55 protein-coding genes, 1 tRNA gene and 2 pseudogenes are annotated in these 55,521 nt (G+C 64.5%); 43 read left to right on the top strand and 15 right to left on the bottom strand.

Features of this window, described 5'->3' with window-relative positions; all coding sequences use genetic code 11:
- Positions 1 to 176: 176 nt before the first annotated feature.
- Genes rimP through rbfA form a run of 5 tightly spaced genes read left to right on the top strand, consistent with a single transcriptional unit; the run spans position 177 to position 6,131 of the window.
- Entirely contained in the window at positions 177 to 722 is a 546-nt protein-coding gene (gene rimP / locus B5X69_RS14320) for a ribosome maturation protein RimP (protein ID WP_079639405.1), read from the top strand.
- Entirely contained in the window at positions 722 to 2,377 is a 1,656-nt protein-coding gene (gene nusA / locus B5X69_RS14315) for a transcription termination factor NusA (protein ID WP_079639387.1), read from the top strand. The genes rimP and nusA overlap by 1 nt, the downstream gene beginning before the upstream one ends.
- Entirely contained in the window at positions 2,358 to 3,125 is a 768-nt protein-coding gene (locus B5X69_RS14310) for a DUF448 domain-containing protein (protein WP_079639386.1), read from the top strand. The genes nusA and B5X69_RS14310 overlap by 20 nt, the downstream gene beginning before the upstream one ends.
- 9 nt (positions 3,126 to 3,134) lie before the next feature.
- Complete coding sequence (infB, locus tag B5X69_RS14305) at positions 3,135 to 5,672, top strand: translation initiation factor IF-2 (RefSeq protein ID WP_079639385.1); 2,538 nt, start codon at positions 3,135 to 3,137, stop codon at positions 5,670 to 5,672.
- Positions 5,673 to 5,723: 51 nt separating this feature from the next.
- Entirely contained in the window at positions 5,724 to 6,131 is a 408-nt protein-coding gene (rbfA, locus tag B5X69_RS14300) for a 30S ribosome-binding factor RbfA (protein WP_079639384.1), read from the top strand.
- 39 nt (positions 6,132 to 6,170) lie between these two features.
- Here rbfA and B5X69_RS14295 read toward each other — a convergent pair whose 3' ends face one another.
- From B5X69_RS14295 to B5X69_RS14280, 4 genes are all read right to left on the bottom strand, one after another.
- Positions 6,171 to 7,595 carry a WS/DGAT/MGAT family O-acyltransferase gene (locus tag B5X69_RS14295; RefSeq protein WP_079639383.1) on the bottom strand — a complete coding sequence of 475 codons (1,425 nt, stop codon included), beginning with the start codon at positions 7,593 to 7,595 and terminating at the stop codon, positions 6,171 to 6,173.
- Between the two features lie 98 nt (positions 7,596 to 7,693).
- Positions 7,694 to 8,014, bottom strand: coding sequence for a TehB family protein (locus B5X69_RS14290; RefSeq protein ID WP_079639382.1), 321 nt, complete (start codon positions 8,012 to 8,014; stop codon positions 7,694 to 7,696).
- Between the two features lie 2 nt (positions 8,015 to 8,016).
- Entirely contained in the window at positions 8,017 to 8,430 is a 414-nt protein-coding gene (locus B5X69_RS14285; protein ID WP_079639381.1) for a hypothetical protein, read from the bottom strand.
- Positions 8,423 to 8,902, bottom strand: a complete 480-nt coding sequence (locus tag B5X69_RS14280; protein ID WP_079639380.1) for a group III truncated hemoglobin — start codon at positions 8,900 to 8,902, stop codon at positions 8,423 to 8,425. Before B5X69_RS14280 ends, B5X69_RS14285 begins: the two co-directional genes overlap by 8 nt.
- 83 nt (positions 8,903 to 8,985) lie before the next feature.
- Here B5X69_RS14280 and B5X69_RS14275 point away from each other — a divergent pair, with 83 nt between their 5' ends.
- From B5X69_RS14275 to B5X69_RS14175, 21 genes are all read left to right on the top strand, one after another.
- A complete protein-coding gene (locus B5X69_RS14275) occupies positions 8,986 to 9,417 on the top strand; it encodes an RrF2 family transcriptional regulator (protein ID WP_079639379.1) in 432 nt (143 codons plus the stop codon).
- 43 nt (positions 9,418 to 9,460) lie between these two features.
- Entirely contained in the window at positions 9,461 to 10,063 is a 603-nt protein-coding gene (locus B5X69_RS14270) for a thymidine kinase (protein ID WP_079639378.1), read from the top strand.
- Positions 10,056 to 10,583 (top strand): GNAT family N-acetyltransferase, encoded by a 528-nt coding sequence (locus B5X69_RS14265; RefSeq protein ID WP_079639404.1) that lies wholly within the window; start codon positions 10,056 to 10,058, stop codon positions 10,581 to 10,583. Before B5X69_RS14270 ends, B5X69_RS14265 begins: the two co-directional genes overlap by 8 nt.
- Positions 10,584 to 10,867: 284 nt before the next feature.
- Complete coding sequence (locus B5X69_RS14260) at positions 10,868 to 11,281, top strand: DUF6491 family protein (RefSeq protein WP_245798752.1); 414 nt, start codon at positions 10,868 to 10,870, stop codon at positions 11,279 to 11,281.
- A gap of 32 nt (positions 11,282 to 11,313) precedes the next feature.
- Complete coding sequence (gene truB / locus B5X69_RS14255; protein WP_079639376.1) at positions 11,314 to 12,216, top strand: tRNA pseudouridine(55) synthase TruB; 903 nt, start codon at positions 11,314 to 11,316, stop codon at positions 12,214 to 12,216.
- 25 nt (positions 12,217 to 12,241) lie between these two features.
- Positions 12,242 to 12,511: a 30S ribosomal protein S15 gene (rpsO, locus tag B5X69_RS14250; protein WP_079639375.1), complete on the top strand. Its 270-nt coding sequence runs from the start codon at positions 12,242 to 12,244 to the stop codon at positions 12,509 to 12,511.
- A 195-nt stretch (positions 12,512 to 12,706) separates the two neighbouring features.
- Positions 12,707 to 15,007, top strand: a complete 2,301-nt coding sequence (gene pnp / locus B5X69_RS14245) for a polyribonucleotide nucleotidyltransferase (RefSeq protein ID WP_079639374.1) — start codon at positions 12,707 to 12,709, stop codon at positions 15,005 to 15,007.
- Positions 15,008 to 15,189: 182 nt separating this feature from the next.
- On the top strand, positions 15,190 to 15,906 hold the full coding sequence (locus B5X69_RS14240) for a peptidylprolyl isomerase (RefSeq protein WP_079639373.1): 717 nt from the start codon (positions 15,190 to 15,192) through the stop codon (positions 15,904 to 15,906).
- Positions 15,907 to 15,974: 68 nt separating this feature from the next.
- On the top strand, positions 15,975 to 16,769 hold the full coding sequence (locus B5X69_RS14235) for an outer membrane protein assembly factor BamD (protein ID WP_079639372.1): 795 nt from the start codon (positions 15,975 to 15,977) through the stop codon (positions 16,767 to 16,769).
- Positions 16,770 to 16,816: 47 nt separating this feature from the next.
- Entirely contained in the window at positions 16,817 to 18,484 is a 1,668-nt protein-coding gene (recN, locus tag B5X69_RS14230) for a DNA repair protein RecN (protein WP_079639371.1), read from the top strand.
- Positions 18,484 to 18,846, top strand: coding sequence for an ADP-ribosylation/crystallin J1 (locus B5X69_RS14225; RefSeq protein ID WP_079639370.1), 363 nt, complete (start codon positions 18,484 to 18,486; stop codon positions 18,844 to 18,846). The genes recN and B5X69_RS14225 overlap by 1 nt, the downstream gene beginning before the upstream one ends.
- Positions 18,843 to 19,529: a GNAT family N-acetyltransferase gene (locus B5X69_RS14220; RefSeq protein ID WP_079639369.1), complete on the top strand. Its 687-nt coding sequence runs from the start codon at positions 18,843 to 18,845 to the stop codon at positions 19,527 to 19,529. Before B5X69_RS14225 ends, B5X69_RS14220 begins: the two co-directional genes overlap by 4 nt.
- Positions 19,526 to 19,924, top strand: coding sequence for a putative quinol monooxygenase (locus B5X69_RS14215; protein WP_176141620.1), 399 nt, complete (start codon positions 19,526 to 19,528; stop codon positions 19,922 to 19,924). The genes B5X69_RS14220 and B5X69_RS14215 overlap by 4 nt, the downstream gene beginning before the upstream one ends.
- Entirely contained in the window at positions 19,921 to 22,065 is a 2,145-nt protein-coding gene (gene ligA / locus B5X69_RS14210; protein ID WP_079639368.1) for an NAD-dependent DNA ligase LigA, read from the top strand. Before B5X69_RS14215 ends, ligA begins: the two co-directional genes overlap by 4 nt.
- A gap of 89 nt (positions 22,066 to 22,154) precedes the next feature.
- A complete protein-coding gene (locus tag B5X69_RS14205; RefSeq protein ID WP_079639367.1) occupies positions 22,155 to 23,324 on the top strand; it encodes a sterol desaturase family protein in 1,170 nt (389 codons plus the stop codon).
- 57 nt (positions 23,325 to 23,381) lie between these two features.
- The gene (locus tag B5X69_RS14200) at positions 23,382 to 23,771 is read left to right on the top strand and encodes a hypothetical protein (protein ID WP_079639366.1); all 390 of its coding nucleotides are present in this window, start codon (positions 23,382 to 23,384) and stop codon (positions 23,769 to 23,771) included.
- A gap of 72 nt (positions 23,772 to 23,843) precedes the next feature.
- The gene (locus B5X69_RS14195; protein ID WP_079639365.1) at positions 23,844 to 25,841 is read left to right on the top strand and encodes a TonB-dependent receptor family protein; all 1,998 of its coding nucleotides are present in this window, start codon (positions 23,844 to 23,846) and stop codon (positions 25,839 to 25,841) included.
- Between the two features lie 144 nt (positions 25,842 to 25,985).
- Positions 25,986 to 27,380 carry a circularly permuted type 2 ATP-grasp protein gene (locus tag B5X69_RS14190; protein WP_079639364.1) on the top strand — a complete coding sequence of 465 codons (1,395 nt, stop codon included), beginning with the start codon at positions 25,986 to 25,988 and terminating at the stop codon, positions 27,378 to 27,380.
- 67 nt (positions 27,381 to 27,447) lie between these two features.
- On the top strand, positions 27,448 to 28,389 hold the full coding sequence (locus tag B5X69_RS14185; protein WP_079639402.1) for an alpha-E domain-containing protein: 942 nt from the start codon (positions 27,448 to 27,450) through the stop codon (positions 28,387 to 28,389).
- A gap of 8 nt (positions 28,390 to 28,397) precedes the next feature.
- On the top strand, positions 28,398 to 29,201 hold the full coding sequence (locus B5X69_RS14180; protein WP_079639363.1) for a transglutaminase family protein: 804 nt from the start codon (positions 28,398 to 28,400) through the stop codon (positions 29,199 to 29,201).
- A gap of 46 nt (positions 29,202 to 29,247) precedes the next feature.
- Entirely contained in the window at positions 29,248 to 29,979 is a 732-nt protein-coding gene (locus tag B5X69_RS14175) for a proteasome-type protease (RefSeq protein WP_079639362.1), read from the top strand.
- Between the two features lie 185 nt (positions 29,980 to 30,164).
- Here B5X69_RS14175 and acs read toward each other — a convergent pair whose 3' ends face one another.
- The gene (gene acs / locus B5X69_RS14170) at positions 30,165 to 32,129 is read right to left on the bottom strand and encodes an acetate--CoA ligase (RefSeq protein ID WP_079639361.1); all 1,965 of its coding nucleotides are present in this window, start codon (positions 32,127 to 32,129) and stop codon (positions 30,165 to 30,167) included.
- A 98-nt stretch (positions 32,130 to 32,227) separates the two neighbouring features.
- Here acs and amaB point away from each other — a divergent pair, with 98 nt between their 5' ends.
- Complete coding sequence (gene amaB, locus B5X69_RS14165) at positions 32,228 to 33,727, top strand: L-piperidine-6-carboxylate dehydrogenase (protein ID WP_079639360.1); 1,500 nt, start codon at positions 32,228 to 32,230, stop codon at positions 33,725 to 33,727.
- Positions 33,728 to 33,757: 30 nt separating this feature from the next.
- On the opposite strand, the gene B5X69_RS14160 is transcribed toward amaB, so the two are convergent.
- From B5X69_RS14160 to fsa, 3 genes are all read right to left on the bottom strand, one after another.
- Complete coding sequence (locus B5X69_RS14160; RefSeq protein ID WP_245798751.1) at positions 33,758 to 35,257, bottom strand: acetyl-CoA acetyltransferase; 1,500 nt, start codon at positions 35,255 to 35,257, stop codon at positions 33,758 to 33,760.
- 1 nt (position 35,258) lies between these two features.
- The gene (locus tag B5X69_RS14155; protein WP_079639359.1) at positions 35,259 to 36,062 is read right to left on the bottom strand and encodes an enoyl-CoA hydratase-related protein; all 804 of its coding nucleotides are present in this window, start codon (positions 36,060 to 36,062) and stop codon (positions 35,259 to 35,261) included.
- A 121-nt stretch (positions 36,063 to 36,183) separates the two neighbouring features.
- Positions 36,184 to 36,834: a fructose-6-phosphate aldolase gene (gene fsa / locus B5X69_RS14150; protein ID WP_079639358.1), complete on the bottom strand. Its 651-nt coding sequence runs from the start codon at positions 36,832 to 36,834 to the stop codon at positions 36,184 to 36,186.
- Between the two features lie 169 nt (positions 36,835 to 37,003).
- Between fsa and radA the strand changes: the two genes are divergently transcribed.
- From radA to B5X69_RS14130, 4 genes are read left to right on the top strand one after another with little or no spacing between them, the layout of a single operon-like run.
- Complete coding sequence (gene radA / locus B5X69_RS14145; RefSeq protein WP_079639357.1) at positions 37,004 to 38,365, top strand: DNA repair protein RadA; 1,362 nt, start codon at positions 37,004 to 37,006, stop codon at positions 38,363 to 38,365.
- 10 nt (positions 38,366 to 38,375) lie between these two features.
- Entirely contained in the window at positions 38,376 to 38,921 is a 546-nt protein-coding gene (locus tag B5X69_RS14140) for a CvpA family protein (protein ID WP_176141619.1), read from the top strand.
- Positions 38,918 to 39,346 (top strand): iron-sulfur cluster assembly scaffold protein, encoded by a 429-nt coding sequence (locus B5X69_RS14135; RefSeq protein WP_079639356.1) that lies wholly within the window; start codon positions 38,918 to 38,920, stop codon positions 39,344 to 39,346. Before B5X69_RS14140 ends, B5X69_RS14135 begins: the two co-directional genes overlap by 4 nt.
- Positions 39,343 to 41,241, top strand: coding sequence for a cation:proton antiporter domain-containing protein (locus B5X69_RS14130; protein ID WP_079639355.1), 1,899 nt, complete (start codon positions 39,343 to 39,345; stop codon positions 41,239 to 41,241). Before B5X69_RS14135 ends, B5X69_RS14130 begins: the two co-directional genes overlap by 4 nt.
- 27 nt (positions 41,242 to 41,268) lie before the next feature.
- On the opposite strand, the gene aroB is transcribed toward B5X69_RS14130, so the two are convergent.
- Together aroB and B5X69_RS14120 are read right to left on the bottom strand one after the other, a co-directional pair.
- A complete protein-coding gene (gene aroB, locus B5X69_RS14125; protein ID WP_079639354.1) occupies positions 41,269 to 42,366 on the bottom strand; it encodes a 3-dehydroquinate synthase in 1,098 nt (365 codons plus the stop codon).
- Positions 42,354 to 42,917 (bottom strand): shikimate kinase, encoded by a 564-nt coding sequence (locus tag B5X69_RS14120; protein WP_079639399.1) that lies wholly within the window; start codon positions 42,915 to 42,917, stop codon positions 42,354 to 42,356. The genes aroB and B5X69_RS14120 overlap by 13 nt, the downstream gene beginning before the upstream one ends.
- Before the next feature lie 125 nt (positions 42,918 to 43,042).
- On the opposite strand from B5X69_RS14120, the gene B5X69_RS21540 reads away from it, so the two are divergent.
- The 5 genes from B5X69_RS21540 (at position 43,043) to B5X69_RS14100 (ending at position 48,503) form a co-directional block, all read left to right on the top strand.
- A complete protein-coding gene (locus B5X69_RS21540) occupies positions 43,043 to 43,183 on the top strand; it encodes a hypothetical protein (RefSeq protein ID WP_176141618.1) in 141 nt (46 codons plus the stop codon).
- A complete protein-coding gene (locus B5X69_RS14115) occupies positions 43,180 to 45,006 on the top strand; it encodes a hypothetical protein (RefSeq protein ID WP_079639353.1) in 1,827 nt (608 codons plus the stop codon). The genes B5X69_RS21540 and B5X69_RS14115 overlap by 4 nt, the downstream gene beginning before the upstream one ends.
- 13 nt (positions 45,007 to 45,019) lie before the next feature.
- Positions 45,020 to 45,946, top strand: a complete 927-nt coding sequence (locus tag B5X69_RS14110) for a tyrosine recombinase (RefSeq protein WP_079639352.1) — start codon at positions 45,020 to 45,022, stop codon at positions 45,944 to 45,946.
- A 10-nt stretch (positions 45,947 to 45,956) separates the two neighbouring features.
- A complete protein-coding gene (locus tag B5X69_RS14105; protein ID WP_079639351.1) occupies positions 45,957 to 46,904 on the top strand; it encodes an acetyl-CoA carboxylase carboxyltransferase subunit alpha in 948 nt (315 codons plus the stop codon).
- A 90-nt stretch (positions 46,905 to 46,994) separates the two neighbouring features.
- Positions 46,995 to 48,503, top strand: a complete 1,509-nt coding sequence (locus tag B5X69_RS14100) for a M48 family metalloprotease (protein ID WP_079639350.1) — start codon at positions 46,995 to 46,997, stop codon at positions 48,501 to 48,503.
- A 110-nt stretch (positions 48,504 to 48,613) separates the two neighbouring features.
- On the opposite strand, the gene B5X69_RS14095 is transcribed toward B5X69_RS14100, so the two are convergent.
- Together B5X69_RS14095 and B5X69_RS14090 are read right to left on the bottom strand one after the other, a co-directional pair.
- A complete protein-coding gene (locus tag B5X69_RS14095; protein ID WP_079639349.1) occupies positions 48,614 to 48,772 on the bottom strand; it encodes a Flp family type IVb pilin in 159 nt (52 codons plus the stop codon).
- Between the two features lie 125 nt (positions 48,773 to 48,897).
- Positions 48,898 to 49,047, bottom strand: coding sequence for a Flp family type IVb pilin (locus tag B5X69_RS14090; protein WP_342745796.1), 150 nt, complete (start codon positions 49,045 to 49,047; stop codon positions 48,898 to 48,900).
- Positions 49,048 to 49,132: 85 nt separating this feature from the next.
- Here B5X69_RS14090 and B5X69_RS14085 point away from each other — a divergent pair, with 85 nt between their 5' ends.
- Positions 49,133 to 49,561 carry a (deoxy)nucleoside triphosphate pyrophosphohydrolase gene (locus B5X69_RS14085; protein ID WP_079639348.1) on the top strand — a complete coding sequence of 143 codons (429 nt, stop codon included), beginning with the start codon at positions 49,133 to 49,135 and terminating at the stop codon, positions 49,559 to 49,561.
- Here the strand turns inward: B5X69_RS14085 and B5X69_RS14080 are convergent, their stop codons facing one another.
- The gene (locus B5X69_RS14080; protein ID WP_245798750.1) at positions 49,562 to 50,413 is read right to left on the bottom strand and encodes a class I SAM-dependent methyltransferase; all 852 of its coding nucleotides are present in this window, start codon (positions 50,411 to 50,413) and stop codon (positions 49,562 to 49,564) included.
- Between the two features lie 264 nt (positions 50,414 to 50,677).
- Between B5X69_RS14080 and grxC the strand changes: the two genes are divergently transcribed.
- The 6 genes and pseudogenes from grxC to B5X69_RS14050 all read left to right on the top strand — a co-directional run bounded on the left by grxC (position 50,678) and on the right by B5X69_RS14050 (position 53,385).
- The gene (grxC, locus tag B5X69_RS14075) at positions 50,678 to 50,938 is read left to right on the top strand and encodes a glutaredoxin 3 (RefSeq protein WP_079639347.1); all 261 of its coding nucleotides are present in this window, start codon (positions 50,678 to 50,680) and stop codon (positions 50,936 to 50,938) included.
- Between the two features lies 1 nt (position 50,939).
- Positions 50,940 to 51,410, top strand: a complete 471-nt coding sequence (locus B5X69_RS14070) for a DUF1178 family protein (protein WP_079639346.1) — start codon at positions 50,940 to 50,942, stop codon at positions 51,408 to 51,410.
- 50 nt (positions 51,411 to 51,460) lie between these two features.
- Positions 51,461 to 51,537, top strand: a tRNA-Arg gene (locus B5X69_RS14065).
- 178 nt (positions 51,538 to 51,715) lie between these two features.
- A pseudogene (locus tag B5X69_RS21995) lies at positions 51,716 to 51,952 on the top strand (integrase core domain-containing protein); the annotation flags it as partial.
- A 370-nt stretch (positions 51,953 to 52,322) separates the two neighbouring features.
- A complete protein-coding gene (locus B5X69_RS14055) occupies positions 52,323 to 52,802 on the top strand; it encodes a mobile mystery protein A (protein ID WP_079639344.1) in 480 nt (159 codons plus the stop codon).
- The gene (locus tag B5X69_RS14050) at positions 52,795 to 53,385 is read left to right on the top strand and encodes a mobile mystery protein B (protein WP_079639343.1); all 591 of its coding nucleotides are present in this window, start codon (positions 52,795 to 52,797) and stop codon (positions 53,383 to 53,385) included. The genes B5X69_RS14055 and B5X69_RS14050 overlap by 8 nt, the downstream gene beginning before the upstream one ends.
- A 15-nt stretch (positions 53,386 to 53,400) precedes the next feature.
- Here B5X69_RS14050 and B5X69_RS14045 read toward each other — a convergent pair whose 3' ends face one another.
- Positions 53,401 to 53,652 (bottom strand): hypothetical protein, encoded by a 252-nt coding sequence (locus B5X69_RS14045; RefSeq protein ID WP_079639342.1) that lies wholly within the window; start codon positions 53,650 to 53,652, stop codon positions 53,401 to 53,403.
- A gap of 489 nt (positions 53,653 to 54,141) precedes the next feature.
- Positions 54,142 to 55,152, bottom strand: a pseudogene (locus B5X69_RS14040) (IS110 family RNA-guided transposase).
- Positions 55,153 to 55,521: the final 369 nt, after the last annotated feature.

The raw sequence follows: 55,521 nt of genomic DNA, 5'->3' as shown, positions 1-55,521 counted from the left end.
GGAAAATATCGGGCGGTCGCAGCCGAAGGGCAGGCCGTTTCCCCCTTGCCGAGACCCCGCAACACGCCTATATGCAGCGCACTTCTTGACATGGTTAGCCAGTTGGGACGTCGGGGCCGCGGGCCGCGGCGGCTATACCCACATGCTTTTCCGGTCATGCGATAGGAAAGATGGATTTGGTCGATTTCGCCGCCCTCAATGCGATCGTCGCACCCGAAGCCGAGGCGATGGGCCTGGCGCTGGTGCGCGTCGCATTTTTCGGTGGCGAGAGCGACCCCACGCTGCAGGTGATGGCCGAGCGGCCCGACACGCGCCAGCTGACGATCGACGATTGCGCCGAATTGTCGCGCCGCATCTCGGATCGGCTCGACGCGCTCGAAGAAGCCGGAAAGGACCCGGTCGACGGCGCTTACCGGCTTGAAGTCTCGTCCCCCGGTATTGACCGGCCTTTGACGCGCCGCGCCGACTTCGCCGACTGGGCGGGGCATGAGGCAAAGGTGGCGCTCAAGGAGAAGCTGGACGGGCGCCAGCGCTTCAACGGCACGCTGATCGGGATCGACGGCGATGTCGTGACGATTTTGGACAAGGAAGAGGTTGAGCATAAGCTGCCGTTCGACGCGATCGATACCGCAAAGCTCGTGCTCACCGACAAATTAATTGCCGCAACCGTCCCGCTCTCGACCGAGGGCGCTGACGAAATGGAAGAAGAAGGACAGGACTGATGGCCACAGCCATTTCCGCCAACAAGGCCGAGCTGCTCGCGATCGCCAATGCGGTCGCCAGCGAGAAGATGATCGACAAGGCGATCGTCATCGAGGCGATCGAGGAAGCGATCCAGCGCGCGGCGCGTGCGCGTTACGGCGCCGAGAACGACATTCGTGCCAAGCTCGACCCGCAGACGGGGGACCTGCGCTTGTGGCGCGTCGTCGAGGTCGTCGAGCAGGTCGACGATTATTTCAAGCAGGTCGACCTTGCTGCGGCCCAGAAGCTGCAGAAGGACGCCAGGATCGGCGACTTCATCGTCGACCCGCTGCCCGCGGTCGACCTTGGCCGCATCGACGCGCAGTCGGCGAAGCAGGTCATTTTCCAGAAGGTCCGCGAGGCCGACCGCGAGCGCCAGTATCAGGAATTCAAGGATCGCGCGGGTGAGATCATCACCGGCGTCGTGAAGTCGGTCGAGTTTGGCCACATCGTCGTCAATCTGGGCCGCGCCGAAGGCGTGATCCGCCGCGACCAGCAGATTCCGCGCGAACTGATGCGCGTCGGCGACCGCGTTCGCGCGCTGATCCTGTCGGTGCGCAGCGAGACCCGCGGGCCGCAGATTTTCCTCAGCCGCGCGCACCCCGACTTCATGAAGAAGCTCTTCGCGCAGGAAGTCCCCGAAATCTATGACGGGATCATCGAGATCAAGGCGGCTGCCCGCGATCCAGGTTCGCGGGCGAAGATCGGCGTCATCAGCTATGACGGCAGCATCGATCCTGTGGGTGCCTGCGTCGGCATGAAGGGCAGCCGCGTCCAGGCGGTCGTCCAGGAAATGCAGGGCGAAAAGATCGACATCATCCCCTGGTCGGAAGACACGGCAACCTTTGTCGTCAACGCGCTTCAGCCTGCGACAGTGCAGCGCGTCGTCATCGACGAGGATGACGGGCGCATCGAGGTCGTGGTTCCTGACGATCAGCTGAGCCTCGCCATCGGTCGCCGCGGGCAGAATGTCCGTCTTGCAAGCCAGCTCACTGGCAGCCAGATCGACATCATGACCGAGGCGGACGCGAGCGAGAAGCGCCAGCGCGAATTCGTCGAACGCTCGACGATGTTCCAGGAAGAGCTCGACGTCGACGAAACGCTCGCGCAGCTGCTCGTTGCTGAAGGCTTCGGCGAGCTTGAGGAAGTCGCCTACGTGCCGCTCGACGAACTCGCGGGCATCGAAGGCTTTGACGAGGAATTGGCGCAGGAGCTACAGAGCCGTGCGACCGAGGCGCTCGATCGCCGCGAGGAAGCCGCGCGCGCTGAACGCCGCGAACTCGGCGTCGAAGACGCGCTTGCAGAGCTTCCGCATCTCACCGAGGCGATGCTGGTCACGCTCGGCAAGGGGGGGATCAAGACGCTCGACGATCTTGCTGATCTTGCGACCGACGAACTCATTGCCAAGAAGCGGCAGGACAATCGCCGCGGCCCTTCGCGCGACCGCGGCGAGCGTCCCGAGGACAAGGGCGGCGTTCTGGGCGAATATGGCCTGACCGAAGAGCAGGGCAACGAGATCATCATGGCGGCGCGTGCGCACTGGTTCGAGGACGAACCCGAGGCGGCCGCGCCTGCCGAAGCGGCCGCGGCGGAGCCGCAGAACGGGGAGGCCGCCGATGCGGACCCCGCGCAATGATCAGCTGACCGAAACCGACCGCGCAAAGGGGCGCGGCAGCCATGTGCCCGAGCGGCGCTGCGTGGTGACTGGCGAGGTGGCGCCGGCACAAAGGCTCGTGCGCCTCGCGCTCGGGCCCGACGGATGTATCGCGCCCGACGTGCATGCCAAGGCGCCGGGTCGCGGCGCGTGGATCGGCGTGACCCGCACCGAGCTCGAAGCGGCACAGTCCAAGGGCAAGCTCAAGGGCGGGCTTGCCCGCGCGCTGCACAGCGGCGACATCCTCATTCCCGATGACCTTGGCGAGCGGATTGCCGGGCAGCTGGCGCGTGCGACGCTCGACCGGCTGGGCCTCGAATCGCGCGCCGGCACGCTCATCAGCGGCAATGACAAGATCGAGCAGGCAGCGCGGCGCGGGCAGGTTCGCCTGCTTCTTCATGCGAGCGATGCAGGCGAGGATGGGCGCAAAAAACTGGCGCAGGCCTGGCGCGTCGGGGAGAATGACGAAGGCTCGGGCCGCGAAGGGATGGTCTTGCCGGTAGACCGAAACGCCCTATCTATGGCACTGGGGCGTGAAAATGCGGTGCATCTGGCGATTATCGACGCCCGCGCCGCTGACCGGGTGCTGGCGCATTTGAGCCGCTGGCAGTTTTTTACCGGATGGAGTAGGGACGCGGCCAACCGCGTTTCGTCGGAGGATTCCCGCGTAGCGGGAGACGAGGCTGTGTCTACGGATTCCGGGGCTTCGGACGCGTTTTTGAAGGAATGATGGTTTTCGATGAGTGACGAACAGGACAAGCCGACCCTTACCCGCAAGCCGCTGGGGCTGAAGCGGACGGTCGAGGCCGGACAGGTGCAGCAGCAGTTCAGCCACGGGCGCCGCAACACGGTGGTGGTCGAGGTGAAGCGCCGCCGCGTGATCGGCCGTCCGGGCGAAGCTGCCCCCGCGCCCGAGGCCGAAGAGCCCCAGGCCGCGCCCGCGCCGAAGCCCCAGCCTGCTCCCGCTCCGAAGCCTGCCCCGCCGCGCGCGAGCGAATCGGACAGCCTGATGACGCGGCAGGAGCGTCAGGCGCAGCTGCTGCGTGAGGCCGAAGAGGCCCGCATGGCGGCGCTTGAGGAAACGCGCCGGCGCGAAGAGGCTGCGCGCGCTCGCGCCGCCGAAGAAGAAAAGCGGCGCGCAGCGGAGCGTGAGCAACAGGCCGTAGCCAAGCCAGCCGAGCCCGAACCGGCGGCGGCGCCGGCTGCCAGCGAACCCGAGGCGGCAGAAGCCCCTGCAGCTGAGGCCCCGCGCCCGGCGGCGGCGCCGCGTGCCGCGGCGACCGCAGCCCCTGCGCCCCGCCGTTTCACACCGGTCGAGGCGCCCAAGCGCCCCGAACCCAAACGTCCCGAACCCAAGGCCAACCGCGGTGCGGACAATCGTCGCCAGTCGGGCAAGCTGACGGTCGCCCGAGCGCTCAACGAGGATGAAGGCGCCCGCGCCCGCAGCCTTGCGGCCCTGAAGCGGGCGCGCGAGAAGGAACGGCGTTCGCATATCACCTCCTCGGGCCCGCGCGAAAAGCAGGTCCGTGAAGTCGTCGTGCCCGACACGATCACCGTTCAGGAACTTGCGAACCGCATGGCCGAAAAGGGCGCGGATCTTGTGAAGGCGCTGTTCAAGATGGGCATGCCGGTCACCGTCAACCAGACGATCGACCAGGATACAGCAGAGCTGCTCGTCACCGAGTTCGGGCACGAGATCAAACGCGTGAGCGAAGCCGATGTCGACATCCGCCACGATAAGGATGTCGACGATCCGGCAGCGCTGAAGCCGCGCGCGCCGGTGGTCACGATCATGGGTCACGTCGACCACGGCAAGACCAGCCTGCTCGACGCGCTGCGCGGCGCGAACGTCCAGGCGGGCGAAGCCGGCGGCATCACCCAGCATATCGGTGCCTATCAGGTGAAGACGCCCGACGGATCGCTCGTCACCTTCCTCGACACGCCGGGTCACGAAGCCTTTACCGAGATGCGCGCGCGCGGTGCCAATGTTACCGACATCGTCATCCTGGTGGTCGCCGCCGATGACGGGCTGAAGCCGCAGTCGATCGAGGCGATCAATCACGCCAAGGCGGCCGGCGTTCCGATCGTCGTCGCGATCAACAAGGTCGACAAGGAGGGAGCGAACCCGCAGCGCGTGCGCGAGCGACTCCTCGAGCATGAGGTGATCGTCGAGGAAATGGGCGGTGATGTCCAGAATGTCGAAGTGTCGGCGCTGAAGAAAACCGGCCTCGACAAGTTGCTCGATGCGATCGCGCTGCAGGCCGAGATCATGGAGCTGAAGGCGAACCCCGACCGTGCTGCCGAAGGCACGGTGGTCGAGGCGAAGCTCGACAAGGGGCGCGGACCGGTGGCGACCATCCTGATCCGGCGCGGCACGCTGAAGGTCGGCGACATCTTCGTCTGTGGCGCGGAGAGCGGCCGCGTTCGCGCGCTGGTCGACGATCATGGTAAGCAGATCAAGCAGGCAGGCCCCTCGATGCCGGTCGAGGTCCTTGGCCTCGGCGGTGTACCGATGGCGGGCGATACGTTGACCGTCGTCGAGAATGAGGCGCGCGCCCGCGAGGTCGCTGCCTATCGTCAGGAGCAGGCGCTGAAGAAGCGGACGGCGCAGGCGCCGGTCAGCCTCGAGGGCATGTTCTCCGCACTCGCCGACAAAGCCAATGTCATCGAGTATCCGGTGGTCATCAAGGCCGACGTGCAGGGCAGCGTGGAGGCGATCGTCAACGCGCTCAACAAGCTGTCGACCGACGAGATCCGCGTTCGCGTGCTCCATTCGGGTGCTGGCGCGATCACCGAGAGCGACGTGACGCTCGCTGCGTCGACCAAGGCGCCGATCATCGGATTCAACGTCCGCCCGAACGCCAAGGCGCGCGAGATCGCGAACCGTGAGAAAGTGCGTTTCCTCTATTATGACGTCATCTATCATCTGACCGAAGAGGTGGCGAAGGAGATGGCGGGCGAACTCGGCCCCGAACGCGTCGAAACCGTCGTCGGCCGCGCCGAGGTCAAGGAAGTCTTCCCGGCGGGCAAGCGCGACAAGGCCGCGGGTCTGCTCGTGCTCGAAGGCTCGATCCGCAAGGGGCTCCATGCGCGCCTTACACGCGACGATGTCATCGTTTCGGCGACAACGATCGCGTCGCTCCGCCGCTTCAAGGACGACGTCGCTGAAGTGCGCGCGGGCCTCGAGTGCGGCGTCGTGCTCGCGGATACCAACGACATCAAGCCCGGCGATCACCTCGAAGTGTTCGAGGTCGAGGAACGCGAACGCACGCTGTAAGTGGACCATCCCTGCACCTCCGCTGGCGCGGGGGGCAGGAGGAATTGATCGATGCGTCATAATGAGACCCAGTCCGGCCCCTCGGTCCGCGTGCTGCGCGTGGGCGAGCAGGTGCGCCACGTGCTGAGCGAAATCCTCCAGCGCGGCGACGTTCACGACGATGTGCTCGCAACGCACCCCGTCAGCGTGACCGAGGTCCGCATGTCGCCCGACCTGCGGCATGCGACCGTTTTCGTAAAACCGCTGCTCGGCCGTGACGAAGAGGCGGTGATCAAGGCGCTGAGGACCAATACGGCCTATCTCCAGCGCGAGGTCGCCCACCGCATCCGCATGAAATATGCAGCAAAGCTCAAGTTCCTGCCCGATGAGAGCTTCGACGAAGCGAGCCATATCGAGACGTTGCTGCGCGATCCGAAGGTGGCGCGCGATCTGGGGCCTTTAGAGGAAAAGGACGCCTGACGGCGACCTTGACTTAATGGGTTGAGGTCGGGGTGGCGGCTATTTTGCGCCCTTGATCCCCGCCGCTTCCTCCAGTTCGACGAGAGCGTCTTCGAGATAATCGATCATCCGCTGCGCATGCGGGACGCTGCGGCGGCAGGCAGTGATGCCAAAGTCGATATTCTTGTTGTTGGAAACCTGGGTGATGTTCATCGCCATCCCGTCAACGGGGATACTCGCGGGATACATGCCGTCGAGCCTTGCGCCGTTCCAGTACATCTGCTCGCGCGGACCGGGCACGTTGGAGATGGTGGCCGAATAGGCCGGGAATCTGTCGGCGGTGCGGGTCAGCGCGGTCAGCATCTGCGGAACGCTGGTGATCGCGGTGTAAATCCGGATCTGCTGCGCGGTCATCGCGCGCAACTGCGCCTTTGCAGCGTTCATCGACGCCTGGATGGCCGCCATCCGCTCGGCAGGGTCATCGATATGGGTTGCGAGATTGGCGGTGACCGAGGCGACCGAATTTCCCGAATCGACATCATCCCTGGGACGGATCGACACCGGCGCCATCGCCTTCAAGGGCTTGTCGGGCAGCTCGTTCAGCGATTGGAGATATTTGCGCATCGCGCCTGCGCACATGCCAAGCACCGCGTCGTTGATCGTCCCGTCATAGGCTTTGCCGACCGCCCGGACGCGCTCGAGCGACCAGCTTTGCGCAACAAAGCGGCGCGCGCCGGTGATGTTGCGGTTGAAACTGGTCCGCGGCACGCCCGTAAAGGGGGTGGCAAGACCATCCCCGCCAAGACCGAACATCGCGGCGGCATATTGGTTGAGCGCCTTCGTCACGCCGACGCTGTTGCCCCATTGTTCCTTCAGGAAGTCGCCGATCGCCCTGATGTCGGTGAGGTTCGCAAGCAGCGGCTTCGGCTTCGGCGTCGGGAAGCTACGCTTATAAGCCTCATAGGCTTCAACCGAGAGCGGCGAGCAGGCGCGCCGTTCGGCGCGATCGGTCGAGAGCATCGAATTGTAGAAATGGATGCTCGCGGCGCCGTCCATCAGCGCGTGGTGGATTTTCTTGAAGGTTGCGATCTGACGGTTTGGCAAACCCGAGATCAGCGTGATCTCCCACAAGGGCCGGGTGCGGTCAAGGAGCCCGGAATGAAGGCGCGATGCGAGTTCGAACATCTCGCGGTAGCGCCCCGGTTTCGGCAACGCCGCGGCGCGGACATGGTAGTGCATGTCGATGTCGCGGTCGGGCTCGAGCCGGATCGGACCATATTGCCCAAGCGGCGTCAATTTCAGGGCTTCGCTGAACGGGCGCCGCAGCCCTCCCGGCTGGCGGAGCAAGGCGAGCTGTTCGTTCAGCCATTCGGTCTCATCGACATCGTCGGGGAGGGTGTAGAGATTGATGCCACCGATGTGCATCGGCATTTCGCGGCTTTCCCCCCACAGGAACATCGCGTCGCTCACCGGCATCAGCCGCATCGGCGGTCCACTCCCTTCAGCGTATCATGCGCGCAGCATGACAGCGGGCAGCGGTGTGTCAAGCAAGGGCAGGAGCCAAAGGAGCGACGGGCTGAAGGTCAGGCGGCCTCGGGCGCGCTGTGTGCGCAAAAGTCTATCTCGATTGTCACCGCTCCCTCGCGTTCGAGATGATGCGGGACGCAAGGCGGGATGAGCACAGTATCGCCGGCCTTGAGCACGCGCGAGCCGCCCTCTTCATCGTCCCAGCGGAAGCGGATCGAGCCTGCAAGGACCGTGAGCAGCCCCCATGCCCCTTCTTTCAGATCGTGACGGCGGAGCAGGCCGGCGGGGATATCGTCTGCACCAAAGGGACCGATCCTCCGGTAGGCACGCGCCCCCGCGGGAAGAGCGGGCCCGCGGTCGGCGATTGGCGCGCTCATGATCAGAAGCCAGCGGCGGCGCGGGCGATGAAGAAGGTCACGCCAAGAAAGGCGAATCCAGCCGGTACTGCGAGAATCTGCGCCGCGACACTGCGCCGGTCCATGGGTCCGGTCCAGGTCTCGAGCAGGCCGTCGCTGCGATCGAGCGGCGAATCATGCTCGGCGCCCTTCTGCGCATGGAGAAGTTTGGCTGTCCCGAAGAACATGAGCATGTAGAGGCCCGAAATGACGAGCATCATCACGCTCGCGGCGTCGCGCCCGGTTGCGGCGAAGATGCCAAGAAAGAAGATGGCATAGCAGGCGAACATCGCACGCCAGGCCGAGCGCGGGAGCTGGAAGCCGGCCTGCACCCCGCTTGTTTCATAGGGATCGTTGGAGCGATAGGCCGGCGCGGGCAGGACAGGGCGGTCAGACATCGGGCAACTCCACTTTCTTTTCAAGAGGATCGCTGCGGTCGCGGTGGACCCAGATGCCGGTGAGCAGGCTTTCCGCTATCATTCGCGCCTTCGCGCCGACATGACGAACCGCCTCGGGGGTGGCGGCGATATCGTCGAGCGTCTGGTAGAAGAGCCGCAACCATTGCTGGAAATGCTCCTGCCCGATCGTCGGGATTGCCAAATGCTTCATCATCGGATTGCCGGTGAAATTGCCGGCGCTGAGCAGGATCGTCTGCCAGAAACGGTTCATCTGGCCGAGATGCTTCGGCCAGTCATCGATACGCTCATCGAAGATCGGGCCGAGCATCGCATCCTCGCGTACCGACGCATAGAAGCGATCGACCATTTCGGCGATGAACGCTTCGTTGATCCCCATCGCATAGGCCTCGGCGCGTCGCTCCTCGCGGGCAGCGATCGCGTGGGGGTGAGCCTGAACCGTGCGTGTCGTCATTTGTCTACCGACTCTTTATTGGGTATTCCAGATACCTCTTTAAGCGGGTTGCTGCTAAAAGCAATATCTAATATACCTATTTTATGAAACTCAGTCTCCACAGCGATTATGCCTTGCGGATCCTCATGGCTCTCGCCGCAACCAGGCGGCAGATGTCGGTCGACGAGATCGCCGGCCAATATGACATCTCGCGCAATCATCTCGCCAAGGTCGCACAGCGGCTGCAGGCGCTTGGCTACGTCCGCGCGCAGCGCGGCCGTGGCGGTGGGCTGACGCTCGCGCGCGATCCCGAGACGGTGACTGTCGGTTCGGTGGTGCGCGAGCTCGAGAATCTGGAAGGGCTGGTCGAGTGCATGGCCGCCGCGACCTCGCGCTGCCCGGTTCGGGGGAGCTGCGGACTGCAAGGCGCATTGGGCGGCGCGCTCGCGGCGTTTCTGAATCATCTCGACGGCTACCAGCTTACCGATCTGATACCCCAGCCAGACCGGTTTCGCGCACTCCTCGGCGTCGCCTGATTTTCAATTTGCGCGGCGGCGCCAAGGCGGTATCGCATTCCCCATGGCGAAGCTCTATTTCTATTATGCCAGCATGAACGCTGGCAAGTCGACGACGCTGCTTCAGGCGGATTTCAACTATCGCGAGCGTGGGATGGAGACGATGCTCTGGACCGCGGCGCTCGACGATCGATATGGCGCCGGGCAGATTACGAGCCGCATCGGTCTGCTCGCCGAAGCGCATAAATTTGATCCCGACAGCAATTTATGGGCAGCGGTAAAGGCCGAGCACGCCAAACGCCCTCTTGCCTGCGTGCTCGTCGACGAAGCGCAGTTTCTCTCTCGCGCGCAGGTTCTTGATCTCGCCCGGCTGGCGGACGAGACCAATATCCCGGTGCTCTGTTACGGCCTGCGCACCGACTTTGCGGCCAATCTCTTTCCAGGCTCTGCGGCGCTGCTCGGGCTTGCCGATGCGCTCGTCGAATTGAAGGCGGTTTGCGAATGCGGGCGCAAGGCGACGATGAACTTGCGCGTCGACGATGTCGGGCGTGCGGTGGTCGAGGGCGCGCAGACCGAGATCGGCGGCAACGATCGCTATGTCGCGATGTGCCGGCGACATTTCATGGAAAAGCGGCGCGAGGCGGCCCATGCGCTCGCCGATGCTTGACCGCCTCTACGCCGAACTCGCCGAGGGGGACCTGAGGCTCGTCAAGCTTGTCGAGGCGCACCGCGCGGCGCTGCGCGCGGCCTGTGCCGCCGATGACGACATCTGGCTCATCTATGCATCGAGCTTCGATTCCGAGCATTTCGATGCGAACTTTACCGGGCTACTCGAAAATCCTGCCCGGATGCCCTATGCGGTGTTTGACGGAGCGCGGCTCGTCGGCATGACGGCGTGGCTGCGGGCGGACGTTTCGGCGCAGACGATCGAGATCGGAAATAGCTATCTCCATCCCGACGCGCGCGGGACGGGGCTCAACGGGCGCATGAAGCGATTGATGCTGAACCATGCCTTTGCGGTCGGATTCCGCCGCGTGGAGTTTCGTATCGACGAGCGTAACGGGCGCAGCCAGGCGGCGGTTTCAAAGCTCGGTGCGACCAAGGAAGGCGTGCTGCGAGCCGAACGCATCACCTGGACCGGGCATGTTCGCGACACCGGGCTTTGGTCCGTGCTCGCCGCGAAGTGATGGGGTCGTCTGCTCGCGGCTCCTATTGCAAGCAGTCTTTGAGCGGACCCTATGCCGGCTTCGGGGCCGCCTTCGCCGTCGGCATGGGCCGCCGCGCGCGGGGTCTTTTGCGGGCAGAATCTTCCTGTGGGACGGCGCACTCGGCAGATGCCGGTGAATCCCATCAAGCGAAATGGCTGAGCCCGCGTCCCGGCGGGCACGGATCCGCTCGCCGGCCTGAGCTTTGCCAAAGGCACCGAGGCGCGGTCAGCGCGCGTTCAGCCGCGTCCTGCTAGAAGCCGTCCATGAGACAGAAACTCGCACTCTCCCTGGCCGCCATGCTGCTTCCCCTTTCGGCCGCGGCGGCCGACGAGCCTCAAAAGGCGCGCGAAATCGGTGCCGAGGCCAGCATTGCCTTTCCAGGCGACACCACAATCCGTAACTGGCGCGCCGACCGCGAACGCGGCATCTGGGTGCAGGACCGCCGCGGCGATTGGTATTATGGCCTGTTTGCAGGTATCTGCCGCGACGTCGATTTCGCGCAGGCCATCGGTTTCGACACGCGCGGGCAGTCGCGTCTTGACCGCTTTGCTACCCTCATCGTGCGCGGTGAGCGCTGCCCGCTGGTCTCCTTCGTAAACTCTGAGCCGCCGCCCTCGAAGGCTGAGCGCGACAGGACGAAGGACACAGCCGATGCGAAGGCTGCGCCTGTAAATTGACAATTCGCGCCGCAGCCGCTTAGCGGCGGCGGATGAACGGCTGGATCATTCTCGATAAACCATTGGGACTTACCTCCGCGCAGGCCGTGGGCGCGGTCAAGCGCGTGTGCCGCGAGGCCGGGCTCGGCAAGGTCAAGGTCGGCCATGGCGGTACGCTTGATCCCTTGGCATCAGGGGTCCTGCCGATTGCGCTCGGTGAAGCGACCAAGCTTACCGGGCGGATGCTCGATGCAAGCAAAGTTTATCACTTCAGCCTGTCCTTTGGCACCGAGACCGCGGGGCTCGACGCCGAGGGCGCGGTGGTCGCGGTGAGCGAGGTGCGCCCGACCCTTCGCGAGATCGCCGCGGTGCTGCCGCGCTTCATCGGCGACATCGAGCAGGTGCCCCCCGCCTTTTCCGCCATCAAGATCGATGGCGAACGCGCGTATGACCGCGCGCGCAAGGGCGAGCTGTTCGAGATGAAGGCGCGGGGCGTGACGATTTACGGCCTTGATATCCAGGAGGAGGAAGCGAGGGAAGGCGAGGTGCTAGAGGAGCTGACCTTCACCGCCCATGTCTCGAAAGGTACCTATATCCGCAGCCTCGCCCGCGATATTGCGCATGCGGTGGGCACCGTCGGTCATGTCACCATGCTACGCCGCGCCAAAGCGGGGCCTTTCACGCTGGGCGACGCGATTTCGCTGGACAAATTGAACGCTTTCGGCCAAGGGGCCGCGCAATCAGAGATTATTCTGCCGCTGGAGGCAGGGCTGGTCGACATCCCGGCTCTGGACCTTTCCCCGGAAGCGGCAGGGGCGATCCGACAGGGTCGCGTCTGGTCCGGGGTAAGCACGCACGACGGGCTCTATTGGGGGCAGGACGGCGAACGTCGCCCGATTGCCCTGATAGAGGTTTCGGCCGGAACGCTGAAAGTCGTGCGAGGCTTCAATCTTTAAGCCATGATGTTCGAGGAAAGTAACTATGTCGATTACAGCCGAGCGTAAAGCCGAAGTCATCAAGGACAATGCCCGCGCAAAGGGGGACACCGGTTCGCCGGAAGTCCAGGTCGCGATTCTGACGGACCGCATCAACACGCTGACCGAGCATTTCAAGGCGCACCACAAGGACAATCACAGCCGCCGCGGGCTGCTGATGATGGTCAACAAGCGTCGCAGCCTGCTCGACTATCTCCGCAAGAAGGATGAGGGTCGCTATCAGGCACTGATCGCAAAGCTCGGTCTTCGTAAGTAAGATTTCGAAGGCGGCCCCGGGCTCCGGGGCCGCTTTCATTTTATCCGTTCGCGCGAACGGAGTTGGAGGAACAGCCGCAATCCGGCGACTGTTTCGCAAGCAAGGGGCCAAGAAACGCCCCGTACCGCCCCGGGCCGGACTGCCCGGACACAGAGGCCCCGCCCGGCATAGGGCCCGGCGGGCGAAGGAAAATCCATGTTTGACGTGAAAAAAGTATCGATCGAGTGGGGCGGTGAAACGCTGACCCTCGAAACGGGCAAGGTTGCCCGTCAGGCCGACGGCGCCGTGATGGCGACGCTGGGCGAAACGGTTGTCCTGTGCGCCGTAACCGCCGCGAAGTCGGTCAAGGAAGGGCAGGATTTCTTCCCGCTCACCGTCCATTATCAGGAAAAATATTCGGCCGCAGGGCGTATCCCCGGCGGCTTCTTCAAGCGCGAACGCGGCGCAACCGAAAAGGAAACGCTGGTCAGCCGCCTGATCGACCGTCCGATCCGCCCGCTGTTCCCTGAAGGCTTCTATAACGAGATCAACGCCATCGCTCAGGTCCTGAGCTACGATGGTCATAATGAACCCGACATTCTCGCGATGGTCGCCGCATCGGCTGCGCTCACCATTTCGGGCGTTCCCTTCATGGGCCCGATCGGCGCTGCCCGGGTCGGTTACCTCGATGGCGAATATATTCTGAACCCGACCGATGAGCAGGTTGCCGAAGGCGATCTCGACCTCGTCGTTGCCGCGACGCACGACGCGGTGATGATGGTCGAGTCCGAGGCCAATGAGCTCTCCGAAGAGGTCATGCTCGGCGCAGTGATGTTCGCGCACGACGCCTGCAAGGACGTTGTGAAGGCGATCATCAATCTGGCTGAACAGGCTGCCAAGGATCCATGGGAAATGGCGTCGTCGGACGACAATGCCGCACTCAAGGACAAGTTGAAGAAGCTGATCGGCAAGGACATTGCCGCAGCCTACAAGCTCACCGACAAATCGGCTCGCTCCAACGCCTTGAACGAGGCCCGCGCGAAGGCGAAGGAACAGTTCGTCGCCGACGGGCTCGACCCGCAGGCGGTGATGGCCGGCATCAAGCTGGTCAAGAAGCTCGAGGCTGAAATCGTTCGCACCGCCATCCTCAAGGAAGGCAAGCGCATCGACGGTCGCAGCACGACCCAGATCCGTCCGATCGTCGCCGAAACGCACTTCCTGCCGCGAGCGCATGGTTCGGCGCTCTTCACCCGCGGCGAGACGCAGACGATCGCAACCTGCACGCTCGGCACCAAGGAAAGCGAGCAGATGGTCGACGGCCTCAACGGGCTCAGCTACCAGAATTTCATGCTCCACTATAACTTCCCGCCCTATTCGGTCGGTGAAGTTGGCCGCTTCGGCGCGCCGGGCCGCCGCGAAGTCGGCCACGGCAAGCTCGCCTGGCGGGCGCTGCATCCGGTGCTGCCGTCGAAGGACGACTTCCCCTACACGATCCGCCTCACCAGCGACATCACCGAGTCGAACGGTTCGTCGTCGATGGCGACCGTGTGCGGCGGCTCGCTGTCGCTGATGGACGCCGGGGTGCCGATCAAGCGGCCGGTCTCGGGCATTGCGATGGGCCTGATCCTTGAAGGCAAGGATTATGCGATTCTCTCGGACATCCTCGGTGACGAAGACCACCTCGGCGACATGGATTTCAAGGTCGCGGGCACGTCCGAAGGCATCACCACGATGCAGATGGACATCAAGATCGCCGGCATCACGAAGGAAATTTTCGAGGCCGCGCTGGCGCAAGCCAAGGAAGGCCGCGCGCACATTCTCGGCGAGATGAACAAGGCGCTCGGCGAAACCCGCAGCGAATTGTCGGCACATGCGCCGCGGATCGAGACGATGCAGATCGACAAGGCGAAGATTCGCGACGTCATCGGCACCGGCGGCAAGGTGATCCGCGAGATCGTCGCGACGACCGGCGCCAAGGTCGACATTGACGATGAGGGCCTGATCAAGATCTCGTCGAGCGACCTCGATCAGATCGAGGCCGCGCGCAAATGGATCAGCGGCATCGTCGAGGAACCCGAGGTCGGCAAGATCTATGACGGCAAGGTCGTCAACCTCGTCGATTTCGGGGCGTTCGTGAATTTCATGGGCGGCAAGGACGGTCTCGTCCACGTCAGCGAAATCAAGAATGAGCGCGTCGAGAAGGTCGCCGACGTCCTGAGCGAAGGCCAGGAGGTCAAGGTCAAGGTCCTCGAAATCGATCCGCGCGGCAAGGTCCGCCTGTCGATGCGCGTCGTCGACCAGGAAACGGGCGAGGAACTTGAAGACACGCGCCCGCCGCGCGAACCGCGCGAGCGCGGTGATCGGGGCGACCGCGGCCCGCGCCGCGAAGGCGAGCGCGGCCGGGGCGGCCGCGACCGCAGTCCGCGCCGCGATGGCGAAGGCCGCGGCCCGCGCCGCGAGCGCAGCGACAATGTTCCTGAAGATGAAGGCCATGTGCCCGACTTTCTGAAGGACTGATCGCCTGCCAGGCAGAACAAAAAAGGGGCTGCGAGAGCGGTCCCTTTTTTTTGAGCCCAGCGATGGGCGAGCGGCAGTGATGAGGGCGTCTTCGAGGGCGCGGCGTGCCCTGTCTTTCCCAAGCTTGGCTTCTCACAAGCGGGGGCTCGCCAAGGACACCGGCTTTGGGATATGCCCGGCGCATGCTCACGATCTTCCTGCCGCTTCTCGCGCTTGCCGCCCAGCCCGCCGAATCGATGCTCGCCTCGCCGCCCGCGCCCGCGGCGACGTCCGGGCCCTCAGCCCCTGCCGCAGCGGACACGCGGCCTTATGTCGCACTCGCGACCGATCTTGGCACGATCACGCTGCGCCTTGAGGACAAGCGCGCGCCCGCCACGGCAGCGAATTTTCTGCGCTATGTCGATACAAAGCGAATGGATGGCTTCAAATTCTACCGCGCGACGCGAAGTTGGGGGCCGGATAATCGCCTGATCCAGGCAGGAAACCGCGGGGACGCGGCGAAGAATTTTCCTCCGGTCAAACATGAGGCGACGACCACGACGGGGCTCACCAACTGTGATGGCGCGCTGTCGATGGCGCGGCTCAACCCCGGCGACGCGACGACCGACTTCTTTCTGCTGCTCTCCGACATCAAGGGCTTTGACGCCGATGCGGTGGGCGGCGACGGCGCAGGCTTTGCCGTGTTCGGCGAGATTGTCGGCGGCCGCGACATTGCCGAGAAAATCTTTGCCGCCCCGCTTTCGCCCACCGCGGGGGAAGGTGCGATGAAAGGCCAGATTCTGGACCCGATGGTGACCATCAAGACCGCGCGCCGCGTTCCCGCGCCCGTCGATGCGCCTCAGGGCTGCGTCGTCAAGGCCGCAGCGGCGGAGCCTGCAGCCGGCGCATCGGCCCAATAGCAGGGCAAGGCGGCGCGGCGCGCTATCATTTATTTTGCGTTCATCCGCGCTGTGGCTATACCGCCCGCATGACTCAGCCCGTTTCCCCGCGCGCCGCCGTGCGCCTGCTCGCTGCCGCTCTTGTGATGACGCCCCTGTTGGCGGCCTGCGCCGGGGGAGGCGGGGTCAAAAAGGATACCCGCTACGTTGCGCGCGACGTCAGCACGCTCTATCGGGCGGCGCAGGACCGGCTCGACCGCAATCAGTACAAGCTCGCCGCGGCGCTGTTCGACGAGGTCGAGAGACAGCACCCCTATTCGCCCTGGGCCCGCCGTGCGCAGCTCATGAGCGCCTTTTCCTATTATATGGACCGCGAATATACGCCGTCGATCGAAGCGGCGCAGCGCTTCCTCGCGATCCATCCGGGCAACAAGGATGCGCCCTACGCTTATTATCTGATTGCGCTGAACTATTATGAGCAGATCAGCGACGTCACCCGCGACCAGAAGGTCACCGCGCAGGCGCAGGCCGCGCTGGGGGAGGTGATCCGCCGCTACCCCGACACGCGCTATGCCGCCGACGCGCGGATCAAGATGGATCTCGTGCGTGATCATCTTGCAGGCAAGGAGATGGAGATCGGCCGCTTCTATCAGCGCAGCTCGAACTGGCTTGCCGCCTCGCTCCGCTTTCGCGAAGTGACCGAAAAGTTCCAGACCACGAGCCACGCACCCGAGGCCCTCTATCGCCTGACCGAATGCTATCTCGCGCTCGGCATTCCGTCCGAGGCGAAGAAGGCGGCCGCGGTGCTGGGCGCCAACTACCCGGGCAGCAAATGGTACAAGCGCGCCTTCGACCTGATGCAGAGGCACGCCCCGCAGGCCTGACGCATCGCGCGATAGATTCGCATTTTGTTCTGCGATAAGAGCAGGTCATGCTGACCGCGCTCTCCATCGCGAATATCGTGCTGATCGAGCGGCTCGATCTCGATTTCGAGGCCGGGCTTGGCGTGCTGACGGGCGAGACGGGGGCGGGCAAGTCAATCCTGCTCGATGCGCTCGGCCTCGCGCTCGGGATGCGCGCCGACGCCGCGCTGGTGCGGCAGGGTGCCGACAGGGCGCAGGTGACCGCAAGCTTTGCGCCGCCCGGACCGGGCACGCCGCTCGCAAAGCTGCTCGCCGACAATGATATTGCGATCGAGCCGGGCGAGCCGCTGCTGGTCCGCCGGACGCTGAAGGCCGACGGCGGCAGCCGCGCTTTCCTGAACGACCAGCCCTGTTCGGCGGCGCTGCTGCGCGAGGTCGGCGGACAGCTGGTCGAGATTCACGGCCAGCATGACGACCGCGGCCTGCTCGCGCCGGCGGGGCACCGCGCGCTGCTCGACGCCTATGCGCGCGCCGAAACGGGCGCCGTCGCGCAAAGCCATGCGGCGTGGCGCGCGGCCGAGGCAAAGCTCGCCGCAGCACGCTCGGCGGTGAGCGAGGCGGAGCGCGATCGCGAATGGCTTGAACATTGCGTTGCGGAACTTGAGGCACTCGCCCCTCAGCCGGGCGAGGAGGCCGAGCTCGCCGAGGCCCGCGCCGCGATGCAGAAAGGCGAAAAAATTGCCGGTGATCTTGCGACGATCCTTGAAGCCTTTGACGGAAGTGCCGGCGGTCCGGCGCTGCTGCGCGGCGCAGCGCGGCGCCTCGACCGACTCGCGGGCGATCACCCCCTTCTCGCCGAGGCGCTCGCCAGCCTCGATCGCGCGATCATCGACGCCGACGAAGCCGAATCGCGGCTGCACGAGGCGGCGCGCGCGATGGAATATGATCCTCAGCGCCTCGAGGCGACCGAGACGCGTCTTTTCGAGCTGCGCGCGATGGCGCGCAAGCATGGCGTCCAGCCTGACGAGCTGGTGCAGCTCGCGGGCGATCTTGCAGCGCGGCTCGATGCGATCGAAGGGGGAAGCGCGGGCCTTGCGAGGCTCGAAGCGGCGGTTGCGGAGACCGCGGCGGCCTATACCCGCGCCGCGACCCGGCTTTCCGGCCAGCGCGCCAAGGCGGCCGCCCGGCTCGATGCGGCGGTCGCGAGCGAACTTGCGCCGCTGAAGCTCGACGCCGCGCGCTTCCGGACGCTCGTCGAACGGCTTCCCGCCGAGCGCTGGGGCGCGGAGGGGATCGACCGCGTTGAATTCCTGATTTCGACCAATCCGGGCGCGCCTTTCGGGCCGCTGGCAAGGATCGCAAGCGGCGGCGAGCTCTCGCGCTTCATCCTCGCACTCAAGGTTGCGCTCGCCGAAGAGGGCGGGGCCGACACGATCATTTTCGACGAGATCGATCGCGGGGTGGGCGGCGCGGTTGCCAGCGCAATCGGCGAACGGCTCGCGCGGCTGGCGGGCGCGGGCAAGCAATTGCTCGCCGTAACGCACAGCCCGCAGGTCGCCGCCAAGGGCGCAGCCCATTTCGTGATCGCGAAATCGAGCGAGGGCACCGTCACCCGCACCGGCGTCCGCGCGCTCGACGCAGACGGTCGCCGCGAGGAGATCGCCCGCATGCTCTCGGGCGCCGAGGTGACCGCCGAGGCGCGCGCGCAGGCCAAACGCTTGCTGGAGGTCGTCTGATGACAGCGCCGACGATTACTCTGCGGCGTCCGGTCGGACCTGAAGAACGCGCGCTGGTCCCGGAAAGCGGGATGCGCGCCTTTCCGCCGCGCCGCCGCGAGCAGCCGATTTTCTGTCCGGCGACGAGCGAGGAATATAGGATCAAGATTGCCCGCGACTGGAATGTTCGCGCGAGCGGCAGCGGCTATGGGACCCGCTTTGGGATGCTGAAATCCTGTCTTGACCGGTACAAGGCGGAAACGGCGGGGAGCCGGGCGCACCAGCAATATCGAATCCGTGCTGAGGATCTTGAAAATTTCGGCGCTGCGATCGTCGGAGACATAGAGATCACGCGCGAACATAGCGCTCAAGGTGACGCATGACCGCCTCGCATCCCCTCGACCGTCCGGCTTGGAGCATGCTGACCGGGCGGCAGGCGCATCTTGCCGAGGGCGATGCGCGCGCGGTGCGCCTTGACCGCAGCTATGGGCCGTTCGGGGCGGGAGCGGACCAGGGCGCCGAGGCGCAGGCCGCGCTTGCCGCGCTGGTCCCTGCTGATGGCGAGCTGTGGATCGTCGAGGGCGAACCATGGCCGGTGCCGCCCGGCACCCGCGAGGTGAAGCGCGCTGTACTCGCGCAGATGGTCGCCGAAGGCGCGCCGCCTCCGCCGCGCGCGGACGAGCCCCTTGTCACACCCCTTTCAAACGCCGATGCGAGAGACATGGCAGCTCTGGCGGGGCATGCCCAGCCAGGACCGTGGGGTCCGGCGACGCATCGTTACGGGCCCTTTTTCGGAGTGCGCGATTCAGGCCGGCTGCTCGCCATGGCCGGACAGCGTATGCTGATGCCGGGCATGGCCGAAGTCAGCGGGGTGGCGACGTGGCAGGATTGCCGCGGACGCGGGCTGGCCCGCGCGCTGATCGGTCATGTCATGCGCGCGATGGTGAAGCGCGGCGAGCAGCCCTTCCTGCACAGCTATGCCGACAATGCCGGCGCGATCGCGCTGTACGAATCGCTTGGCTTTCGCATCCGGCGAAAAGTGCATGTGCTGGTGATCGCGCGATGATCGACCGGCGCACCCATCTCGCCGCAATGGCAGTCCTTGCCGCGGCATTCATGCCTGCGCATAAGCTGCGGGCGCTGGAGACCATCATGGACGAGAAACATCCGCAATATGGGCTGATCGGCCAGATGATCGCCCAGCCTGGACAGCGCGCGGCGCTCGCCGCGATTCTGACCGACGGGACCTTCGCAATGCCGGGCAACTTCGCCTATATCGTCGGCGAAGATGCGAAAAACCCCGATGCGCTGTGGATCGTCGAGCTCTGGGCGGACAAGGCGGCCCATGCCGCCTCGCTGCAACTGCCCGCGGTGCAAGCGGCGATCGCAAAGGGACGGCCTCTCATCGCAGGATTTGGGTCTCGCGCCGAGTTCAAGCCGGTGGCAAAAGCAGGCGCATGACCGACGTTGAATCGCTGACCGAGGCCGACGCTGCGAACGAGCTGATGCGGCTCGCCAAGGCGATCGCCCATCATAACAATCTCTACCACGCCGAAGATTCGCCCGAGATCAGCGACGCGGAATATGATGCGCTCGTCCGGCGCAACAATGCAATCGAAGAGGCCTTCCCGCATCTTGTCCGCGCCGACAGCCCGAACCGGCTCGTCGGCGCCGCCGTCGAGGCGTCGCCGCTCGCCAAGGTCACACATGCGGTGCGGATGATGAGCCTCGACAATGCGTTCGCGGCTGAGGATGTCGAGGAGTTCGTCGCCCGTGTGCGGCGCTTCTTGAACTTGGGCGAAAGCGAGACGGTCGCCTTGACCGCCGAGGACAAGATCGACGGCCTGTCCTGCTCGCTGCGATACGAGAAGGGCGAGCTTGTCCAGGCTGCGACCCGCGGCGACGGGACGGTGGGCGAGGATGTGACGCCGAACGTGCGGACGATCGCGGATATTCCCCAGAGGCTGAAGGGCGACGCGCCCGACGTATTCGAAATCCGGGGCGAGGTTTATATGGCGAAAGCCGATTTCGCCGCGCTCAACGATCGGCTCCTTGCCGAAGCGGATGACCCCCAAAAGGCCCGCCAGTTCGCCAATCCGCGCAACGCTGCGGCGGGTTCGCTGCGCCAGAAGGATGCGGGCGTTACCGCCGCGCGCCCGCTTCGCTTCCTTGCCCACGGCTGGGGCGAGACGAGCGAGGTGCCCGAGGTGACGCAGCGCGCGATGATGACGCGCATCGCGGATTGGGGCGTCCCGGTGTCGCCGCTGCTCAAGCGGTTCGAGAGCCTCGAGGCGGTGCTTGAGCATTATCGCACGATCGAGGCCGAACGAGCCGACATGCCCTATGATATCGACGGCGTCGTCTACAAGGTTGACCGGCTCGACTGGCAGGCCCGGCTCGGCTTCGTTGCCAAGGCGCCGAGATGGGCCATCGCGCACAAATTTCCTGCTGAGCGTGCGCAGACGACGCTCGAGGCCATCGACATCCAGGTCGGCCGCACCGGCAAGCTGACCCCCGTGGGCCGGCTCACGCCGGTCACCGTCGGCGGAGTCGTCGTGTCGAATGTCACCCTTCACAACCGCGACGAGATCGGCCGCCTCGGCGTGCGGCCGGGCGACCGTGTCGTCGTTCAGCGCGCGGGCGACGTAATCCCGCAGGTCGTCGAAAATCTGACCCGCGACGAAGCGCGCGCGGCCTTTGACTTCCCCGACCATTGCCCGGTGTGCGGCAGCGAGGCGGTGGCCGAGGAGGGCGAGGTCGACGTGCGCTGCACGGGCGGGCTCATCTGCAACGCTCAGAAATTTGAGCGCCTTCGCCATTTTGTGAGCCGCGGCGCGCTCGATATCGAAGGGCTGGGCGAGAAGAGTATCGCGGAATTTCTGGAGCTGGGATGGCTCGGCAAGGGGCCCGCGGACATCTTCCGACTGAAAAATCACCGCGAGGCGTTGCTGGGGCGCGAGGGGTGGAAGGAGAAGTCGGTCGACAATCTCCTCGCCGCGATCGAGGCGAAGCGCGCGCCCGATGCGGCGCGGCTTCTCTTCGGGCTCGGCATCCGCCATGTTGGCGCGGTGACGGCGCGCGACCTGATGAAGGGAGTGGGCGAGATCGCGCGCCTTCCCCAAAAAGCGGCCGAGATCCGGGACTATATCGAGGCGAACCCACGGGCCGAGGGGGAATCCGAGGGCAAATATCTCGCGCGCAAGGTCGAGGCGATCAAGTCGATCCTTGAGGTGCGGGCCGACGGCATCGGCGTCGCGGTGGGAGAAGCGCTGGGCGATTTTTTCCACGAACCGCACAACCGTGCGCTGTGGGACGATCTTCTCCTGGAAGTTTCCCCGCCGCCCTATGTGGTGGAAACGCGCGACAGCGAGGTGTCGGGCAGGACCGTCGTCTTCACCGGCAAGCTCGAGACGATGAGCCGCGACGAGGCGAAGGCGCAGGCCGAAAAGCTCGGTGCCAAGGCAGCGGGGTCGGTGAGCGCGAAGACCGACCTCGTCGTCGCGGGGCCGGGCGCGGGATCAAAGCTCAAGCAAGCGGCGGCGCTGGGGATAAGGGTCATCGACGAAGCCGAGTGGGCGGCAATCGTCGAGGCGGCGGGGTGATCCCATGACGCCGGCTCCAGCGGGGAGGACAGGTCGGGACGGTGCGGTCGATCACAGACCGCGCGGTCGACAGGGGGCTAGGGGGTGACATGGCAAAGCGCGACTATCTACAGACTCTGATGCGCGATCTTGAATCGCATACCGAGGTGCGGCGCTTCGGCAGCGGGTGGCTGTCGGGCTTTTTCGGTCTGCTCTTTGCGATCACCGGCCTCTTCATGGTTATCGCGCTGCGATTTCCTGACTGGTTTGCAACGCCCGAGCTTGACGTCATCAAGACCTGGACCGGCTTTCGCGGCTTCGTCCATCTGACCTTGCTCATAAGCTACGGCCTTGCGCTCCTCAGCCTGTTGCTGCGGCCGCGCAAGGTGCTTGGCCTTACCGCGCTTATGATCGGGCTCGCCGCGGCGCTCCTCGGCGGTGCCAATGTCCAGCCTGCCGAGACGCGCGACTGGGGCATTTTCTTCGGGCTCGACTTTTTCATCGTCAATCTGCTTGTCACCGGTTTCATGTTCGCACCGCTCGAGCGTGCGTTCCCGCATCGCCGCGCGCAGCGATTGTTCCGCACCGAATGGCGCGAGGATCTCTTCTATTATCTGGTCAGCACGATGTTCGTGCAGGTGCTGAGTTTCCTTGCGCTGGCGCCGCAGGCGTTCGTCAATGACCATACATCGAGCTGGGATGCGTTCCGTGCCGGGGTCGCGTCGCTGCCGTGGATCGTGCAGTTCGCGATTGTCCTCGTCGCGTCCGATTTTGCGCAATATTGGTATCACCGCCTCTTCCATAAAGTCCCGTTCCTGTGGGGATTTCACGCGATCCACCACAGCGCCAAGTCGATGGACTGGCTCGCCGGGTCGCGGATGCACTTTGTCGAGATCATTCTCTTGCGCTCGATCACGTCGCTGCCGCTGTTCACGCTCGGCTTCGCGCCGTCGGTGATGCAGGCCTATATTGGCTTCGTCTATGTCTGGTCGTCGCTCCTCCACGCCAACGTCGGCGGGAATTTCAATCGTCTCGGCCATTGGATTGCGACCCCGCGTTTCCACCATTGGCACCACGGGTTGGAGCGCGAGGCGTTCGACGTCAATTTCGCCATTCATTTCCCATGGCTCGACAAGATCTTCGGGACCTTTCATCTTCCCGAAGACCGTTGGCCCGAAAATTACGGCATCCCCGAGGAGGTGCCGAAGGCCTATTGGGGGCAGTTTCTCTATCCCTGGACGCGCACGGGCAAGAAGACCGACGAGGTAGCCGCCGAATAGGGTCTGGACATTTTGTCCGCTTGCGCCGGGGCGCCCGGCGCCATAAGGTCGCTCGCCGTGGGCCTCCTTGCCGCCTTTCGCCGTCCCGGCTTCCTGCTCCTGCTGCCTGCGCTGCTGGCGCTCGCAGCGCGCGTGCTTGTCGCGCCGGGATGGATGATCGACGCGGACAGCGGCGGGTCGATCACGGTCCGCATCTGTTCGGACCCTGAAAATCCGGGGACGACACTGACGATCCCCATCGAAAAGACGGGTGACCACGAGGCGGCGCAAAGTGAGCATTGCCCGTGGGGCGCGCTCGCGGTCGCGCCGGTCGTACCCGATACACCCGCACTGGCCGAGAGGCCGACCGGGCTTCCGCTACCCCCGAGCGCGGTACCGACACTTGGCTTTGCGCCCGGCATCGCCTCGCCGCTCCCGCCGAGCACCGGACCGCCCGCCCTCGCCTGAATCCGCCTGACCCGCCCGATGTGCGTTCCCCGCGCACCGGCGCCTGTCCTGCATTCACGCGAAGGATTATCTATGCAAAACCCTGTTACGCGCGCGGCTCCCTTGCTGGCGCTCGCCATGGCCGCTCTTCCAGCGGCGGCCTCTGCCGAAGCGACCGAGGCAGACCAGACCATCATCGTGACCGCCCGCACCGACACCGACGCCGCTGAAGATCGGGCGGCGAAGACCCCCGGCGGGGCCGACGTGGTTCGCCACGAAGATTATGCCGACAAGTCGATTGTCAGCTTGCGCGATACGCTCGGCTTTTCGCCCGGCGTCTATCTCCAGCCGCGCTTTGGGCAGGAGGTGCGTATCTCGATCCGCGGCTCGGGTCTGTCGCGCGGATATCACATGCGCGGGCTGACGCTGCTCCAGGACGGAGTCCCGATCAACCTTGCCGACGCCAATGGCGACTTTCAGGAGCTTGAGCCGATCTTCTTCGATCACCTCGAGGTATACCGCGGAGCCAATGCGCTTCGGTTCGGCTCAGGCACGCTCGGCGGCGCGATCAACGGCGTGACGCCGACCGGGCGCACAGCCGAAGGGATCTATCTGCGAGGAGATATGGGAAGCTTCGGCAGTCTTCGTGGCCTCGTCTCGGCTGGTGTCGCCGCCGAGCGGGTCGATATATGGGGGGCGGTAAGCGCGGACAGCTCGGATGGCGATCGCGACCATATGCGGCGGCGTAGCCTTCGCTTCCACGGCAATGCCGGGATTGCGCTCAGCGACAGCATCACGACGCGCCTCTATGCGAGTTACAACCATATCGACCAGCAATTGCCCGGTGCGCTGACGCGCGAGGAAGCGCTGACCACTCCCCGCAAGGCCAATGCCGCGAGCATTGCGGGAGATCAGGCGCGCGATATCGAATCGCTGCGCCTTCAAAGCCGCACCAGCGTGGATCTCGGCGCCGCGAGGCTCGACGTCGGGGTTTTCGTCAATGCAAAGACGCTGCATCATCCCATCTATCAGCTTGTTGACCAGAAGAGCCTCGATCGCGGCGGATTCTTCCGCCTCGACTATGCAAGCGGAGCCATCGAGGCGACCTTCGGCGGCGAGCTTCGCGCAGGCAGCGTCCATTCGCGGCGCTTTGTGAACATCGCGGGCCGTCGGGGCGCGAGGACCTTCGATGCCGAACAGTTTGCGCGCACCGCATCGCTTTATGGCGAGCTGCGGCTGAAGCCCGCCGAGAAGCTGTCGCTGATCGTGGGCGGCATTTATGCCGACGGCGTGCGGCGTCAGCGCGAGACGTTCAACACCGGGCCGGTGGACAATAGGGCTCGCGCCGACTTTGGCGCATTCTCCCCAAAGTTCGGCGTGCTTCTTGACCCCATGCCGGGGGTGCAGATTTATGGCAACTATAGCCGCTCGGTCGAATTTCCCGGCTTCATCGAACTCGCGCAGCTCACCGCCTTCGTCCCGCTCGCGCCGCAGCGCGCTTGGACGGCAGAAATCGGAACGCGGGGAACGCGCGGGCTGTTGCACTGGGACCTCTCGCTCTATCGGGCTGATATCAAGGGCGAGCTGCTGCAATATGCGGTCAGCGCCGACATTCCCGCGTCGACCTTCAATGCGGCCAAAACGCGCCACGAAGGGATCGAGGCGGCGCTGGAGATCACGCCGACCGACTGGCTGCGATTGCGGCAGGTCTTTACTTACAGCAATTTTCACTTTCGCCGCGACACCGTCTATGGCGACAACCGCCTGCCGGTCGTCCCGCGCCACGTCTATCGTGCCGAGCTGCGTCTCGGCGGCGATGCGTTGCATATCGCGCCGGCCATCGAATGGGTGCTTAAGGGGCCTTTTGCCGACTATCGTAACAGGGCCCGCACATCGGGCTATGCGCTGCTCGGCTTCACCGCCGGCATGCGCGTCTCCGATGGGATCGACGCCTTTCTCGACGCGCGCAATGTCGCGGGGAAGAAAGCAATCGGCGACATCAGCGCCGCGATCGACGTGATCGCTGCCTCGGCCATCTATTATCCGGTCGAGCGCCGCGCGGTATCGGCGGGGCTGCGCGCCCGCTTTTGACGGCGGCGTGCGTCCATGTGGGGGAGGGCATTTTGATGCACTGCAACATCTTGCCTTCCCGCGCCGCGGTGCTAGCATCGCAGCGGCTGCTCGACGGGCGGCCGTGGGGCGGAAAGGATCGGCTGCATTCGCTTCTTCGACGAAATGACGACCGAGGGCGGGATCAGGGCGCCCTATCGCGAATATTGCCAATGGTTCGATGGCGAAGATGCGGCGCGGATCGCGCAGAAAGCGAAGCAGGCCGAGGCTTTCTTCCGCACCATCGGTATCACCTTTAACGTCTATGGCGCCGAAGGCGGCGATGAGCGGCTCATCCCCTTTGACGTGGTGCCCCGAATCATCGCCGCGGGCGAATGGCGCCGCCTGTCGCGCGGGATCGAACAGCGGGTGCGTGCGCTCAACGCCTTCCTTCATGACATTTACCATCGGCAGGAGATTCTGCGCGCCGGGCGCGTGCCCACCGAGCTCATCGCCCGCAACGACGCTTTCCTGCCGATGATGATGGGTATGGACCCGCCCGGCGGCGTCTATACGCACATCAGCGGCATCGATATCGTCCGCACAGGAGCGGATGAATTCTACGTCCTTGAGGATAATGCCCGCACGCCCTCGGGCGTCTCTTACATGCTCGAGAATCGCGAGACGATGCTGCAGATGTTCCCGGAGCTCTTCGCGAAAGTCGCGGTGCGTGAGGTCGGGGATTATCCGATCAACCTCTTGAAGTCGCTGTCGGCGTGCGCGCCGCCGATGTGCGGCGGTACGCCGACGGTGGCGGTTCTGACCCCGGGCATTCACAACAGCGCCTATTTCGAGCACAGCTTTCTTGCAGACCAGATGGGCGCTGCACTCGTCGAAGGGCATGACCTGCGGGTCGTCGAAGGGCGCATCGCGATGCGCACGACGCGAGGCTACCGTCCGATCGACGTCCTTTATCGCCGCGTCGATGACGATTTCCTCGACCCGCTGAATTTCCGCCCCGACTCGCTTCTCGGCGTGCCCGGCATCTGGGACGTGTACCGCGCGGGAGGCATCACCATCGCCAATGCACCGGGAACCGGCATCGCGGATGACAAGGCGCTATATAGCTATATGCCTGACATCATCGAATTCTATACCGGCGAGAAGGCGCTCTTACCCAATGTGCCGACTTGGCGGTGCAGCGAGCCTGAACATCTGCGCGAGGTCCTCGACCGCTTGCCCGAACTGGTAGTCAAGGAGGTGCACGGATCGGGCGGTTACGGCATGCTCGTGGGCCCGGCGGCGAGCAAAAAGGAGATCGCGGCCTTCCGGGCGAAGCTCGAGGCCAATCCCCGAAATTATATCGCGCAGCCGACGCTGTCGCTGTCGACCGTGCCGATCTTCACGAACAAGGGCCTCGCGCCGCGCCATGTTGACCTGCGTCCTTTCGTTCTGATGTCGCCGCAGGGGATCACCATTACTCCCGGCGGGCTGACCCGCGTTGCGATGAGCAAGGGATCGCTCGTGGTCAATTCAAGCCAGGGCGGCGGGACCAAGGATACCTGGGTGCTGGAGGATTGATGGGAGAGAGGCGGGTTTCGGCACATCCAGGCCCTTCGTCTGCCGAGGAGGGGGCCGAATGGCGATCATGCTAGGCAAGACCGCCGGCAGCCTCTTCTGGATGGCACGCTATCTCGAGCGCAGCGAGAATAATGCACGGCTCATCGACGCAGGATTTCGCATCGCGCTTACCCGCTCGGCAACTGCACCCGCCGAGTGGAAATCGGTGCTCGAGACCGCCGGGGTCGTTCACGCCTATGAAGCGGCCAATGCCGAGTTCACCTCGTCGCGCGTCATCGATTTCCTGCTGCGCGATCCCGCCAATCCGTCGAGCATCCTGTCGACCGTCAAGCAGGCGCGCGACAATGCGCGCACCGCGCGCACCCATCTCACCCGCGAGATGTGGGAGGCGGTGAACACGGGGTGGATGACGCTTGTCGCGCTGCTCAAGCGGCCGGTGCGCGAGGATGATCTGCCCGACGTCCTCGCAACGATCCGGCGGCAGAACGGGCAGGTGCGCGGCGCGCTGACGGGGACGATGCTGCGCAACGACGGGTTCGACTTCGCAGAACTCGGCACCTTTCTGGAACGCGCCGACAACACGGCGCGCATCCTCGACGTCAAATATTATCTGCTGCTGCCTTCGGTCGCGCACATCGGTTCTTCGATCGATAATGTGCAGTGGGAGACAATCCTGCGCTCGGTATCGGCGCTGCGCGCCTACCGCTGGCTCTACGGGGCCGAGATCAGCGCGCTCAAGATCGCCGAATTCCTGATCCTTTACGCGCAGATGCCGCGAAGCCTTGCCTTTTGCTGCGAACATATGGCGGGGCATCTCGGGCGAATCCAGCATCTCTATGGCGAGGAAACCGAGGCGGGGCGGATGGCAACGGCACTGTGCCGCGACCGGCTTGCGGGCCCGATCCAGTCGATCTTCGATGGGGGCCTGCACGAATATCTGCGCGGCTTCCTGGCCGCGAATGCCGCGCTGGCACGCCAGATCGAGCTTGATTATCGGTTCGTGGAGTGAGCAGAACTATGCGCCTTTCGGTCGAGCACGTCACCCGCTACCATTATGACGCGCCCGTTCGCTATGCGCTCCAGCAGGCCCGGCTGACCGCCAAGGACCGGCCGGGTCAGCAGCGCGTCGACCATTGGACGGTCGAGGTGGAGGGCGGCGAGACCCAGCTTCATTATACCGACCATCACGGCAACGGCGTCGATCTGATCGCGGTGGACAGCGGTGCAAGCGAGCTTGTCATCCGCTGCCGCGGCGAGGTCGAACTGCTGACATTCGACGGCATCATTGGCGCGCATCGCGGCGCGATGCCGCTCTGGACCTTTTTGCGGCCCACGTCGCTGACGCGCGCGGGACGGCAGGTCAGAGCGCTGACGTCCGCGCTGGGGCGCGATTTTGCCTCGGATATCGAGCGTGCGCACGCGCTCTCGGCGCTGATCCTCCAGCGGCTTCCCTACAAGATCGGCGTCACCGATGCCGAGACAAATGCCGAACAGGCGCTGGCGGGCGAAGGCGGCGTGTGTCAGGATCATGCGCATATCTTCATCGCTGCGATGCGCCATCTCGGGCATCCGGCGCGCTATGTGTCGGGCTATCTGATGATGAACGACCGCACGCAGCAGGACGCGACGCACGCCTGGGCGGAGGCGCATTTCGACCATATCGGATGGATCGGCTTCGACGTCAGCAACGGCCATTCGCCCGACCAGCGCTATATCCGCCTCGCAACCGGGTTCGACTATCAAAATGCCGCTCCGGTTCGCGGCCTGCGCTACGGTGCGGCGCAGGAAAATCTGGTTGTTCAATTGCAGGTCCAGCAATAAGCGGGGCGGGATCAGGATCGCACAGGGGCCGGGGAAGAAGGAATCGATGACCTATTGCGTCGGAATGCGCCTCAACAAGGGGCTGGTGTTCATGTCGGACACTCGGACCAACGCCGGCGTCGACGACATCTCGCAGGTCCGCAAGATGCGCAGCTGGCACGTCCCTGGCGAGCGGGTCATCACACTGATGTCGGCAGGCAATCTTGCAACGACGCAGGCGGTCGTCGGCCTTCTCGACGAGCGCAACAAGGCGCCCGAAGATCGGCATCCCTCCATTCTTTCTGCGCCCTCGATGTTTGCGGTGGCAATGACGATCGGCGAAACGCTGCGCGCGATCGTCACGCGCTATCGCACCGAAGGACCGATGGCCGAATCCATCTTTCGCGCGTCGCTCATCGTCGGCGGTCAGATCAAGGGATCCGAGCCGCGCCTGTTCATGATCTATCCTGAGGGAAATTTCATCGAGGCAGGCGAGGACAATCCCTTTTTTCAGATCGGCGAGACCAAATATGGACGGCCGATCATCGTGCGCTCTTATGATCCTGCGATGTCGTTTGAGGATGCGGTCAAACTCCTGTGCGTCTCGTTCGATTCGACGATCCGCGCCAATGCCGGCGTTGACCTGCCGATCGATCTGAAGGTTCACGAGCGCGACGATTTTACGACGATTCGCGAGCGCCGCTTCGAGCGTCACGACCCCTATTTCCAGAGCGTCGCCGACGGCTGGGCCGAAGCGCTGGGCATTGCGCTTGCGGAGCTGCCCGACTTTCAATTCTGACGGCGGCACGGCCCGCAAATATCAAGACCGGGAAGGTCGATGACCTTCCCGGCCGGCTGTTCCGGCGGCGAGCGAGGGGGACGCGCCGGAACGGGCGGGCGTCCCCGTTATGGCCGCAGCCTTTGTATCTGCCCAATCATGCCAAAGGATGATGCACCCCGTCCGGGCGCCTGGCGCGCCTCGCGTCAGCGGTTCTTGCGTCCCTCGATCAGACCGTCGACGAGGCTTGGATCGGCGAGCGTCGACGTATCCCCGAGCGAGCCGAAGTCATTTTCGGCGATCTTGCGCAGGATACGGCGCATGATCTTGCCCGACCGCGTCTTCGGCAGCGCCGGGGTCAGGTGGATATGGTCTGGGGTGGCGATCGGCCCGATCTCGGCGCGGACCTGCTGCTTCAGCGCCGCGGCGATCTCGTCGCTTGGCTCGATTCCGGCGTTGAGCGTTACATAGGCATAGATGCCCTGACCCTTGATATCGTGGGGGAAGCCCACGACCGCGGCCTCCGCGACGAGATCGTGGAGGACGAGCGCGCTTTCGACCTCGGCGGTCCCCATGCGGTGTCCTGACACATTGATCACATCATCGACCCGCCCCGTAATCCGCCAGTAGCCATCGGCGTCGCGGCGACAGCCGTCCCCGGTGAAATATTTGCCCTTGTAGGTCGAGAAATAGGTCGACACGAAGCGATCGTGGTCGCCGTAAAGGGTGCGCGCCTGCCCTGGCCAGCTGTGCGTGATGCACAGATTGCCCTCGGCAGCACCGCCCGTCTGTTCGTCGACCAGAACGCCCCCTTCGGCATCGACGAGCTGCGGGCGGATGCCGAAGAAGGGGCGCCCCGCGCTTCCGGGCTGCATCGCGTGGGCACCTGGAAGGGTTGTGATCATGATTCCGCCGGTCTCGGTCTGCCACCAGGTGTCGATGACGGGAACGCGGCCCTTACCAACGGTCTCGTGATACCAGCGCCAGGCCTCCGGATTGATCGGCTCGCCGACACTGCCGAGCAGGCGGATCGAGGAGAGGTCATGGCGCGTCACATAATGATCGCCTTCGCGCATCAGTGCGCGGATCGCGGTGGGCGCGGTATAGAGGATATTGACCTTATGCTTGTCGACGACGCGCCAGAAACGGTCGTGGTCGGGATAGTTGGGAATACCCTCGAACATCAGTGTCGTCGCGCCATTCTGCAAAGGTCCGTAGACGACATAGCTGTGCCCGGTGACCCAGCCGATGTCGGCGGTGCACCAGAAGATCTCGCCCGGCCGGTAATCGAAGCCATAATGAAAGGTCGAGGCGGTCCACACCGAATAGCCGCCGACTGTGTGGAGAACGCCCTTGGGTTTGCCCGTCGAGCCCGACGTATAGAGGATGAAAAGAGGGTCTTCGGCGCTCATCGGCTCGCACGGGCATTCGTCCGGCACGTCGGCCGAGAGCGCGTCATACCAATGATCGCGGCCTTCGGTCATCGCAATGTCGCCGCCGGTGTGCGCGATCACGAGCACCGCCTTCACTGACACCTTCTCCAGCGCCTTGTCGACATTGGCTTTCAAGGGGATGGTGCGGCCCCCGCGCAGCCCTTCGTCGGCGCAGATCACCCACTCGCTCGCGCAATCCTCGATCCGCCCCGCGATCGCGTCGGGCGAAAAGCCCCCGAAGATCACGCTGTGCACTGCGCCGATGCGCGCACAGGCGAGCATCGCGATCGCGCCTTCGGGGATCATCGGCATGTAGATGGTGACGCGGTCACCCCGCTTAACGCCAATTTTCTTCAGCGTGTTGGCAAAGCGGATCACCTCGGCAAGCAGCGCGGCATAGCTGATATGACGCGTTTCGCCGTCGGGAGCGTCGGGTTCGAAGATGATCGCAGTCTGCTCGCCGCGGCCCGCCGCGACGTGGCGATCAAGAGCATTGTGGCAAAGGTTGAGTATTCCGTCCTCGAACCATTTGATGGTCACCGGGTCGTAGGACCAGTTGGCGATCGTCGTAGGCGGGGTGAGCCAATCGATGCGCTGCGCCTCGGCCGCCCAGAAGGCATCGGGGTCCGCAATGCTCGCCGCATAGAGCCGGTCATAGTCTTCGGCGGTGCAATGGGTATTCGCGGCGGCATCGGAGGGAACCGGAACGAAGGGCTCGGAGGAGGGCAGGTCGGACATTGAATTCTCCCGCTTTCGATTTGCTGTGCTCATTCCCTGCGATACTCCCCGAGCCACAAGTTGCAAGGGCAGGCCGCCCAATATGAAAGGGACATGCGATGACCGCGATCGGCGAGGAGGCGGGCCGGCTGCTCGACATGCTGGACGTCGACCGGGCGCACTGGCGCGAGGGCTCGATGCCTGCCGTCACGCCCTTGACGGGCGAGAAGATCGCAATGGTGCGGGTGTGCGGCGCCGACGATATCGAAGCGGCACTCGATGCATCCAGCGCGGCCTTTCGCGCGTGGCGCGAGGTCCCGGCGCCGCGCCGCGGCGAGTTGGTGCGCCTCTTCGGCGAGGAATTGCGCGCTGCAAAAGAGTGTCTCTCGCGGCTGGTGACGATCGAGGCAGGCAAGATCGCATCCGAAGGCAGGGGCGAAGTGCAGGAGATGATCGATATCTGCGACTTCGCGGTCGGCCTCTCACGCCAGCTTTATGGCCTGACCATCGCAACCGAGCGGCCTGGACACCGGATGATGGAGGTCTGGCATCCGCTCGGCGTCGTCGGAGTCATCTCGGCGTTCAACTTTCCCGTCGCGGTCTGGGCCTGGAATGCAGCGCTCGCGCTCGTTTGCGGCAACAGCGTCGTGTGGAAGCCGTCGGAAAAGACGCCGCTCACCGCGCTCGCGGTGCAGGCCATATTCGCGCGTGCGGCCGCGCGCTTTGGCGAGGCACCCGAGGGTCTGTGCGGCCTCTTGGTGGGCGGGCGCGAGACCGGTGAGGCGCTCGTGGGCGATGCGCGCGTCGCGCTCGTATCGGCGACGGGATCGACGCGCATGGGCCGCGCGGTCGCGCCGAGGCTTGCCCAGCGCTTTGCGCGCGCGATCCTCGAGCTTGGCGGCAATAATGGTGTGATCGTCGCTCCATCGGCCGATCTCGACCTTGCGCTGCGGGGCGTCGCGTTCGGAGCGATGGGGACAGCAGGACAGCGCTGCACGACGACGCGGCGCCTCTTTGTCCACGATAGCATTTATGAAGGCTTCGTCGCGCGGCTGAAGGCTGCCTATGATAGCGTCGCTGTTGGCAATCCGCTCGAGGGCGACGTGCTCGTCGGCCCGCTGATCGACCGCGCGGCCTTTGAGGCGATGGGGGCGGCGCTGGCGGCCGCGCGCGCTGAGGGCGGGATCGTCCATGGCGGCGACCGTGTCGGCGAGGGCGCAAGCTATTATGTTCGCCCCGCGCTAGTCGAAATGCCCCGGCAGGTGGGACCGGTATGTGAGGAAACCTTCGGCCCGATCCTCTACGTGATGCGGTACGATGATCTCGATGCGGCGATCCGGCTGCACAATGGGGTCGCAGCCGGCCTCTCATCGGCGATTTTCACCACCGACATGCGTGAGGCCGAGCGGTTCCTCGCGGCGAGCGATTGCGGCATCGCCAACGTCAATCTCGGGACGAGCGGCGCCGAAATAGGGGGAGCCTTTGGGGGCGAGAAGGAAACCGGCGGCGGGCGCGAAAGCGGCTCGGATAGCTGGAAGGTCTATATGCGGCGCGCGACGAATACGGTCAATTATTCGGACGCGCTGCCGCTTGCCCAGGGTGTGTCGTTCGACATCTAGGGTTCTCTCGCGCAGCGGAACGGCAGCGTCTCAAAGACACCAGCCGAACCCGTCCTCGAGGGCAACGATCTGGCCGCTCGTGCCCACCGGCTCCTCCCTCCCATCGGTGAGGAACGCCAGCATCCCGGCGTCGCTGACATCGACGTGTGCAAGCGTTCGGGCGCCTTGGGGAGTCCGGGCCACCACCACGCCCGCCCTTGGCGCGCCATCGCGCGAATAGAAGACGGTATAGCTTTCGATCCTTGCTGGGCCTGCATAATCCTTGACCAATTCGGGCACCGGGCCGCGCCTGGCTTCGGCTTCGTCCTGATAATCGAAATCCTGCGGAAAGCTTGCCGCGGCGATCGGCTGATTGCCGAGCACAATGCAATGATTGTCGGTTGCAAAACCGCCATTGGCGAAAAGGAAGCCATAGCGGCCTTCGCGGCGCAGCTTCCTGGCCATCGAGACGATCGCGTGGCTCATATAATTGGCGATCGGCCCGCCGCCGAAAGTGAGGCCTCCAAAGACGCTCGCGGGGCGATCCCAGGGCCAGCCGAGGATCCGGCGCGCCATCTTCGGGACGCAGGGAAAGCAGCTATAAAGTTCGACGCAATCGAAATCCTTAGCGGTCATGCCGTTGAGCGCGAGCGTCCGGGTGATCGAGGTCTCCATGCTGACGCTATGGTCGTAGCGATCGCGCGCGAGGATGCTCGCAGGCTCCTTCGCCGCCGCGCCCATGCCGACATAGATGAGGCGGTCCTCGGCAATGCCGCGGCGGCGCGCTTCGGCGAGGCTCGCGACGAGAAAAGCCGCGCCCTGGTTCACCGAACTGTTTGCGACCATGAGCTTTGAATAGGGAAAGGCGATCGGGCGATTGCGCTCGTTGACTTCCAGAATATCGGCAGGAGACGCGGCTTTCCTGATCCAGGCTCCCTCGTTCGCGGCAGCCACCTGGGAAAAGCGCGACCAGATTTCGGCGCTTTCGGCCTGTGCCTTGGCGAGGCTCTCGCCCCATGCCGCGCGGGTCGCATTTTCGTAGAGCGGATAGACGTCGACCGGCGCTGAAAGCCCGTGTTTCTGCGCATAATTGGGCTCGCGGCGGGTCGCGACCTGGCGAACCGCATTATAGCTCTTGTCTTCGCCGCTCGCGGCCTTTGCGGCACGGCCGGCGGCGGTGCGCAGCGCTTCGCCGCCAACGATGGCGGCCAATTTGATTTCGCCCGCGCCGATGCGATTTGCCGCTTCGTTGAGCAGCCGCACCGGTGTGTCGCCGTGCGGCGCTGCGGATTGATAGTTGACCGCGGGCTTTGCCCCGATGGCGGCCGCGAGTGGCTCGCACAGCTTGCCGAGGTGGTGAAAGCTGATCTGGTCGACGATGGCGAGGCTGTCGATATCCGCGAGCGAAACCCCGGCATCATCGGCCGCGACCTTCAGCGCTGCGACCATCAACCCCAGCGAATCCAGGCCCTGATCGGGGTCTTCCGGCCGGTCGTTGACTTGGCCGACGCCGATGATGACCGGAATGCGCTCGGGATCTTGCATGTTCATCTCAGCGCGCTTTCCACACGGGCTTGCGCTTTTCGGCAAACGCACGCGGTCCCTCGCGGGCGTCCTCGCTGGCCATCAGCGCTTTGCGCTCGCGCCGATTATCGTCCCAGTGCGCGTCGTCGCCGGCGATCTGACCGTTGATGATGCGCAGCGCCACGCGCTTTGAGGCCTGCACCGAAAGGGGCGCGTTGCCGGCAATCTTTTCGGCCATGGCGATCGCTGTCGGCATCAGATCGGCCAGTGGAACGACGCGGTTGGCGAAACCATAGCGAAGGGCGGTCGCCGCGTCGAAGGGGTCGCCCGTCAGCAGATGTTCCATCGCGACCTTCTGCGGCAATTGCTTGACGATGCGAAATGCCCCGCCCGCGGCGGCGAACAGTCCGACCTTGACTTCAGGAAGGCCGAACTGGGCATTTTCAGCTGCGATCACGATATCGCACATCAGCGCGAGTTCGCACCCACCGCCAAAGGCAAACCCATTCACTGCACCGATGATCGGCTTTGAAATCGGGTGGGCTGCAAAGCCGCCGAAACCCCACGCTTGCTGCGCCTTGTCGTCGGGTGCAAGCTGTCCGCCGCGCGAGAGTGCGACCAGGTCGGCGCCTGCGCAGAAGGCCTTGTCCCCTGCACCCGTGATGATGACGGCGCGGATTTCGGGGTCGAGCTCGGCGCTTTCGAGGGCGGTGCCGAGGCCGACATGGACGTCGGCGTTGACGGCGTTGCGGGCCTCGGGGCGGTTGATCGTCACGATCAGGATATGGCCCTGGCGCTCGGTGAGGACGGCAGGCGCAGCGGCGTCGGTCATCAAAGTCTCCCTGGTAGCCGGAATGCGCACATGCCAATCCCGGCGGCCGGAAACTATCGACCGAAGTTGACGTTTACGTCAACTGCAAAGGTTGCCTCAGGGAAAGCTCGGGCGCGTCTTCTCAGATCGCCTGTCCGGTCTTGGCCCAGTCGGCAAGGAAGCCTTCGATGCCCTTTTCCGTGAGGACATGCTTGAACAGGCCTTTGATGACCGACGGCGGCGCGGTCATCACATCGGCACCGATCTTCGCAGCTTCAAGGACATGGATGCCGTGCCGGACGCTCGCGACAAGAATCTTGGTCGCAAAGTCGTAATTACCATAGATCAGCCGGATATCGGCGATCAGTTGCATCCCGTCGAAGCCATTGTCGTCGTGGCGGCCGACGAAGGGCGAAACGAAGGTCGCGCCGGCCTTTGCGGCGAGCAGCGCCTGCGCTGCCGAGAAACAGAGGGTGACGTTGACCATCGTGCCGTCGCCCGTCAGCGCCTTGCAGGTCTTGAGGCCGTCGATCGTGAGCGGCACCTTGATGCAGACATTGTCGGCGATCTTGCGGAGGATCTCGGCCTCTTTCATCATCGTCGCGTGGTCGAGCGCGACGACCTCGGCCGAAACGGGGCCGTCGACGATGGCGCAGATTTCCTTCGTCACTTCCTTGAAATCGCGGCCAGACTTCGCGATCAGCGACGGATTGGTGGTGACGCCGTCGAGCAGGCCGGTCGCGGCGAGCTCCTCGATGGCATCGATTTCGGCGGTGTCGGCGAAGAATTTCATGGCGCGCTTGTTCCTGCTCAAAAGTGATTCGCTGGTCGCGTCCGCCCTAGAGCAACGCGCGCCAAAACTGAACTGCCGCCGTCGGCTGGCCATTCCCGAACCTTGTCGCGCAGGACAGGCTTGCGGAAAAGCACTGGAGTTCTATGTTTGTTCCGGTTAAGCGCCGGCGATGGCCAAAGCGAAACGCCAATATGTCTGCCAGAATTGCGGTGCGGTGTCATACCGCTGGCAGGGGCAATGCGCTGACTGCGGGGAATGGAACACGCTCGCCGAGGAAGCGGCCGAAACCGTCTTTTCAGCAAAGCATGATCTCACAAAGGGCGGACGTGCGCTCGACCTTGAAACATTGGACGCGCATAGCCCGGTGCCCGAGCGAATGTTCTGCGGAATTGCCGAGTTCGACCGCGCGCTAGGGGGCGGTTTCGTTGCAGGATCGGCAACTCTCATTGGCGGCGATCCCGGGATCGGCAAGTCGACCCTGCTGCTCCAGGCAGCAGGCAGGCTCGCGAGGGCGGGACGAAAGGTCGTCTATATCAGCGGCGAGGAGGCTGCAGCGCAGGTGCGGCTTCGCGCGCAGCGGCTGGGGCTCGGCAACGCGCCGGTCGCGCTCGCAAGCGCATCCTCGGTGCGCGACATTCTCGCGACGCTCGATCGCCAGACGGCCGACTTCGTCGTTATCGATTCGATCCAGACCATGCACAGCGACCTCATCGACAGCGCGCCGGGGACGGTGAGCCAGGTGCGGGCAAGCGCGCAGGAGCTGATCCGTTACGCCAAAGACAGCGGGGCGGCGATCGTGCTCGTCGGGCATGTGACGAAGGACGGGACGATCGCGGGGCCGCGCGTGCTTGAGCATATGGTCGACACGGTGCTGTCCTTCGAAGGGGAGCGCAGCCACCTTTATCGCATCCTGCGCGCGGTGAAGAACCGCTTCGGCGGCACCGACGAGATCGGAGTATTCGCAATGGGCGAAGAGGGGCTGGGCGAAGTCGCCAACCCGTCGAGCCTCTTTCTTACCGACCGCAGCCGCGATGTGCCCGGGTCGGTAGTCTTCCCCGCGCTCGAAGGGACGCGGCCGGTCCTCGTCGAGGTGCAAGCGCTCACCGTACGTCTCGCGAGCGGTGCAACGCCCCGCCGTGCGGTTGTCGGGTGGGACAGCGGCCGGCTCGCGATGGTGCTCGCGGTGCTCGAGGCGCGCTGCGGGCTTCAGATGGGGAGCGCGGAAGTCTATCTCAACATTGCGGGTGGCTACCGTCTGACCGACCCGGCGGCCGACCTTGCGGTCGCCGCCGCGCTCATCTCAGCCTTCAGCGAGCGGCCGGTGCCCGCCGATGCGATTGTCTTTGGCGAGCTATCGCTCTCGGGCGAGGTACGCCCTGTCGCGCATGACGCGCTCCGGCTGCGCGAAGCAGCGAAGCTTGGTTTTTCACGCGGCTGGGGGCCCAAGGGGATGAAAGGCGTTGGCGGCATTTCGGTAACGGGTTTTGCGCGTCTCGGCGAACTCGTTGACCTGATGCTCGGGCGCGACTAGCCACCGGCGAATGGGAAGTCTGACCGCGCTCGATATCGTCGTGCTTGTCCTTGTCCTCGGCGGCGCCGTGCTCGGCTTCGCGCGGGGGCTCGTGCAGGAAGTCACGTCACTGCTCGCCTGGGTCCTGGCGATCCTGGCTGTGCGTTTCTTCCATGCGACGCTGACCGGCCTTCTTGCCGATTATGTGGGCACGCCGGGCGGCAGCGCGATGCTTGCCTTCGTGCTTCTTTTTGGCGGCGTATTCGCGGTCGCCAGATGGGGCTCGCGTGCGATGGGGCAGCGCAGTCGCGCCTCGATCATCGGGGGGTTCGATCGTGGCCTCGGCGCCGGATTCGGCGCGGTGAAGGGTCTGGTGCTCGCGACGGTCCTGTTCATGGCCGTGACATTGCTCTATGATATCGGCTATGGAAATGCCCAGCGCCCGGCCTGGATGAGCGACAGCCGTACCTATCCCGCGCTGGGCGCGACGAGCGCGGCACTGAGCAAGGTCATCGCCGACCGCCGTGCCGAAGCGCTAGCGGCAACGCAAGAGGATGCGGCGGGTCGCGCGCCATGAGCGCCCCACTCTATAATCGCGATATCCTGGCGCTTGCGGTGGCGACCGCGGACTATCCGCTGCCCGCGACGGCGCGCCGCCGCGCCTCGCTGCGGGCGCCGCTCTGCGGCAGCCGGATCATCGTCGATCTCGATACGGATAAGGAGGGACGGGTGAGTGCCGTCGGCCTCCATGTCGAGGCATGTGCTCTCGGGCAGGCCTCTGCGGCGCTGCTCGCGCGCCATGCACCGGGACGGAGCCTTTTCGAGATCCGCGACGCGCGCGACGCCATCGCCCGGTGGTTCGCGGGCGAGGGAGATGCGCCCGACTGGCCGGGTTTCGACCTTCTCGCGCCTGCCCGCGACTATCCGGCGCGGCACGGCGCCATCCTGCTTCCCTTCGATGCCGCGGTCGCGGCGTTTGAAGGAGCGGAACTCGGCGCATGATGCTGACGGTCCTCGCGGTGGGACCGGCGGTGACCGAACGGGTCGCCGAAACGCCAACCGACACGCTGCTTTTCGAAGGGGCGATCCTGCTCGGCGTTGCGACGCTGTTCGTGATGATCTTCCGCCGCCTCGGCCTCGGCGCCGTGCTCGGTTATCTCATTGCCGGTGCCCTTGTGGGACCCCATGGACTCGGATTGGTAGGCGGCGGCGAATCAAAGCTCGCCATCGCCGAGCTCGGCATCGCTTTCCTGCTCTTCCTCGTCGGGCTTGAACTTCATCCGCGGCGCCTGTGGCAGCTTCGCAAGGCGATTTTCGGACTTGGTCTTGCGCAGGTGGTCGTGACGGGGCTCGTCCTCACCGGCCTCATCCTTGCGACCCAGGGGTTCAGCTGGCAGGCCGCGCTTGTTCTTGGCCTGCCGCTTGCGCTCTCCTCGACCGCGCAGGTGCTTCCCAGCCTCAAAAGCTCGGGCCGGATCAACTCGCCCTTCGGCGAAAAGGCCTTTTCGATCCTGCTCTTTCAGGATCTCGCGATCGTTCCGATGATCACTATCGTCGCTGCCCTGTCGCGCGCGCCGGCGGATCCCTCGGCCCCACCGGGGGGCGTGCTTGCGCTTTATACCCTTGGCGCGATCGCGGGTCTCGTGCTCGCGGGGCGTTTCCTCGTCAATCCGCTGCTCCGCCTCGTCGGTCGTTATGGCGAGCGCGAGCTGTTCGTGGTCGTGGGGCTGCTCGTCGTGCTGGCAAGCGCGGCGCTGATGCACAGCCTTCACCTCTCGACCGCGCTCGGCGCCTTCATAGCAGGCGTGATGCTCGCCGATTCACCCTACCGACACGAAATTGAAGCGGATGTTGAACCCTTCCGCCTCATTCTCCTCGGTCTCTTCTTCCTCGCGATCGGCATGATCCTCGATGTCAATGTGGTTCTCGCCGATCCGCTGCGTGTCCTGGGGCTCGCTGCAGGCCTCGTCGCGACCAAAGTGGCGGTGCTTGCGCTTTTGGTGCGGGCGTTCGGCAAACCGTGGAAGACTGCGCTCGGCCTTGCGCTGTTGCTGAGCCAGGGCGGCGAGTTCGGCTTCCTCCTCTTTACCCAGGCTCAGCAGGCCTTGCTGATCGCCCCGGCGGCGGCGAGCCTGTTCAGCGCCGTGGTGACGCTGTCGATGGTTTCGACGCCCTTCCTGATGCTCTTTGCCCGCAATCTTGAATTCGAGCCCGATCGCGATGAGGTGGGTCTTGCTGGCCCCGAGAACGCGCCGCGCGGATCTGCGCTCGTGATCGGCTATGGCCGGTTCGGTCAGATCGTGGCCCAGATGCTTCACGCAGTGGATTGTTCGGTGACGCTCATCGACAAGAAGCCGAGCCAGATCGAACTTTCCGGCCGCTACGACACCAAGGTCTATTATGGCGACGGTCTGCGACTAGACCTCCTTCGCCGCGCGGGCGCCGACGAGGCGCGGCTCATCATCTATTGTATCGACGACCCCTCGGTCGATGCGGGCGCGCTGCGGCAGGTAATCGAGGCTTTCCCGCAGGCCAAAGTGCTGATGCGCGTTTTCGACCGGCGCCAGTTGATGGCGATCGAGGGCGCGGGAGCGAGCGGCGCGGTGCGCGAGGTGTTCGAAAGCTCGATCGCGCTCGGGCTGATGGCGCTCGAACAGCTTGCCGTCGACCCGCGCCAGATGGAGGACGTGGAGACGGCACTTCGTCAGCTCGATGCAGCGCGGCTTGCGGCGCAGATGGACGAAGGCGACCTCGCGGCGGGCAGCGAGCACCGCTTCAAACCGGGCGGCGGGCGCGAGTCGGCAAGCGTGCTCGAGACCCTGCGCCAGCGGCGGCTGGCGGCGAAGGCCGCACGCGAAGAGGAAGCTGCGCACGCGGCAGGTCCCGAAGCGGCGTAGAGCATTTTCGCCCTTCAGGCGAAGAGTTCAGGCACGATCGAGAAACTCGGCCACGGCATCGAGACCATAGTCTTCGGTCACGAAGCTTAGCCCGATGCCGCGCGTCAGGATGAGCGGCAACTTTCCGCCGCGCACCTTCTTGTCGTGCGCCATGTGGGCAGCGAGCGCGGCGCCGGAGGCGTCAATTCCCGCGCTCGCAAGGCTGTGGGGCAGGCCGAGGCTCGAAAGATGATCGCGCACCCGCTCAGCATCTTCGGGCGGGCAGAGGCCCTTGGCGGCGGAAAATTCATGCGCGAGAACCATGCCCGCTGCGACCGCTTCACCGTGAAGAAGGCGCTCCGAATAGCCGGTCTCTGCCTCGAGCGCATGACCGAAGCTGTGGCCGAGGTTCAAGAGCGCCCGCACATCCTTCGTCTCGCGCTCGTCGGCGGCGACAATGCGCGCCTTGGCCGCCACGCTGTGGGCGATCGCCGTGTGGCGGGCATCACCATCACCCTTGAGCAAGGCGGCGCCGTGCGCCTCGCACCAGGCGAAAAAATCCGCGTCGTCGATCAGCCCATATTTGACCACTTCGGCATAGCCTGCGCCCAGTTCGCGCGGTGGCAGGGTCGCGAGCGTCGAAGGATCGATGACGACGAGTGCGGGCTGGTGGAAGGCGCCGATCAGATTCTTGCCCGCTGCGACATTGATCGCGGTTTTGCCGCCGACGCTGCTGTCGACCTGCGCGAGAAGGGTTGTGGGAACCTGGATGAACGAGCAGCCCCGCTTGACGATGCTGCAGGCGAAACCGACAAGGTCGCCGATGACGCCGCCTCCCAGCGCGATCACATGATCGCTGCGCTCGATACCTTCGCTGATCAGCCATTGGGTGAGCCGCGCAAGACCGTCCCAGCTCTTGCTGGCCTCGCCGGCAGGAAGCACGAAGGAGGAGAAGGAGATGTTCTCGGCGCCAAGCGCCACGCCGACGCGTGCCAGATAGGATTCTGCAACATTCGCGTCGGTGATGATCATCGTGCGCGGCCGATTGAGAAGCGGCGCGACATGGCGGCCGATGTCATGGAGCAGCCCGTCGCCGATCAGGATCGGGTAGCTGCGCGCGCCAAGATCGACGGTCAGACTTTCCATGTCGCAAGCGCCTCCAATATCGCCCGCACCGTGTGCTCGTGCGGGTTGCTGGCCGAGCTCACGCGAATGTGCGCCTCGGCGTAGATGGGATTGCGGACGGCTGCGAGTTCGCGCAGCACCTCGCCGGGGTCGCGATCCTTGAGAAGGGGGCGGTGGCTCCGGCGGCCGACGCGCTCGACGAGGGTCGAAATGTCGGCATCGAGCCAGATGCAAAGACTGTCCTTGAGGATGAGCGCGCGCGTCTCGTCGTTGATGAAGGCGCCGCCACCGGTTGCAAGCACATGCGGACGACCTGCGAGAAGCCGCGCGATCACCCGCCGCTCGCCGTCGCGGAAATGGGCCTCGCCGAAGCGCGCAAAAATGTCGGAGATGGTCATGCCCGCCGCGTGCTCAATCTCGTCGTCGGCGTCGGCGAAGGGCATTTTGAGCCGTTGCGCCAGGCGGCGGCCGATCGTTGATTTTCCCGAACCCATGAGACCGACAAGCACGATCGATCGCTCGCGGATCGATGGCGCGATGGCGGGGTCAAGGCTTTTCGGGTTTCGCGTCATCGTGCGCGCGGCTATACCGAAGGGCCTGCGCGGAACAATGGTTTTTGGCGCGAACGATGAACCGAGGGTCACGAGGCATATTGCGCACAAGGAGCAGATCGGGAAAAGGCCGGTGGATCGGGCGATTGGTCGTGCTGGTCTTGCTGCTCGTTGCCTTCTGGCTATTGCTGCTGTTCCTTGGCCGGCCGATCGAGCCGAAGATGATTGAGGTGGATGTGACCGACGTGATTGCCGTAGCCACGCCGAGTGAAGGCCTGGGCCGATGAAAAGCCGGCTGCTCGCAGTGACGCTGGCTCTCTCGGGAAGCGCCATCGCCGCAGCGCTGGTCTTGCCCGTCGTTGCCCAGGAGTCGCTTCTGCCCGAAGGCTTCGGGTCTCCCCAGCCCGCAACCGCTCCCGCGCCGACCCCCGGTCCGTCGCCGACAAGTGCGCCGGCGCCAAAGGCTCCAGCGGCACCGGCGCCGAAAGCGGGGGCATCCCCGCTCGCGCCGCCGGTCACCACAACGCTGCCGGCGAGCGATGCCGCCGACGCCAGCTCCGAAGACGGCGAACTTGAGGAAGGCACCTCGGGCCAACTTAAATATGATTTCCCGCCGGGCACGCGGCGCCTTTTGACGCGCATCGGTCCGCTCACGCCCGAAACCGGGGGCCTCGCCCCCGACGCATTCGGAGTGCGCGGCCAATATGCCGCCGCGATCATGCGCAACACAAGCGGGCGGCTTGCATCGCGCTGGGGGCAGATATTGCTTCGCCGCGCGCTGGTTTCGGCGATTGATACGCCGCCGACAATCAACGGCGCTGATCTCGCCGCCGAACGCGCGGCGCTTCTCCTGCGGATGGGCGAATCGATCGCGGCGCGCCGGATCGTGCAGTCGGTGGACCATGACCGTGCGAGCCAGCGCCTCGTCCAGGTTGCGCAGCAGGCCTATCTTGCCACGGCCGACCCGGCGGGGATGTGCCCCTATGTCCCTGCAGGACTGGCGCACGGCGATGAGCAGACGTGGCGGCTGTCGGCGGCGATCTGCGCAGGCCTTTCAGGCGAAGCGGGCCCCGCGGGCTGGGCTATCGGGCGTGTCCGCTCGAGCGGCAAGATCGCGAATTTCGACATATTGCTCGCCGAGCGCGTGCTCGGCGCGACCGACGCCGGCCGCCGCTCGACGACGATCGAGTGGGACAATATCGACCGCTTGACGAACTGGCGCTTTGGCATGGCGACTGCGACGGCGATTCCGATTCCCGCCGAGCTTCGCGCGTCGCAGCCCGCCTATATGCGCGGGTGGACGGTGCTCGCCCCGATGACCGAAATCGACGATCGGATTGCAGCGGCGCCCGATGCGGCGGCGCGGGGCATCTTGTCGAGCACAGCCTATGTGTCGCTTCTCAGCGCCGCGGCAAGCGAGGCAGAGCCCCCCGTGCCTCTCGCGGCGCAGACGGAGACGCTGCGCAGCGCCTTTCGCGCGGCAAGCGCCGCCGATCGCTACGCCGCGATGGCGAGATTGTGGGAGGGGGCAGGCAGCACCGTCCAGCGTTACGCGGCGCTGATCGCGACCGCGCGAGCGGCAGCCGCGCTGCCGACGGGAACCGACGTTGGCGATGACCCCTGGCAGTTGATCGGCTCGATGCTCGCAGGCGGCTATGACCAGAACGCGATGGCGTGGGTCCCCAAGGTGAATGTTGGCACGCGCGCCTGGGGCGTGCTCGCGGTCGGATCGCCCCGTCCGCTCAATGGAACAAGTGCAGGCCGCATCGCGCGCTTTGCAGGCAATGACGACAGCGCCGATCAGCTTCGCTCGAAGCTGCTCCTCGCCGCCCTCGCCGGGCTCGGGCGCATCGACGCCGGTGATGCGGCCTCGGCGGCTAGCGACCTCGGCGTCGACCTTGCGCGCGAGACCCGCTGGGCGCGCGCGATCGATCAGGCGGCCCAGCGCCGTGAACCGGGCATGGTCGCGCTGCTCGCCGCGGCGGGCATGCAGGGCGACTGGGCAAAGATGCCGCCCTATCATCTCTATCGCATTGTCCGCGCGCTGCGCGGCGTCGGCCTCGAGGCAGAGGCGCGAATGATCGCCGCCGAAGCGCTGGTTCGGGTCTGATTGCGCGCTCTCGATGGACACGGCCGACGGCGCGCTGATCGAACGATTTCTGGAGATGATGGCGGCCGAACGGGGCGCCGCGCGCAATACGCTTGCCGCCTATCGCCGCGACCTTGATCAGGCGTCCGTGCAGGCGAAAGGGCGTCTCGCCCGGGCGACGCCGCCGGTGCTGCGGCAGATCATGGCGGATTATCGCGCTCTCGCTGCCAGCACCGCTGCACGCAAGCTTTCCGCTCTGCGCCAGTTCTTCGCCTTCCTCCTCGACGAAGGCGAGCGGCCAGACAATCCTGCGCTCGATATTGCGCGCCCGGCGACGCGGCGACCTTTGCCGCGCATCCTCACCCATGCGGATGTGGAAAAGCTATTCAGGCAGGCGGAACGCGAAGCCAAAGGTGAGACGCCGCCCGCCGCGGCGGTTCGCCTTCTGCTCCTGCTCGAACTGCTCTATGGTTCGGGCCTCCGCGCGAGCGAGCTCGTGTCGCTCCCGCGCCGCGCCATTGCGGGCGACCGGACGTTTTTGATCATACGCGGCAAGGGCGAGAAGGAGCGATTGGCGCCCTTGTCCGAGCGCGCGCGCGGCGCGCTCGACCGCTGGCTGCCGCTGCTTGCCGAGGGCTCGCAATGGCTTTTCCCATCGGCAAAGGGCCATGTGTCGCGGGTCCGCCTGTTTCAGATGCTGCGAGCCTTGGCCGGCCGCGCCGGGCTCGATCCGCAGGCCGTGAGCCCGCATGTGCTGCGCCACGCTTTTGCCACTCACCTTCTCGAAGGCGGCGCCGATCTGCGCGCGCTGCAACTGATGCTGGGTCACGCCGATATCGCGACGACCGAAATCTACACGCACGTCGACAGCCGCCGTCTCGTGGAGCTGGTCAACAAACGGCACCCGCTTGCACAGATGGCGGTCGGAGAGGACGTTGACCTGAAGCCGCCGACCGCTTAGCGCTCTGCCGATGACAGCCTTTCTGGACTTCGAAAAACAGGTCGCCGCGCTCGATCGGCAGATTGCGGAACTGCGCGAAATGGGGGAAGACCCCACGCTCAACATCGAAAATGATATTGCGCGGCTCGAGGCAAAATCCTCGAAATTGCTGCGGGAAATCTATGCCAAGCTGACGCCGTGGCAAAAGACGCAGGTCGCGCGCCATCCCGACCGGCCGCATTTCAAACATTATGTGGCGGGCCTGTTCGACGACTGGATGCCGCTCGCAGGTGACCGAAATTTCGGCGATGACCAGGCAATCCTTGGCGGTCTTGCGCGCTTCCGCGGTCGCCGCGTGATAGTGATCGGGCACGAAAAGGGCGACGATATCCCCTCGCGCATGAAGCATAATTTCGGCATGGCGAAGCCTGAAGGCTATCGCAAGGCGATCCGCCTGATGCAGCTCGCCGACCGCTTTGGCCTGCCCGTGGTGACGCTGGTCGACACGTCGGGGGCATTTCCCGGTATCCAGGCTGAGGAGCGCGGGCAGGCCGAGGCGATTGCGCGTTCGACCGAACAATGCCTTGCGCTCGGCGTGCCCATGGTCGCGGCAATCGTCGGGGAGGGCGGGTCGGGCGGCGCGATCGCGCTCGCAGCGGCCAATCGGGTGCTGATGTTCGAGCATGCCGTCTATTCGGTGATTTCACCCGAAGGCTGCGCCTCGATCCTCTGGCGCACCTCGGACAAGGCTCCCGAGGCAGCGGCGGCCATGAAAATGGCGGCGGAGGATCTCCTCGCACTCGGGGTAATCGACCGTATCGTTCCTGAGCCTGTCGGCGGCGCGCACCGCGCACCCGAGGTGGCGATCAAGGCGCTCGGCGATGCCATCGCGGAAGAACTGGGCACGCTGGAAGAGCAGCCCCGCGAGGCACTGCTCCTCGCCCGCGAGGAAAAATTCCTTGCGATGGGCCGCGCGTAGGGCGGGAACCGGTCGCGCTTACTGGCGTTTTCCGTCACGCCCCTATCGCGAAGAGGGTGAGGTTGAACGCAAGAAAAGGGAGATGCGCCAATGGCCCGCATGACAACTTCGATCGCGTTGGCGATGGTGCTCGCGGGATGTGCAGCGGCCGGCGGCGGCGTGAGCGGTCCGGCCGACGCCAGGACGAAGGCGATCAAGACCGCGACCAGTATCACTGCGTCGGAACGCCAGCAGGGCGCTGAGGCGCATCCGCAGCTCCTGCAGGAATTCGGGGGGACCTACTCGGGACCGCAAGCAGCATATGTTACCCGTGTCGGGCAGAATATCGCAGTCCAGTCCGGAATGTCGAATGCGAGGAGCGACTTCACGGTCACGCTGCTCAATTCGCCGGTCAACAATGCTTTTGCGATACCGGGCGGCTATATTTACGTCACGCGTCAGCTCATGGCGTTGATGAACGACGAGGCGGAACTTGCTGGCGTCCTCGGGCACGAGGTCGGGCACGTCGCCGCGCAGCATAGCAAGAAGCGTCAGTCTGCGGCGACGCGCAACACCATTCTTGGCGTCTTGGGCGCGGTCCTCGGCGGCGCGATCGGCGATAATGGCGGTCTCCTCGGATCGCTTGGCGGGCTTCTGCAGAATAATGCGATGCAGGTCGCTCAGCTCGCGACCTTGGGCTTTTCGCGCAGTCAGGAGCTCGAAGCCGATCAGCTCGGCGTTCAGTATCTGAATAGCGCAGGCTATGACCCGATGGCGCTCTCGACGATGCTTGCAAGCCTTGCCAATCAGACCAACCTTGAAGCCCGGCTGGCAGGCGGCGATGCCCGGTCGATTCCCGAATGGGCGAGCACCCACCCCGACCCGGCTTCGCGCGTGCGCAACGCACAGACGCTCGCGAGCCGCGCGGGCACTGGTGGCGTTCGTAACGCGGACGCGTTCATGGGCTCGCTCGACGGTGTTCTTTACGGCGACGATCCAGCGCAAGGGGTTGTCGAGGGACGCCAGTTTCTCCATCCCGACCTTCGTCTCGCCTTCACCGTTCCCAATGGCTACGGGATGCAGAATGGGACGAGCGCAGTGAGCGTGAGCGGCAACGGCGGCCAGGCGCAATTTTCAACCGGTCCTTACAGCGGCGACATGAATGCCTATATCGCCGCCGTCTTCAAGGCAGTGGGCGGCGATGCAAATCTCACGCCATCGAGCATCCAGCGTACGACGGTGAACGGCATTCCCGCTTACTATTCGACCGTAAGGGCGAACAGCCAGTCGGGGCAGGTCGATGTCACGGTGTTCGCTTATGAGTTCGCGAAGAACAGCGCTTTTCACTTCGTCGCCCTGACCAAGGCGGGCGGGGCGGGAACATTCAATCCGATGTTCACCAGCCTGCGCCGTCTCAGTGCGAGCGAGGCGGCGGCGATCAAGCCGCGCCGCGTCGATGTGGTGACGGTAAAGAGCGGTGATACGCTGGCCAGCCTGGCCCGCCGCATGGCCTATGGCGACTACCAGGCCGAGCGGTTCCAGGTGCTCAACCGCCTCGCCGCGAATAGCCGACTGACCCCGGGGCAAAAGGTCAAGCTGGTCGTGTACGCAAGCCGCTGACGCCTCGCTCGCAAAATTTCGATCAGGCATAGAAAAAGGGGCAGTGATGCTCACCGCCCCTTTATCGTTGGTTTGGCACGTCCCTCGAGAAGGGCGATACCTGGTAAAGCTTAGAGCTTCGCCGAGACGTTGTTGAAGGTGTCGCCCACGCCTTCGCCGACCGCGGTCATCGCGGTGATGCCAGCAACGGCGATCAGAGCGGCGATCAGGCCATATTCGATAGCGGTCGCGGCCTTGGTGTCGCGAGCGAACTTCTTGATGAACTTCATGTCTGGTCTCCTGATAAGTCACTTACCCTGTTGACGGTCTGGTCGTGGTCAACATCGGCGTTCTACGGAGAATTGGTTTTGAAACTCTTAATGGGATCGGCCCCTTGTGCCGGCTTTCAGTCCCACTAGAGGACAGCCCCCGCCGTCATTGCGACATTGTTCCACATCGAACTGGTCTTAGTTCCGACGTCGGATACGGCGACGCTGGCCGCCAGAAAGATCAGGGCCAGGATCAGCCCATATTCAACGGCTGTCGCGGCCCTGGTCGACCGCATCAGCCCTCTCATCATATTCATTGCTCCACCCCTGCCGACGTTATAGTTCCCGAGGGTTCCATGCTCGCACAGGAAGGTTAACGATTTGACCGCGCTTTCCCCTACGAAATCGCCGCAAAACTGTCTCATTGTGGTAGCGGTCGCACTCGTCGACAAAGACGGCCGCCTGCTTGTTCAGCAACGCCCCGAGGGCAAGCCCATGGCGGGCCTGTGGGAATTTCCCGGCGGCAAGATCGAACCCGGTGAAACGCCCGAGGCGGCGCTGGTGCGGGAACTTCGGGAAGAACTGGCGATCGACGTCGAAGCGGCTTGCCTTGCACCCGCCTGTTTCGCGAGCGACGCGCTGGACGGGAGCCATCTCCTTTTGCTGCTTTACGTCTGCCGCAAATGGCAGGGCGCGCCGGAGCCAATCGACGCGAGCGCGCTGCGCTGGGTGCGGCCGGTGGAACTCCACGGACTGGCGATGCCGCCCGCGGACAAACCTCTTATCGGTCTTCTAGAGGCGCTTCTTTAATCAGCGCTTCGGCTTCAGCGCGTCCGCGAGCGAGGCCGTACCGCTGCCGCGGCGGGCCGGACGCGGCTGGTCGGGATGCGGTGCCCAGCCGCTGAAATGAACGAGGCGAAATAGCTCGGATACCCGGCCATCGGGGTCGGACTTTGCGGCGAATGCAGCGGCGATGCGGGCGGTTTCCTCGCGCGTCAGCGGCGGCGGCGCGGGGGCCAGGCGGCTCGCAAGGCCCGCGGCACGCAGATCGCGCACCAGCGCGAACCAATCCTGGTAGCGCACGGTCAACGCTTCCACGTCGACGACCGGCATCGCAAAGCCGATGCGCTGGAGCAGATTTCCCATCGCTGAAAGGTCGATCTGCGGGTGCAGGCGCGCGATCGGACGTACGCCTTCGCTCATCACGGCGCGTCGCTGCTGCGGGAGGCTGCCGTCGCCAACGAAGGCTCCGAGTAGAAGACCGTCGGGCGCGAGCAGCGCCCGCAGGCGCACCAGCGCTCCTGGTACATCGTTGACGCTGTCGAGCCCGCCCGGCCAGACGATCAGGTCGAAGCTTGCAAACGGCAGATCGATGCGATCGGCCTCGCCCACAATCGCATCGCTGTGCGCCGCGAGGCGCGGACCTGCCTCGAGGATGCTGAGCCGGGTGCCCGTAGCGCGCAATTGATCGGCAAGCGCAGCGTCATGTGCCCCGATCATGAGAGTACGCGGGAAGTCGCGCGTCACCATCGACAAGCGATCGAGCAGGGTCTCGGCGATGACGGGGGCCAGAAAATTGGCGCTCGCGGGCAAGCGTGCCATCCGGTCGCGCTGGGAGCGATGGCGCTCGGGAGAGAAGAGCGGGGCGGGGGTGTCGGACATCGGGCGCTTGTGCCGCCTCCGGCATGGCTTCACAAGTCCGGCACGGACCAGGTGTGCCGATCGCAACGCGTGTCCTGCGAGGTTTTGCAAGATTTTTGCTTACCAGGTCTCGCGCTGCCGTAGAGGTTTCTGCGCCGCGCCGAAGGTGTCTGGATGAGCGCCTTTTGCTGTGCAGGTGCCATCACCGCGCGAACTTCGGCAACTTATTTGACATTGCTGCACTTGATTCCGATATGCAGGGGGAAAGGATGTCAGGATAGCCGCATGGCGATGATTGAAGTCTATACGAAATTTCTCTGCCCCTATTGCACGCGCGCGAAAGCGCTGCTCGAGAAGAAGGGCGCAGATTATCGCGAGATTGACGTGTCGATGGATCGCGCGGGCTTTGACGCGATGGTCGAGCGCGCCGGCGGCCGCCGCACGGTGCCGCAAATCTTCATCGAAGGCCGCCACATCGGGGGAAGCGACGACCTTGCTGCGCTCGACGCGCGCGGCGAGCTGGATCCGCTCCTGGGGCTTAGCTGAGATGATTGTCTTCGATCTGCGGTGCAGCGCCGGTGACCACCGGTTCGAGGCCTGGTTTGCAAGTAGCGAGAGCTTCACCGACCAGCAGGCACGCGGACTGATTGCGTGCCCGGTATGCGGCGATGCCGGGGTCGAAAAGGCCGTAATGGCGCCGCGGGTCGCTGCGAAATCGAACCGTCAGCCCGATGCCGCAACTCCGCCCGCGGCGCCTGCGGAGCCGAGCGGAACGTCGCAGGAGGTGGTTCGCAGACTGCTCGCCGAAATTGCGGAAAAGCAGGCCGAAATGCTGCCCCGATCGCGCTGGGTGGGCCGTGACTTTGCCGATGCGGCGCGTGCTATGCACGAGGGCCGGGCCCCAGAAGACCTGATCCACGGACAGGCGTCGCCCGAAGAGGCCCAGGCGCTGCGTGACGACGGGATTGCCGCGGTGCCACTTCTGGTACCCTTCGTCCCGCCCGACGCGGTAAATTGATTCACGCCAATTGACGCTCGGCGCCCGGCCCCGCTACACGAGCCGCCGGCGCGCCCGTAGCTCAGCAGGATAGAGCATCAGATTCCTAATCTGGGGGCCACAGGTTCGAATCCTGTCGGGCGCACCATTCTCGAACAAAAGAGAGAACTGCGGGCGTGGTCTTGGCCACGCCCGTCGCGGCGCTCCGAGCCAGCACGGCTTTGGAGTCGCTGATGCGGATTTCTTTGGGCTGGACGCGCACCTTGCTGAGCAGCAGCCGGGCATAAACCTGACGCAGATCAGGCGGGCCATGATGCAGCGATATCGAGAGCTTCAATGTCCGCCTGCGGGATGAACTGCTCAATGGTGAAATCTTCTACAGCATGGAGGAGGTCCGGTGCGTCACCGGCTGGTGGCGCGATCATTACAATCGCCTCCGGCCGCACAGCAGCCTCCGATATCGACCCCCGCCTCTGGAAACGAACAAGATGTCAGCCTGGCCGATCGGCTCCGCTGCGCTCCGCCTCCCGCCCATGCTGGCATCGGTGGCGATCTTCAACTAACTATGCAACCGGACCTGTCATCGCGGCAGTCCAGCGGGGCCTCCGGCTGGATTGGAGGCTCCTTTGGCGGTTCTCCCGGAACCGCTGCCGGGCCTGTGGCGGTGCGATGGTAGGCACCGGTGTGGGCGGAGCCAGATCAGCGCTCGGCTCCGTGATTCTGCAAGCTTGCCGGGCAGGAAATCGCTAGCGGCGTCTGCGATTACAGCCGAGCTTCCGTCGCCGGTTGCCAAGTCATTTACCGATGTGGCTGAGTGCATTCGTTCATATATTTATGAACAGTACTCAGGGATAAGTACATAAATATATGATTTTTATATCTTGAAAAGTTCATATATTTATGTCATAAAATGCGTTGCAAGGACACTTGAATATGAACACGCATCAAGCCGCACTCGCCCGCAAGCAACTGGAGCGCCGCCTAGCACCGCTCCGGGATGCGCCGATAATTGCCCCGCCTAAGGGATGGGTCAAGGCTATCCGCGAATCCCTTGGCATGACCGCCCGACAGCTTGCCGCCCGCATGGGAGCGGCACCGTCCCGCATTCCTGCCATCGAGAAAGCGGAAGTTACGGGCGCGACCACGATCAAGACCTTGCGGCAGGCTGCCGAGGCGATGAACTGCACTTTTGTTTATGCCTTTGTCCCAACAAAGCCGCTGGATGACATTTTGCGCGACCGCGCCAAGCAGAAGGCACAGGCGGATGTCGTTCGCCTCGATCACACCATGAGACTTGAAAATCAGGCACTTCTCAAGTCTGACCTTGAGGCGGAGCAACAACACATGATCGACCTCATCCTGTCAGGGTCGCTTCGCGGCTTGTGGGACGGCGAGCAGGGACGACATGACTGATCCCTTGTTCGAGAGCGACGACGATGCCAATACACCGCTGACTGCCGAGGAGCGGGAGCAGCTTATACCGTCATATATCACGCTGCGACATGAACTGAATGAGGCCGAGCAGGTCAATATCGGCAAAGCGCTGAGATGGGCCAATGCTCGCCGCCGCGACGTGCTGGATCAGGATTTTCTGAGCGATCTTCACAAGCGGATGTTCGGCGATGTGTGGCGTTGGGCTGGGCGATATCGCACAACCGCCCGCAATATCGGCGTGGACGCCTATCGCATAGCGATGGAAGTGCGGCAGACCATCGACGACGCGCGATATTGGGTGGACCACGAAACCTATTCATCCGACGAAATCGCCGTGCGCTACAGTCACCGGCTCGTCGCCATCCATCCTTTCCCGAACGGCAATGGGCGGTTCTCGCGCCTTGTCGGTGATTTGCTGGCTCGTCAGCTTAGCCAACCGCCCTTTACATGGGGACGGGCTAACCTTGTGGATGCAGGGGAAACCCACGCGCGATATATCGAAGCCCTGCGTGCTGCCGACAATCATGACATTGCTTCATTGCTGCTTTTTGCGCGTTCTTAAAACACGTTGAGGAAATTACCGCCGCAGCCGCCACAACCGACCTTCAAGGCCGCAATGTTCGAGAGCCACGACGTTATCGGGGCCATAGGCAATGAGAATGCTCTCGACATTACTGCCCGCCACGTGCATCTGCGCAGCCGGATCGATGAACGACACACGACCTTTCAGAAACAGGATCGCATCGGCGGTCGATAACACGACATCATGAAGCCACCGCGCACCGACACGTGGGGGAACAAGCGCAACGCCGTTCCCGTGTCGCGCCATTCTTAGCAGCCAGATTTTCGCAGGCGCCGCCATATGGGGGATTGAGCCAGGCCCGGCCTTTCCACGCACGGGATAGGCCGTTTAGTGATCCAGGACAATCCGGACCGCCCGTGCGCGAACCTCCAGCGCAAATTTGTTCGTTGTCTTACTGATCTTGGGCCCTTCCTCTCAAGAGCTAGGGCCTCCCGGCAATCCCGGGGCGTGTATGGATGCCCCCAGTTTTGCAAGGTGATTTTCGGACGGTTTCGACGGCTGGCGCTTCTATCGCTCGTGTATCAGGCCTCTTGCTGTGGCCTGATATTCGCCACGGGCCGGTATGCAGTTCGAAGAACGAGGTCCACATCGGTTCAGAGAGCTTTGGTGCTCGAGCCCCGGGACTGGTTTGCTCGTCCTGAACATTGAAGTCCTTGCCGCATATTCGTCAGTCGATCTCCTTGCCGGGGCTCGTGGCCCCTAAGCGCTTACCGCTTCCCATCGAAGGCGAGCGGTTCACGCCATCCGGTAATTTTCCTCCCGTGTCATCATTGCCCAGATTTGCCGCGCCATCTTGTTGGCCAAGGCGACGGCGGCCACCATACGCGGCTTGCGCCCCAGCACACGGCCCAGCCAGTTATCGGGGAGCACGCCCTTGCGCACGATCCACCGGATCCGGCTCATGGCTCCGACGATCAATAGCTTGCGGATGTCGGCCTGGCCCATTTACTAACCCTGCCGAGCCGTGTCTTGCCACCGGTCGAGCGCTGCCGTGGAACCAGGCCGAGCCAGGCGGCGAGTTTCGTCCGCTGGCGAAGGTGCGCAAATCGGGCGCGAACGCCATTATGGCACCCGCCGTTACCGGCCCGACCCCGGGAACCGTGCAGAGGCGACGCATCGCATCATCGACTTTCATCGATGCGCGCAACTTGAAGTGCAGTTCTTCAATTTTCTGTGTGAGCGCCGCGATCTGGTCCAGATACAGGCGAACGATGTCACGCACCACGTCAGGGATATCGATGGCATCGTCGTCCATCATGCCAACGACAGCTTTGAGGTTTGCAGGCCCTTGGGCGACGACCAGCCCGAACTCGGCTAGGTGGCCGCGCAGGGCGTTGATCAGTTGTGTCCGCTGCCCGACAAAGGACTGGTGCGTTCGAAAGGCAACCGCACGGGCTTGTTGTTCGGCGTTCTTGACCGTCACGTAATGCAGGTCCGGACGTAGCGCCGCCTCGGCAATCGCCGCTGCATCCGCCGCGTCATTCTTCTGCCGCTTGACGAACGGCTTCACGTAGATCGGCGGGATCAAGCGAACTCGTGGCCCGCGCTTTGAGCGAACCGGCCCCAGAAATGGCTCGTCGCGCAGGCCTCCATTGCCACAATACACGGCGCTTGCTCCCGTAGAACCGTCTCGAGCTTTGCGCGCGAAACCGCCCGATTGAATAGAACCGCCCCTCCCGGCGCTGTGGCGCAGATCTGAAAGCTGCGCTTCGCGAGGTCGATCGCAAGAATGTAGACGTCGGTCATCTGATAATCCTCCTTCTCCAACGCAATATCGCGCCGGTCTGGCATCATACGATGCCGATCGAAGGGGGCATCCACCCCATCAGTTCAGGCCTCGCACGTGCTTTCTCTTAACGTGAATTCCGCTCCGAGCACTCGCAAAGGGCTAAAGTGGGAGGGGCGTCCGGTCACCGGTGGAAGGCCCGAGCGGCGGCAGGGCCGTTTGCTCACTTATCGATAATTCCGATCAAAGGCACCGGTATTTTCGGTTTTCGTATTGCAACATAAGGGGCTAGAACCTGCATTCCCCAAGTGGCGTGTCGTTTGAGGTGAAGATCGCCTGTATCCGAGCGCTAGACAAGGATTTTCTGCCGCAAGCGGCACCTGCGGTCG

Origin of the sequence: Sphingopyxis flava (genome assembly GCF_900168005.1) — a bacterium.
In the GTDB taxonomy this organism is placed as follows: domain Bacteria; phylum Pseudomonadota; class Alphaproteobacteria; order Sphingomonadales; family Sphingomonadaceae; genus Sphingopyxis; species Sphingopyxis flava.
The sequence above is the reverse complement of the archived record's forward strand: the minus strand, read 5'-3'. Positions and strand labels throughout refer to the sequence as shown.

Excerpts from the sequence above, each read along its gene's own strand:
- nusA (WP_079639387.1), top strand. The coding sequence starts at position 722 with ATGGCCACAGCCATTTCCGCCAACAAGGCCGAGCTGCTCGCGATCGCC.
- B5X69_RS14310 (WP_079639386.1), top strand. The coding sequence starts at position 2,358 with ATGCGGACCCCGCGCAATGATCAGCTGACCGAAACCGACCGCGCAAAG.
- infB (WP_079639385.1), top strand. The coding sequence starts at position 3,135 with ATGAGTGACGAACAGGACAAGCCGACCCTTACCCGCAAGCCGCTGGGG.
- rbfA (WP_079639384.1), top strand. The coding sequence starts at position 5,724 with ATGCGTCATAATGAGACCCAGTCCGGCCCCTCGGTCCGCGTGCTGCGC.
- B5X69_RS14295 (WP_079639383.1), bottom strand. The coding sequence starts at position 7,595 with ATGCGGCTGATGCCGGTGAGCGACGCGATGTTCCTGTGGGGGGAAAGC.
- B5X69_RS14290 (WP_079639382.1), bottom strand. The coding sequence starts at position 8,014 with ATGAGCGCGCCAATCGCCGACCGCGGGCCCGCTCTTCCCGCGGGGGCG.
- B5X69_RS14285 (WP_079639381.1), bottom strand. The coding sequence starts at position 8,430 with ATGTCTGACCGCCCTGTCCTGCCCGCGCCGGCCTATCGCTCCAACGAT.
- B5X69_RS14280 (WP_079639380.1), bottom strand. The coding sequence starts at position 8,902 with ATGACGACACGCACGGTTCAGGCTCACCCCCACGCGATCGCTGCCCGC.
- B5X69_RS14275 (WP_079639379.1), top strand. The coding sequence starts at position 8,986 with ATGAAACTCAGTCTCCACAGCGATTATGCCTTGCGGATCCTCATGGCT.
- B5X69_RS14270 (WP_079639378.1), top strand. The coding sequence starts at position 9,461 with ATGGCGAAGCTCTATTTCTATTATGCCAGCATGAACGCTGGCAAGTCG.
- B5X69_RS14265 (WP_079639404.1), top strand. The coding sequence starts at position 10,056 with ATGCTTGACCGCCTCTACGCCGAACTCGCCGAGGGGGACCTGAGGCTC.
- B5X69_RS14260 (WP_245798752.1), top strand. The coding sequence starts at position 10,868 with ATGAGACAGAAACTCGCACTCTCCCTGGCCGCCATGCTGCTTCCCCTT.
- truB (WP_079639376.1), top strand. The coding sequence starts at position 11,314 with ATGAACGGCTGGATCATTCTCGATAAACCATTGGGACTTACCTCCGCG.
- rpsO (WP_079639375.1), top strand. The coding sequence starts at position 12,242 with ATGTCGATTACAGCCGAGCGTAAAGCCGAAGTCATCAAGGACAATGCC.
- pnp (WP_079639374.1), top strand. The coding sequence starts at position 12,707 with ATGTTTGACGTGAAAAAAGTATCGATCGAGTGGGGCGGTGAAACGCTG.
- B5X69_RS14240 (WP_079639373.1), top strand. The coding sequence starts at position 15,190 with ATGCTCACGATCTTCCTGCCGCTTCTCGCGCTTGCCGCCCAGCCCGCC.
- B5X69_RS14235 (WP_079639372.1), top strand. The coding sequence starts at position 15,975 with ATGACTCAGCCCGTTTCCCCGCGCGCCGCCGTGCGCCTGCTCGCTGCC.
- recN (WP_079639371.1), top strand. The coding sequence starts at position 16,817 with ATGCTGACCGCGCTCTCCATCGCGAATATCGTGCTGATCGAGCGGCTC.
- B5X69_RS14225 (WP_079639370.1), top strand. The coding sequence starts at position 18,484 with ATGACAGCGCCGACGATTACTCTGCGGCGTCCGGTCGGACCTGAAGAA.
- B5X69_RS14220 (WP_079639369.1), top strand. The coding sequence starts at position 18,843 with ATGACCGCCTCGCATCCCCTCGACCGTCCGGCTTGGAGCATGCTGACC.
- B5X69_RS14215 (WP_176141620.1), top strand. The coding sequence starts at position 19,526 with ATGATCGACCGGCGCACCCATCTCGCCGCAATGGCAGTCCTTGCCGCG.
- ligA (WP_079639368.1), top strand. The coding sequence starts at position 19,921 with ATGACCGACGTTGAATCGCTGACCGAGGCCGACGCTGCGAACGAGCTG.
- B5X69_RS14205 (WP_079639367.1), top strand. The coding sequence starts at position 22,155 with ATGGCAAAGCGCGACTATCTACAGACTCTGATGCGCGATCTTGAATCG.
- B5X69_RS14195 (WP_079639365.1), top strand. The coding sequence starts at position 23,844 with ATGCAAAACCCTGTTACGCGCGCGGCTCCCTTGCTGGCGCTCGCCATG.
- B5X69_RS14190 (WP_079639364.1), top strand. The coding sequence starts at position 25,986 with ATGACGACCGAGGGCGGGATCAGGGCGCCCTATCGCGAATATTGCCAA.
- B5X69_RS14185 (WP_079639402.1), top strand. The coding sequence starts at position 27,448 with ATGCTAGGCAAGACCGCCGGCAGCCTCTTCTGGATGGCACGCTATCTC.
- B5X69_RS14180 (WP_079639363.1), top strand. The coding sequence starts at position 28,398 with ATGCGCCTTTCGGTCGAGCACGTCACCCGCTACCATTATGACGCGCCC.
- B5X69_RS14175 (WP_079639362.1), top strand. The coding sequence starts at position 29,248 with ATGACCTATTGCGTCGGAATGCGCCTCAACAAGGGGCTGGTGTTCATG.
- acs (WP_079639361.1), bottom strand. The coding sequence starts at position 32,129 with ATGTCCGACCTGCCCTCCTCCGAGCCCTTCGTTCCGGTTCCCTCCGAT.
- amaB (WP_079639360.1), top strand. The coding sequence starts at position 32,228 with ATGACCGCGATCGGCGAGGAGGCGGGCCGGCTGCTCGACATGCTGGAC.
- B5X69_RS14160 (WP_245798751.1), bottom strand. The coding sequence starts at position 35,257 with ATGAACATGCAAGATCCCGAGCGCATTCCGGTCATCATCGGCGTCGGC.
- B5X69_RS14155 (WP_079639359.1), bottom strand. The coding sequence starts at position 36,062 with ATGACCGACGCCGCTGCGCCTGCCGTCCTCACCGAGCGCCAGGGCCAT.
- fsa (WP_079639358.1), bottom strand. The coding sequence starts at position 36,834 with ATGAAATTCTTCGCCGACACCGCCGAAATCGATGCCATCGAGGAGCTC.
- radA (WP_079639357.1), top strand. The coding sequence starts at position 37,004 with ATGGCCAAAGCGAAACGCCAATATGTCTGCCAGAATTGCGGTGCGGTG.
- B5X69_RS14140 (WP_176141619.1), top strand. The coding sequence starts at position 38,376 with ATGGGAAGTCTGACCGCGCTCGATATCGTCGTGCTTGTCCTTGTCCTC.
- B5X69_RS14135 (WP_079639356.1), top strand. The coding sequence starts at position 38,918 with ATGAGCGCCCCACTCTATAATCGCGATATCCTGGCGCTTGCGGTGGCG.
- B5X69_RS14130 (WP_079639355.1), top strand. The coding sequence starts at position 39,343 with ATGATGCTGACGGTCCTCGCGGTGGGACCGGCGGTGACCGAACGGGTC.
- aroB (WP_079639354.1), bottom strand. The coding sequence starts at position 42,366 with ATGGAAAGTCTGACCGTCGATCTTGGCGCGCGCAGCTACCCGATCCTG.
- B5X69_RS14120 (WP_079639399.1), bottom strand. The coding sequence starts at position 42,917 with ATGACGCGAAACCCGAAAAGCCTTGACCCCGCCATCGCGCCATCGATC.
- B5X69_RS14115 (WP_079639353.1), top strand. The coding sequence starts at position 43,180 with ATGAAAAGCCGGCTGCTCGCAGTGACGCTGGCTCTCTCGGGAAGCGCC.
- B5X69_RS14110 (WP_079639352.1), top strand. The coding sequence starts at position 45,020 with ATGGACACGGCCGACGGCGCGCTGATCGAACGATTTCTGGAGATGATG.
- B5X69_RS14105 (WP_079639351.1), top strand. The coding sequence starts at position 45,957 with ATGACAGCCTTTCTGGACTTCGAAAAACAGGTCGCCGCGCTCGATCGG.
- B5X69_RS14100 (WP_079639350.1), top strand. The coding sequence starts at position 46,995 with ATGGCCCGCATGACAACTTCGATCGCGTTGGCGATGGTGCTCGCGGGA.
- B5X69_RS14095 (WP_079639349.1), bottom strand. The coding sequence starts at position 48,772 with ATGAAGTTCATCAAGAAGTTCGCTCGCGACACCAAGGCCGCGACCGCT.
- B5X69_RS14090 (WP_342745796.1), bottom strand. The coding sequence starts at position 49,047 with ATGCGGTCGACCAGGGCCGCGACAGCCGTTGAATATGGGCTGATCCTG.
- B5X69_RS14080 (WP_245798750.1), bottom strand. The coding sequence starts at position 50,413 with ATGTCCGACACCCCCGCCCCGCTCTTCTCTCCCGAGCGCCATCGCTCC.
- grxC (WP_079639347.1), top strand. The coding sequence starts at position 50,678 with ATGGCGATGATTGAAGTCTATACGAAATTTCTCTGCCCCTATTGCACG.
- B5X69_RS14070 (WP_079639346.1), top strand. The coding sequence starts at position 50,940 with ATGATTGTCTTCGATCTGCGGTGCAGCGCCGGTGACCACCGGTTCGAG.
- B5X69_RS14055 (WP_079639344.1), top strand. The coding sequence starts at position 52,323 with ATGAACACGCATCAAGCCGCACTCGCCCGCAAGCAACTGGAGCGCCGC.
- B5X69_RS14050 (WP_079639343.1), top strand. The coding sequence starts at position 52,795 with ATGACTGATCCCTTGTTCGAGAGCGACGACGATGCCAATACACCGCTG.
- B5X69_RS14045 (WP_079639342.1), bottom strand. The coding sequence starts at position 53,652 with ATGGCGCGACACGGGAACGGCGTTGCGCTTGTTCCCCCACGTGTCGGT.